Source organism: Vibrio agarilyticus, from assembly GCF_012641465.1.
Lineage (GTDB): Bacteria > Pseudomonadota > Gammaproteobacteria > Enterobacterales > Vibrionaceae > Vibrio > Vibrio agarilyticus.
In genome coordinates, this window is the sequence record NZ_JABAIK010000023.1 from 1 (window position 1) to 53,490 (window position 53,490).

45 protein-coding genes, 5 tRNA genes and 1 pseudogene are annotated in these 53,490 nt (G+C 46.1%); 25 read left to right on the forward strand and 26 right to left on the reverse strand.

Annotation, left to right across the window (positions count from 1 at the left end; genetic code table 11):
• The first annotated feature begins 273 nt into the window (after positions 1-273).
• The 3 genes from HGP28_RS16870 to HGP28_RS16880 are packed head-to-tail and all read left to right on the forward strand — an operon-like array spanning position 274 to position 3,660.
• The gene (locus HGP28_RS16870) at positions 274-1,092 is read left to right on the forward strand and encodes a sulfite exporter TauE/SafE family protein (protein WP_168837635.1); all 819 of its coding nucleotides are present in this window, start codon (positions 274-276) and stop codon (positions 1,090-1,092) included.
• A gap of 23 nt (positions 1,093-1,115) precedes the next feature.
• A complete protein-coding gene (locus HGP28_RS16875; RefSeq protein WP_168837636.1) occupies positions 1,116-2,360 on the forward strand; it encodes a pyridoxal-phosphate-dependent aminotransferase family protein in 1,245 nt (414 codons plus the stop codon).
• A gap of 1 nt (position 2,361) precedes the next feature.
• Complete coding sequence (locus HGP28_RS16880) at positions 2,362-3,660, forward strand: allantoate amidohydrolase (protein WP_168837637.1); 1,299 nt, start codon at positions 2,362-2,364, stop codon at positions 3,658-3,660.
• Positions 3,661-3,666: 6 nt separating this feature from the next.
• On the opposite strand, the gene HGP28_RS16885 is transcribed toward HGP28_RS16880, so the two are convergent.
• Both HGP28_RS16885 and HGP28_RS16890 read right to left on the reverse strand, forming a co-directional pair.
• Positions 3,667-4,125: an NfeD family protein gene (locus tag HGP28_RS16885; protein ID WP_168837638.1), complete on the reverse strand. Its 459-nt coding sequence runs from the start codon at positions 4,123-4,125 to the stop codon at positions 3,667-3,669.
• A gap of 185 nt (positions 4,126-4,310) precedes the next feature.
• Positions 4,311-5,261, reverse strand: coding sequence for an SPFH domain-containing protein (locus HGP28_RS16890; RefSeq protein WP_168837639.1), 951 nt, complete (start codon positions 5,259-5,261; stop codon positions 4,311-4,313).
• A 285-nt stretch (positions 5,262-5,546) separates the two neighbouring features.
• Here HGP28_RS16890 and HGP28_RS16895 point away from each other — a divergent pair, with 285 nt between their 5' ends.
• Entirely contained in the window at positions 5,547-6,437 is an 891-nt protein-coding gene (locus HGP28_RS16895; RefSeq protein WP_168837640.1) for a DMT family transporter, read from the forward strand.
• A gap of 111 nt (positions 6,438-6,548) precedes the next feature.
• Positions 6,549-10,955, forward strand: coding sequence for an SslE/AcfD family lipoprotein zinc metalloprotease (locus HGP28_RS16900; RefSeq protein ID WP_168837641.1), 4,407 nt, complete (start codon positions 6,549-6,551; stop codon positions 10,953-10,955).
• A gap of 67 nt (positions 10,956-11,022) precedes the next feature.
• Here HGP28_RS16900 and ahpF read toward each other — a convergent pair whose 3' ends face one another.
• Both ahpF and ahpC read right to left on the reverse strand, forming a co-directional pair.
• Complete coding sequence (ahpF, locus tag HGP28_RS16905; RefSeq protein ID WP_168837642.1) at positions 11,023-12,591, reverse strand: alkyl hydroperoxide reductase subunit F; 1,569 nt, start codon at positions 12,589-12,591, stop codon at positions 11,023-11,025.
• 303 nt (positions 12,592-12,894) lie between these two features.
• Positions 12,895-13,452 carry an alkyl hydroperoxide reductase subunit C gene (gene ahpC / locus HGP28_RS16910; protein WP_025515548.1) on the reverse strand — a complete coding sequence of 186 codons (558 nt, stop codon included), beginning with the start codon at positions 13,450-13,452 and terminating at the stop codon, positions 12,895-12,897.
• 460 nt (positions 13,453-13,912) lie between these two features.
• Here ahpC and HGP28_RS16915 point away from each other — a divergent pair, with 460 nt between their 5' ends.
• Positions 13,913-16,702: a M16 family metallopeptidase gene (locus HGP28_RS16915; RefSeq protein ID WP_168837643.1), complete on the forward strand. Its 2,790-nt coding sequence runs from the start codon at positions 13,913-13,915 to the stop codon at positions 16,700-16,702.
• Between the two features lie 26 nt (positions 16,703-16,728).
• On the opposite strand, the gene modF is transcribed toward HGP28_RS16915, so the two are convergent.
• The 6 genes from modF to HGP28_RS16945 form a co-directional block, all read right to left on the reverse strand.
• Positions 16,729-18,177 carry a molybdate ABC transporter ATP-binding protein ModF gene (modF, locus tag HGP28_RS16920; RefSeq protein WP_168837644.1) on the reverse strand — a complete coding sequence of 483 codons (1,449 nt, stop codon included), beginning with the start codon at positions 18,175-18,177 and terminating at the stop codon, positions 16,729-16,731.
• Positions 18,178-18,473: 296 nt separating this feature from the next.
• Positions 18,474-18,549: transfer RNA gene (locus HGP28_RS16925), tRNA-Asn, on the reverse strand.
• A gap of 213 nt (positions 18,550-18,762) precedes the next feature.
• A tRNA-Phe gene (locus HGP28_RS16930) sits at positions 18,763-18,838 on the reverse strand.
• Positions 18,839-18,869: 31 nt separating this feature from the next.
• Positions 18,870-18,960: transfer RNA gene (locus HGP28_RS16935), tRNA-Ser, on the reverse strand.
• Between the two features lie 111 nt (positions 18,961-19,071).
• Complete coding sequence (locus HGP28_RS16940; protein ID WP_168837645.1) at positions 19,072-19,707, reverse strand: lipase family protein; 636 nt, start codon at positions 19,705-19,707, stop codon at positions 19,072-19,074.
• A 36-nt stretch (positions 19,708-19,743) separates the two neighbouring features.
• Positions 19,744-20,454, reverse strand: a complete 711-nt coding sequence (locus HGP28_RS16945) for an HD domain-containing protein (protein ID WP_168837646.1) — start codon at positions 20,452-20,454, stop codon at positions 19,744-19,746.
• 265 nt (positions 20,455-20,719) lie between these two features.
• On the opposite strand from HGP28_RS16945, the gene HGP28_RS16950 reads away from it, so the two are divergent.
• Complete coding sequence (locus tag HGP28_RS16950) at positions 20,720-22,288, forward strand: polysaccharide lyase family 7 protein (protein ID WP_168837647.1); 1,569 nt, start codon at positions 20,720-20,722, stop codon at positions 22,286-22,288.
• An 86-nt stretch (positions 22,289-22,374) separates the two neighbouring features.
• Here HGP28_RS16950 and HGP28_RS16955 read toward each other — a convergent pair whose 3' ends face one another.
• Positions 22,375-25,215: an FAD-binding and (Fe-S)-binding domain-containing protein gene (locus tag HGP28_RS16955; RefSeq protein ID WP_246225772.1), complete on the reverse strand. Its 2,841-nt coding sequence runs from the start codon at positions 25,213-25,215 to the stop codon at positions 22,375-22,377.
• Between the two features lie 813 nt (positions 25,216-26,028).
• Between HGP28_RS16955 and HGP28_RS16960 the strand changes: the two genes are divergently transcribed.
• The gene (locus tag HGP28_RS16960) at positions 26,029-28,389 is read left to right on the forward strand and encodes a Lon protease family protein (RefSeq protein WP_168837649.1); all 2,361 of its coding nucleotides are present in this window, start codon (positions 26,029-26,031) and stop codon (positions 28,387-28,389) included.
• 180 nt (positions 28,390-28,569) lie between these two features.
• On the opposite strand, the gene HGP28_RS16965 is transcribed toward HGP28_RS16960, so the two are convergent.
• The gene (locus HGP28_RS16965; protein ID WP_168837650.1) at positions 28,570-29,847 is read right to left on the reverse strand and encodes a cytosine deaminase; all 1,278 of its coding nucleotides are present in this window, start codon (positions 29,845-29,847) and stop codon (positions 28,570-28,572) included.
• 9 nt (positions 29,848-29,856) lie between these two features.
• Complete coding sequence (codB, locus tag HGP28_RS16970) at positions 29,857-31,095, reverse strand: cytosine permease (protein WP_168837651.1); 1,239 nt, start codon at positions 31,093-31,095, stop codon at positions 29,857-29,859.
• A gap of 393 nt (positions 31,096-31,488) precedes the next feature.
• Here codB and HGP28_RS16975 point away from each other — a divergent pair, with 393 nt between their 5' ends.
• Positions 31,489-32,106 (forward strand): fumarylacetoacetate hydrolase family protein, encoded by a 618-nt coding sequence (locus tag HGP28_RS16975; RefSeq protein ID WP_168837677.1) that lies wholly within the window; start codon positions 31,489-31,491, stop codon positions 32,104-32,106.
• Between the two features lie 249 nt (positions 32,107-32,355).
• Here HGP28_RS16975 and HGP28_RS16980 read toward each other — a convergent pair whose 3' ends face one another.
• Both HGP28_RS16980 and HGP28_RS16985 read right to left on the reverse strand, forming a co-directional pair.
• Positions 32,356-32,667: an AzlD domain-containing protein gene (locus HGP28_RS16980; protein ID WP_168837652.1), complete on the reverse strand. Its 312-nt coding sequence runs from the start codon at positions 32,665-32,667 to the stop codon at positions 32,356-32,358.
• The gene (locus HGP28_RS16985) at positions 32,664-33,359 is read right to left on the reverse strand and encodes an AzlC family ABC transporter permease (RefSeq protein WP_168837653.1); all 696 of its coding nucleotides are present in this window, start codon (positions 33,357-33,359) and stop codon (positions 32,664-32,666) included. Before HGP28_RS16985 ends, HGP28_RS16980 begins: the two co-directional genes overlap by 4 nt.
• Before the next feature lie 275 nt (positions 33,360-33,634).
• Here HGP28_RS16985 and HGP28_RS16990 point away from each other — a divergent pair, with 275 nt between their 5' ends.
• Positions 33,635-34,270: a LysE family translocator gene (locus HGP28_RS16990; protein ID WP_168837654.1), complete on the forward strand. Its 636-nt coding sequence runs from the start codon at positions 33,635-33,637 to the stop codon at positions 34,268-34,270.
• Between the two features lie 153 nt (positions 34,271-34,423).
• On the forward strand, positions 34,424-35,080 hold the full coding sequence (locus HGP28_RS16995; protein WP_168837655.1) for a DUF3313 domain-containing protein: 657 nt from the start codon (positions 34,424-34,426) through the stop codon (positions 35,078-35,080).
• A gap of 27 nt (positions 35,081-35,107) precedes the next feature.
• Here the strand turns inward: HGP28_RS16995 and HGP28_RS17000 are convergent, their stop codons facing one another.
• Both HGP28_RS17000 and HGP28_RS17005 read right to left on the reverse strand, forming a co-directional pair.
• Positions 35,108-35,953, reverse strand: coding sequence for an arginase family protein (locus HGP28_RS17000; protein ID WP_168837656.1), 846 nt, complete (start codon positions 35,951-35,953; stop codon positions 35,108-35,110).
• A gap of 6 nt (positions 35,954-35,959) precedes the next feature.
• Complete coding sequence (locus HGP28_RS17005; RefSeq protein WP_168837657.1) at positions 35,960-36,694, reverse strand: IclR family transcriptional regulator; 735 nt, start codon at positions 36,692-36,694, stop codon at positions 35,960-35,962.
• 423 nt (positions 36,695-37,117) lie between these two features.
• Between HGP28_RS17005 and HGP28_RS17010 the strand changes: the two genes are divergently transcribed.
• Both HGP28_RS17010 and HGP28_RS17015 read left to right on the forward strand, forming a co-directional pair.
• Complete coding sequence (locus HGP28_RS17010) at positions 37,118-37,792, forward strand: MaoC family dehydratase (RefSeq protein WP_168837658.1); 675 nt, start codon at positions 37,118-37,120, stop codon at positions 37,790-37,792.
• 144 nt (positions 37,793-37,936) lie between these two features.
• Complete coding sequence (locus HGP28_RS17015) at positions 37,937-38,296, forward strand: DUF3024 domain-containing protein (protein ID WP_168837659.1); 360 nt, start codon at positions 37,937-37,939, stop codon at positions 38,294-38,296.
• A gap of 40 nt (positions 38,297-38,336) precedes the next feature.
• Here the strand turns inward: HGP28_RS17015 and HGP28_RS17020 are convergent, their stop codons facing one another.
• Positions 38,337-38,510, reverse strand: a complete 174-nt coding sequence (locus HGP28_RS17020; protein WP_168837660.1) for an RNA helicase — start codon at positions 38,508-38,510, stop codon at positions 38,337-38,339.
• Positions 38,511-38,791: 281 nt separating this feature from the next.
• Between HGP28_RS17020 and HGP28_RS17025 the strand changes: the two genes are divergently transcribed.
• Positions 38,792-39,733 carry a DUF6279 family lipoprotein gene (locus HGP28_RS17025; protein WP_168837661.1) on the forward strand — a complete coding sequence of 314 codons (942 nt, stop codon included), beginning with the start codon at positions 38,792-38,794 and terminating at the stop codon, positions 39,731-39,733.
• A 22-nt stretch (positions 39,734-39,755) separates the two neighbouring features.
• On the opposite strand, the gene HGP28_RS17030 is transcribed toward HGP28_RS17025, so the two are convergent.
• Positions 39,756-40,202, reverse strand: coding sequence for a deaminase (locus HGP28_RS17030; RefSeq protein ID WP_168837678.1), 447 nt, complete (start codon positions 40,200-40,202; stop codon positions 39,756-39,758).
• 124 nt (positions 40,203-40,326) lie between these two features.
• Here HGP28_RS17030 and HGP28_RS17035 point away from each other — a divergent pair, with 124 nt between their 5' ends.
• Positions 40,327-40,950, forward strand: a complete 624-nt coding sequence (locus HGP28_RS17035; protein WP_168837662.1) for a beta-phosphoglucomutase family hydrolase — start codon at positions 40,327-40,329, stop codon at positions 40,948-40,950.
• A gap of 70 nt (positions 40,951-41,020) precedes the next feature.
• On the opposite strand, the gene bamJ is transcribed toward HGP28_RS17035, so the two are convergent.
• Positions 41,021-41,494, reverse strand: a complete 474-nt coding sequence (gene bamJ, locus HGP28_RS17040) for a BamJ family beta-barrel-assembly machinery protein (RefSeq protein WP_168837663.1) — start codon at positions 41,492-41,494, stop codon at positions 41,021-41,023.
• A 15-nt stretch (positions 41,495-41,509) separates the two neighbouring features.
• Positions 41,510-42,151: a thioredoxin domain-containing protein gene (locus HGP28_RS17045; protein ID WP_168837664.1), complete on the reverse strand. Its 642-nt coding sequence runs from the start codon at positions 42,149-42,151 to the stop codon at positions 41,510-41,512.
• Positions 42,152-42,462: 311 nt separating this feature from the next.
• Between HGP28_RS17045 and HGP28_RS17050 the strand changes: the two genes are divergently transcribed.
• Positions 42,463-43,092, forward strand: coding sequence for an OmpA family protein (locus HGP28_RS17050; RefSeq protein WP_168837665.1), 630 nt, complete (start codon positions 42,463-42,465; stop codon positions 43,090-43,092).
• Positions 43,093-43,098: 6 nt separating this feature from the next.
• Here the strand turns inward: HGP28_RS17050 and HGP28_RS17055 are convergent, their stop codons facing one another.
• From HGP28_RS17055 to HGP28_RS17065, 3 genes are all read right to left on the reverse strand, one after another.
• Positions 43,099-43,458 (reverse strand): glutaredoxin domain-containing protein, encoded by a 360-nt coding sequence (locus tag HGP28_RS17055; RefSeq protein WP_168837666.1) that lies wholly within the window; start codon positions 43,456-43,458, stop codon positions 43,099-43,101.
• Positions 43,459-43,540: 82 nt separating this feature from the next.
• Positions 43,541-44,083: a hypothetical protein gene (locus HGP28_RS17060; protein ID WP_168837667.1), complete on the reverse strand. Its 543-nt coding sequence runs from the start codon at positions 44,081-44,083 to the stop codon at positions 43,541-43,543.
• Positions 44,084-44,405: 322 nt separating this feature from the next.
• The gene (locus tag HGP28_RS17065; RefSeq protein WP_168837668.1) at positions 44,406-44,615 is read right to left on the reverse strand and encodes a cold-shock protein; all 210 of its coding nucleotides are present in this window, start codon (positions 44,613-44,615) and stop codon (positions 44,406-44,408) included.
• 460 nt (positions 44,616-45,075) lie between these two features.
• Here HGP28_RS17065 and HGP28_RS17070 point away from each other — a divergent pair, with 460 nt between their 5' ends.
• From HGP28_RS17070 to HGP28_RS17085, 4 genes are all read left to right on the forward strand, one after another.
• Positions 45,076-45,597: a TetR/AcrR family transcriptional regulator gene (locus HGP28_RS17070; protein WP_168837669.1), complete on the forward strand. Its 522-nt coding sequence runs from the start codon at positions 45,076-45,078 to the stop codon at positions 45,595-45,597.
• Between the two features lie 20 nt (positions 45,598-45,617).
• Positions 45,618-46,682, forward strand: coding sequence for an alcohol dehydrogenase family protein (locus HGP28_RS17075; RefSeq protein WP_168837670.1), 1,065 nt, complete (start codon positions 45,618-45,620; stop codon positions 46,680-46,682).
• A 177-nt stretch (positions 46,683-46,859) separates the two neighbouring features.
• A tRNA-Leu gene (locus HGP28_RS17080) sits at positions 46,860-46,946 on the forward strand.
• 26 nt (positions 46,947-46,972) lie between these two features.
• A tRNA-Cys gene (locus HGP28_RS17085) sits at positions 46,973-47,046 on the forward strand.
• A gap of 46 nt (positions 47,047-47,092) precedes the next feature.
• On the opposite strand, the gene HGP28_RS17090 is transcribed toward HGP28_RS17085, so the two are convergent.
• Positions 47,093-47,665, reverse strand: a complete 573-nt coding sequence (locus tag HGP28_RS17090; RefSeq protein ID WP_168837671.1) for a DUF4174 domain-containing protein — start codon at positions 47,663-47,665, stop codon at positions 47,093-47,095.
• Positions 47,666-47,885: 220 nt separating this feature from the next.
• A complete protein-coding gene (locus HGP28_RS17095) occupies positions 47,886-48,086 on the reverse strand; it encodes a DUF2986 domain-containing protein (RefSeq protein ID WP_168837672.1) in 201 nt (66 codons plus the stop codon).
• A 702-nt stretch (positions 48,087-48,788) separates the two neighbouring features.
• On the opposite strand from HGP28_RS17095, the gene HGP28_RS17100 reads away from it, so the two are divergent.
• The 5 genes and pseudogenes from HGP28_RS17100 to HGP28_RS17120 all read left to right on the forward strand — a co-directional run bounded on the left by HGP28_RS17100 (position 48,789) and on the right by HGP28_RS17120 (position 53,005).
• A complete protein-coding gene (locus tag HGP28_RS17100) occupies positions 48,789-49,484 on the forward strand; it encodes a DUF969 domain-containing protein (RefSeq protein WP_168837673.1) in 696 nt (231 codons plus the stop codon).
• A 3-nt stretch (positions 49,485-49,487) separates the two neighbouring features.
• Complete coding sequence (locus tag HGP28_RS17105) at positions 49,488-50,393, forward strand: DUF979 domain-containing protein (protein WP_168837674.1); 906 nt, start codon at positions 49,488-49,490, stop codon at positions 50,391-50,393.
• Between the two features lie 8 nt (positions 50,394-50,401).
• A complete protein-coding gene (pcp, locus tag HGP28_RS17110) occupies positions 50,402-51,040 on the forward strand; it encodes a pyroglutamyl-peptidase I (protein WP_168837675.1) in 639 nt (212 codons plus the stop codon).
• 183 nt (positions 51,041-51,223) lie between these two features.
• A pseudogene (gene tnpC, locus HGP28_RS17115) lies at positions 51,224-51,882 on the forward strand (IS66 family transposase); the annotation flags it as partial.
• Between the two features lie 133 nt (positions 51,883-52,015).
• Positions 52,016-53,005: a glycosyltransferase family 2 protein gene (locus tag HGP28_RS17120; protein WP_168837676.1), complete on the forward strand. Its 990-nt coding sequence runs from the start codon at positions 52,016-52,018 to the stop codon at positions 53,003-53,005.
• Positions 53,006-53,490: the final 485 nt, after the last annotated feature.

Genomic DNA, 53,490 nt, shown 5'->3' on the forward strand with positions numbered 1-53,490 from the left:
GTTCAGCGAGAATGACTTGGTTTGTCAGTGAGGCGAGGATTTGAAGATTGAGTGGTTCTCAATCGAAAATCGTCAACAAAGCTGATGAGCCAAGACAGCTCGCCCCTTGGGAGCCAATCACTGAACCGATAGCGGCGTTAAACAACTTGAAAATAGACTCGCTATTTCGCTGCGTTGTTTGCCTTGCTCTCAGCTCAGTGAGCCGGCTCTGAATCCAGCATCTTGAGGTCACTTGGGTATATACGCAAGATAAATAAAAGGAATCATAACATCATGGAACAGATGATCAGTTTTTTACCTGTTGCGCTTGCCTTAATGGCAACGGGTGTGGTCGCAGGTTTGCTCGCAGGGCTGCTCGGTGTCGGGGGCGGTATCGTCATTGTGCCGGTACTTTATTACCTATTTCAATATTTTGGTGTTGATCCCGTCTCGGCTATGGTCATTGCAACCGCGACATCCCTTGCCACCATAGTGCCCACATCAATCAGTTCGATTCGCGCTCATCACGGCAACAATAACGTCGACTGGGTCTTATTGCGTTGGCTCGCCCCATTTATTTTAGCTGGCGTTATTGTCGGCAGCTTGCTGGTTGCACGTATGGGGGGCACTTGGCTCACCGCTTTATTTGGCGCGATTGCGACACTTGCTGCGCTCAACATGTTGCTGCGTGGTAACGCCGCGCCTTTAGCGCAAGACTTGCCATCAAAGCGAGGGCAAGGCGCGATGGGCGCGGGAATTGGTTGCTTGAGTGCCATGGTCGGCATTGGCGGCGGAACGCTCACGGTGCCGACGTTAACCGCGTTTAACTATCCAGCGCATCGAGCGGTTGGTACTGCCGCTGCTGTGGGGTTACTTATTGCGCTTCCTGGCGTTATCACCATGCTCGTCGCGGGCACGGTGCCGACGAACGCGCCACTTGGCAATGTTGGTTTGGTTAATTGGGCCGGTTTTGCGTTTATCGTGCCGTTAACGGTTCTCTTTTCGCCCATCGGCGCGCGCATAGGCAAACGATTAGACAGTGCAAAACTCAAGAAAGTCTTTGCCTTAGTGCTGGCGTTTACTGGTATTCGAATGCTGCTACAAGCACTGTAACACTCTGATATAAGGATATTATTATGAAAACAGATAAAGGAACTGTGTTTGAGCGTCTTTCGCCGCCACCGCGATTATTAATGGGACCGGGGCCGATCACCGCTTATCCGCGCGTGCTTCAAGCGATGAGTCATCAATTGATTGGACAATACGATCCCGCGATGACGGAATACATGAATCAAACCATGGCGCTTTATCGCCAAATTTTTAAAACTGACAACTCAGCGACACTGCTGGTTGATGGCACTGCGCGAGCAGGAATTGAAGCTGTGCTTGTCTCGCTAATAGAGCCCGGCGATACCGTGCTTGTGCCGATTTTTGGTCGCTTTGGTCACCTGTTAGCCGAAATTGCCGAGCGCGCTGGGGCGCATGTCGTCTCGTTTGAGGTTGAATGGGGAACCGTGGTACCCGACTCAATGATTGAAAACGCCATTATTCAACATCGACCTAAATTATTAGCGCTTGTGCAGGGCGATACGTCGACGACCATGTTGCAACCGCTGGAAAACATCGGTGAGATTTGCCAAAAGCACGGCGTACTGTTTTACAGCGATGCGACCGCCTCTATCGTTGGCAATGAATTTGAAACCGACGCATGGCAGCTTGATGCCGTCTCAGTTGGCTTGCAGAAATGTTTAGGCGGCCCTTCGGGCTCGGCGCCAGTAACGTTAAGTGAGCAGGCGGTGGCGCACATTCGTGCGCGCAAACACATTGAAGCCGGCATTCGTGTGGACTCCCATGAGTTTGGTCAAGCCAGTCGAATTCGCTCCAACTATTTTGATTTAGGTATGATCCTAGATTACTGGGGCGAAGAGCGTCTTAATCATCACACCGAGGCGACGAGTATGCTGTTTGCCGCACGTGAGTGCGCGCAGCTCAATTTAGAAGAAGGCTTGGATGCAGTGATTGCGCGCCACCGTAGGGCCGGTCAAGCGATGGCCTCCGGTTTGACCGCAATGGGGCTGGCACTGTTTGGCGATCAAAACCACAAAATGCACAATGTGGTTGGTGTTGTGATCCCGCCAAATGTCAATGGAGAGGCGATCCGCTCGGCCATGTTGCAGCAATTTAATATTGAGATCGGCACTTCATTTGGCCCTTTGCATGGCAAAATCTGGCGCATCGGCACCATGGGATACAATGCGCGTCTTGATACGGTTCTGAGCACTTTACTGGCACTTGAAGCCTTGCTGTTGCAAGCAGGGGTTCCGATTAAAAGCGGCGCAGCCTATCAGTGTGCTTTGGCCACGTATAACGAAGGAGCGTGATATGGCAACGTTAATCAATTCGTTATTGTCACACGAGCAATCGGCTCATTTGGCAGAGCAGGTGATGGCGTATTGCGATGAATTGGCTCATATAAGCCAAACGCTTGGCATCATCGACCGACGTTATTTGACCCCAGAGCATAAACAAGCCAACGATAAATTGGCGCAGTGGGCCGCGCAATCGCAGTTGCAACATTGGGAAGATGAGGCGGGTAATCAATGGATTCGTTTACCTGCGCAGCAACAGGATAACCTGCCGCATGAGGCGCCACGGGTTATCATGGGATCTCATACCGATTCGGTGCCGGATGGTGGCCGTTATGATGGGCCGCTTGGGGTAGTGGGACCTTTGGTTTTGTTAAAGCATTTTGCGGAATCTCGAGTGCAGTTTCCGTTTCATCTTGATGTGGTCGGTTTTGGTGATGAAGAAGGCACCCGGTTTGGCAGCACTTTGCTTGGCAGCTCGGCCATCTGTGGCATGTGGCAAAGTCGCTGGCGTGAGCTGACGGATGAAAATGGCGTTTCTTTGGCTCAAGCCATGTATGATTTTGGACTTGATGTGTCAAAAGTGTCAGAAGCGCAAATCGATAGTAGTCGAGTACTGGCGTACTTAGAAACCCACATCGAGCAAGGCCCTGTGCTAGAAGAACGTGGCAAACCGCTAGCGGCGGTAAAAGGCATTGCGGGCGCGCGTCGCTTTAATATCACGCTGAAAGGGCAGGCGGGGCATGCTGGGACGGTGCCCATGGTGTTGCGTCACGACCCACTGGTTATCGCAAGCCACTGGATAACTCAGGTTCAGCAGATGGCAACCGCCACCAGTGATAGCGAGTTTCCGGTGGTCGCGACCGTCGGGCGCTTGGAAGTCCGTCCCGGTGCGGTCAACGTGGTGCCCGGCGAGGTTCGTATGAGTCTCGATATTCGCAGTTTATCGGACGAGGCGCGTGATGCCGTGTTCGATTCGTTGCAAGAATTACTTGAGGTGGAAGCGGCTTTTCATCAACTTGAGTGCCAGTTTGAGCCAACGCACAATGCCTCTGCGGTCAGTTGCAATGACGAGATGACCCGATCGCTAAACCAGTTGGTCACACATTACTTTGGTGATAGTGCGCCGCTTGTGTCTGGCGCTGGGCACGATGCGATGGCATTAGCCATGCGCGTTCCTGCGACCATGCTTTTTGTGCGCTGTAAAGGTGGTGTGAGTCATCATCCTGATGAGTCAATTATGACAAGTGATGCGGCCGCCGCCCTGCAAGTGATGGCTGCGTTTGTTACAGACATCGCAAGAAAGGCGACGTGATTGATACTAGTGGTGCGTCTCGTCGATGGGTTTTACCCAAAACACGCCCACTTCTTTTTTCACTACAGTGACTGGTGTTCCATTTGGAATGGCAGTGAGTGATTTCACTTGCCAGGTAATGCCTGAATATTGATAACTCCCCGGCTGAGAGGGCGAAATATCACTATCGAGAGTAAATGTGATCACCGCAAAATCAGAGTTGATATCTGTGGTTACCGTTCGGTTTTGCATCCGTTTCAGCGGCTTCCATAGAACTAGCGCTAAGACAAAGGAGACCAATGCGACAGACGTCACCGCATTAATCCAATTGGCTTCAATAACGCCAAGATACATCACGCCACTGGTCAGTAGAATGGCAATGCCAATAAACAGCAATACAAAGGTACTAAAACCAAGTACGGCAATCTCGACACTCAAAACAATGAGCCCCAGTATGGCGAGTACCTGGGGAATATTTTCTAGCATAAATCCTCGTTATATCCTTTCCACTCTATACCCGTCCTACTTGAAGTTGCAGTGCTCTCCTTTAAAAAATGAAGGGACGGGCACTCACAAACCTCATCACATAGCTCATCTATGTTTACGAAGTGCTCAGAGGCTTTTCGTTTGTTGCCTAACTGCATCTTCAAGTTGTTTGGGTAATAGGTGGTTTAACTGTGTTGATTTTTATTTAAAGCACTAATGATAGATAATCCTTGCGCCACCATAGAGCTGGCGTTAGTCGCATCATCTGGCAAAAGGACGACCGACGACTCTTTAGCGATTGCACGTTTGGCTTCAATGGCTTTTGTCGCTAATTCCAGTTGAATCGCTTTTTGTCCTTGGTCGGTGTTGGCCGCTTCGCCCACTTTGCGTAACGCTTCGGCTTGCGCTTCGGCAACCGCCAAAATTGCCGCCGCTTCCCCTTCCGCTTTTAAGATTTGCTCTTGTTTATCTGCTTCTGCGGCAAGTACTTGCGCCTGTTTTTTACCTTCAGCGACGTTAATTGCTGATTGACGATCCCCTTCAGACTCAAGGATCTGCGCGCGTTTTTCGCGTTCTGCCTTCATTTGTGCTTCCATCGCTTCCATTACCGAACTTGGCGGCACAATGTCTTTAATTTCATAGCGAAGTACCTGCACGCCCCAAGGCTCTGATGCGATATTGATTGCGGCTACAATGCTGGCGTTGAGCAAATCACGCTCTTCAAAGGTTTTGTCGAGTTCCATTTTACCAAGCTCACTACGCATGGTGGTTTGCGCCAATTGAGTGACGGCAAATCTATAGTCATCAACGCCGTATGTTGCTTTATAAGGTTCTAAAACACGGAAATAAAGCACGCCATCCACCACAAGGCTGATATTGTCTTTGGTTATCGCAGATTGTGATGGCACGTCAACGGCGGTCTCTTTCAAGCTGCGTTTAGCGCTAATACTGTCAATAAATGGCACAATAAAATTGAGACCCGCTTCTTTGGTTGAGCGATATTTGCCAAAGCGCTCAATCAGCCACGCTTCATTTTGTGGCACGAAAATAATGCTGAGTTTAAGTACCACAACAATAAAAATCAGCAGATAGAGCTGTGGGCTGGTTAATATGGTCAATAACAGGTTTGACGACATGGATTTTATCCTTAAGTAACAAAGGTTGAGATTGTTTTTATATTATCTAATTGTTTAAAAAAGAAAAATTAACAATTTGATCGAATATGACGCCCAGCTCCCAAAATCTAAAGTTGAGGGCGAAAGTTGTCGTCTTGTATTTTCGTTTTGCTTTGACTGACTTTCGAATGGCGGTCTTTTAGTGTGTTTTTCGAATTGTCGCAAATAAACAGTGCGCTTTATTTGTAATACAATTATACTGCCGCCGATTCTGATTTTTACGTCATTCCCATAAGAATACCCATTATGAAAAATAACGATGTGTCGCTGGCCATTTTGCTTTTGGTTGCGGCAAATTTTGTTGCTTCACTGTCTGATGTGTCACTTAAAATGCTGAATGGTGAAGTGCCAACGTTCCAATATGTGTTGATTCGGCAATGCATCAGCCTAATTCTCTTGTTGCCATTTTGGCTCCGCTTAGCACCGACAACGCGAAAAATGGGCTGTGATTGGATCTCTTTTTGGCGTGCGCAATTCATTTTAGTCGGTAGTGCCAGTGCCATGGTGGCAATAACCCATTTGCCATTAGCAACCGCAAACGCAATTTTTTATGTGGGTCCATTATTAGTTTTGCCGCTCTCGGTCCTGTTTCTTAAAGAGTCGCCATCCAAAGGTAAAATTATCGCTACCTTTATCGGTTTTGGTGGTGTTTTGATTGTGTTGCGACCAGAACACTTTCACTGGGCCGCTATTGTTGCACTGGGCAGCGCAGTGGCCATTGGCGTCGGGAATATATTGATAAGATTCATGCCCAAAGAGCAGCCATTAGTGTGCACGCTATTTTGGACCACCTTTATGACGCTGCCCATTTCCGCATTGTTGGCTTATCGAGAGTGGAGCGCTATTGAATGGCATCACGTATTGTGGATTGTCGCAATTAATCTGTTTGTACTGGCGTATCACGCACTGGTGGTGCATGCCTTTAAGCGCGCCCCGGCCAGCCAAATTGCTTTAGCGGAGTATTCGGGGTTGGTGTTTGTCACCCTGTTTGGCGTGATGTGGTTCGACGAAATTCCTGATTGGCTCACCGCCGTTGGCATTGTTTTGATTGTATTACCGATGATGCCAATTCAGTGGCGTAAGCTGTGGCGGCGCCATACTAATGTCGAAAAAACGACCGATAGCGTTGTAATGTGATAGTGATGCAAAAAAGGCATAAATGTTACTCGTGGGTAGCGTATGCCATAGGAAAAGACGAAAACATTATATAGTCTCGATGATCTTTTATAACATCTTGATTTTATACTAATGAAAAAGTTTCATCTGACACTTTTAGCGGTGGCGATTTCGGGCTGTGGTACTGATGATGCGGTAAACGATCCGCATCCTGTTCCGCCGACAGGTCCGGTGCCACCAACGCTTTATACCGCCAATCTTGTGACCTCTGGAATTGCAATTTCAGGCGACGTTGAGTGCAATGGCGATGCGCTTAGTGATGGTATTTTCACTGTAGAGCAAGGGGCCGCGTTCAGCTGTACCTTTGGCGCGGTTGATTTAGGGTCGTATATTGCACCTGAACCAAACCCCAAGGCTGCAGTAGCCAATTCACAATCACTAACCTCATTTGATGTTGCTGATATCAAAGGGGAAAATGCAACTCGAGTATTAAAGTCGATTGATGCAAACCCGGCAGACAGTGATATTCAGCTCGCCTTGATTGACTCTTATGACATCGCAGATGTGTTTACTCAGCTTGATGATCAAAGTGCGGTAGACGCATTTTTGACCCCGAAAGTTGAAGATGCCACCGATGAAGTCGGCAAAGCGCCTAGCTCGCATGTCGACCCAAATGTTGTGCCTGCGGTGACCCCCGGTGCTTCAAATAGTCTTGATGCCAATTTTGTTTCGGCGAATGCAGAGTCGGCGCTGGTGTATCAGCCTTCTGCAGAAGCGGCTGCCAACACGCGCGCGGTATTGACTGACGCTAATGGCGTTCCTCTTGTGGGGGTGAGCTTTTTCTCGCAAGGCGCAACTGGTATCACCGATGCCAATGGCGAGTTTGACTATGTTTGGGGCGATGAACTGACCTTTGGTCTCGACACGTTTGAATTTGGTCGTATCCGTGGCAACAAGCTTGACTTCAAGTTAACCGACGTCAGTGAAAGTGCGGTAGCGAAAGCCAACATTCAGTCTCTAATTGAGCGTTATACGACGTTAAGTGGTGCTACGCGCCAAGTGCCTAGTATCGTTTTAGACACCTTTGCGCTTTATCCTAACGTGATTAATGAGCTGATTAATTTCAACTTACCTAATGGCGGTGAGATTGATGATTCCGGCTTTCATCTGCCCAATGAGTTCAACCAGCAGTTTGATAATGGTTTAACCAAAGTGGTCGATCAGGCGATTCAAGCCAAACTGCCGCGAATGACCCAAACGATGTTTGATTTGGCTTCTGCGCCACAAGTCATTGCCACCGAGCCGAGTGGCTATGTGACTGAAACATTGAAACAGATGTTTGATCAAGTCACGACTTTCCATGTGTTTCACGATAATGGCAGCTTCTACGGTGCGTCTGGTTATGCTCGTGGAATGCGTTCGTTAAATATGAACAACCGCGCTTTCCCTGTGGTTTCAGCGCGTACCGATATCAACAAAAACCAAAATTTTGGTGAGCCACAAGCGTGGAGCCGAGACGGTAAACCCTATATTGCGACTCATCCAACGATTGTTATGCCAGCTGTGCCGACTATTTCAAAAGAGAACGCCGTCTATGGCTTGCCTTTTGTGACCGCAGGGGAAATTGGTGCAGGAAAAGTGCTTTTCATGGGTAATGGTATGTATCCAAGTATCTTATCGTGCCCAGAGAATTACTGGGTTAACGGCGCGTTAAGCATCGATAGTGCCGCGCAAACCTGTAGCACAAATCCCAATGCTTATGTCAATGCTAACCACGATGATAATGGCAGCATGGCAACCTTCTTCTCCAATGTCTTTAAGTGGTTTAATCAAGGCAATTCAACCTCGGGACTCAACATTGCGACCAATATTGACAAAGGATACGCCAGTTGGGTGTCAACAACTGAGGGCCGTGAATACGATTTCTTTGTCAATCCAGCTTTTGGTTTTGGCTCTGTAGAAACGCTATCATCGGGTGGTTATGCCGGTTTGTCGCCAGAAACGACGCCGATATTATTACTGCAAGCTTACCCACCATTGGTGATTGGTGATGGTATGACACAGCAGTTTGTCGCCGATTTAGACCATCCCAACTTAACTCAAGACGACATTGCCGCTTTGATAGCGTATGTGCATGCGGGCGGTAACATTCTTTTCATGGATGGGATTCAAACGCAAAATCCAGAGCCCATTGCTCGCCTAGCCGATGCGGCTGGTGTCGCGATTGGTGGTACGAATGTGGCGCATACCGATCAAGTCAATTGTGGTTCTAGCTATTATTGCCATGGTGACTCTTTGACACCGAACCTGCATGCACAAGGTGAGCATGACATGGTGGTATTGGAGCGTTTTGAAGATATCGCCGGGGAAGGACAACCTTATACAGTGCAAGATGATGGCAGCGTCGAGTGGGTAGACGATCCAACAAAGATCGTGTTTGGCATTCCGCAATACGAAGTGGCTAAATTGGATGCTGATGGTAATCCTGTGATTGGTGATGATGGCCTTCCAGAGATGGTGAGCAAATACGCGCGTATTTTTGTTCAAACAGAGCAAGAAAAAACCGCCGCCATTGCAGAGCTGCAAGCCGCATTCCCAAGCTATCCACTATGTAACCATGATTATCAGTACGAGTTTAACTGTATTGAAGTCCGTCAAGGCGATGGCATTACCGACCGGGGCAATTACGGCCGCGCAGATTTTGACCGTTATGAGATAAGTTCAGACACGATTGCGGCGCTGGTGAAATCGTCTAATTTGGGTGACAACGTTGAAGCGCTGTATCACCATGAAATGTACTACCGCACTAAAGGGGCGCAAGGTACTCGTTTGTCAGAAACGCAGCTAAACCAAACTTACGATAGCCTTTCGGTATGGATGTGGAACGATAATAACTACGGTTATGATGGTTCTCATCATCACGATGAGCTGGGCTTTCAAACCGCGGTGGAATTCTTAAACTGTTATACCAGCAATGCTCACGGTCAAGGCGCTTCATGCCCAGCCGAGCTAAAAGCGTCGCTAGAAAGCTTGAGTATGCTGCATGCTAACGGTGAGCTAAATCCGAGTTACCCATTAAACTACATGGAAAAACCGCTGACTCGCATTATGCTGGGCCGCTCCTATTGGGACCCTGAAATTGTGGTGGATACCACATCATACCCAGGTCGCCCAGAGGCGGTAACACTGAATGCCTCGGTGAACATTGAAACGTCGGGCTCAGCAGTTAGCTATACCGCAGGTAACCGTCAAGCCACAGGTTTATGGGCACCACAGCTTGAAACTGTTACGGTTTCTGGTGGTGTTCCCGCAACGATTACTGTGATGTTAGCCGACGATTTGACCGGACTTTCAAACCATGAGACGGCGCTCAAACGTCCACCACGAATGCAAAAACAGTTTGCGTACGATGGCGTGAGTTTGTCATTTAGTGTGCCTTATGGTGGATTGATTTATGTTCAGCCAAACACTCAAGGTGAGACTGCCAGTTCCTTTAATTTTAATGGCGTGGTAAAAGCCCCGTATTGGAAAGAGGGTGTTTGGGTGAATGAAGCATCATCGCCCGCGCCAATTGCGGAGATCGATACCGGTGATTTCCTTTACACCACGCCAAGCGGTAATTTAGCGCGCAGCGATATTGACGAGTTTGCTCGCAAAATGAATCTGTTTGGTGATGCGATCAATGATTTTTATGGCCGAGATGAAATCACCGCGGTAGGTCAGCACCGCCGCTTTACTTATCCTGAATTGAAAGGGTTCCGTCATCACTATGTGAACGATGTGCAAATCTCGGTGGGGGCTGCGCACTCAGGCTATCCGGTAATGGCGTCTGGATTTGATGCCAGTGCAGAAACCATTAGCATGGAACCGTTAAACAGTTGGCTACTGTGGCATGAGTTTGGTCATAACGTTGCAGCCGCGCCATTTAACGCTCCTGGTAGCACGGAAGTGACCAATAATTTGCTTGCTTTGTACATGCAAGAGCATGAAGAGCGTGGTGATGCTGCGAAAATGGTACGTTTGACGTTTGATATTCAAAAAGCGCCACTTTGGCTCAGTCAGAACTCAGGGCATGCATGGGCAAATGGTGATGCAGGTATGCGCTTAGTGATGTTCGGGCAGTTAAAAGTGTGGGCCAAAGCCAATTTTGCGATTGACGATTGGTATCAGACAGGCGTGGAAAAGCCGAGCGTTTATGGCGCAGATGAAGGCTGGAATATGTTCAAGTTAATGCATCGTAAAGCGCGTGGTGACGTGCAGGGCGATAGTGGTAAGAACTTCTGTAGCGCCTCTGTAACCGGGTTGTCGAATGGCGATCTGATGATGGTATGCAGTTCATACGTGTCAGGCTATGATCTTAGCGCGTTCTACACCGCGTGGAATGTGGGTGAAAAATCCACCACGTTGGCCAATGGCGATGTGCAATATGAAGGTGGTATTAGCGATAAAGGCCATGCGGTAATGGAGGAGTTGCAACGAGCTGTTTCATTGAAATCCACCTCAGGGAATGATCCGCTAGCGGTGAATTCGATTCACTAAGTAAGAGCCAATAAAAAGCCCCGATTAGAGTGACTAATCGGGGCTTTTTTCTTTTTAGTTTAATTGGTTACGCTTTTTGGCGGATAAGGTAATCAAATGCGCCTAGGCTTGCTTTTGCACCTTCTCCCATCGCAATGATGATCTGTTTGTAAGGCACTGTGGTGGCATCACCGGCTGCGAACACGCCTTCAAGGCTGGTTTCGCCACGGCTACCGACTTCAATTTCGCCGCGTGGAGAGAGAGCAACTTCAGAGTCTTTTAGCCATTCTGTGTTTGGTACCAGACCAATTTGAACAAAGATACCTGACAGTTCAATCTCTTTGATTTCATCTGTGTTGCGGTCTTTGTACTTCAAGCTTGTTACGCGAGTACCGTCACCGACAACTTCTGTGGTTTGCGCCATGGTGATGATGTCAATGTTTGGCAGTGAGTTCGCTTTGTCAATAAGCACTTGGTCTGCGCGAAGGACGTCTGCGAATTCCAGAACTGTTACGTGTTCTACGATACCAGCAAGGTCAATCGCCGCTTCGATGCCTGAGTTACCCCCACCGATAACCGCCGTCTTCTTGCCTTTGAACAGTGGGCCGTCACAGTGTGGGCAGTACGCGACACCTTTGTTGCGGTACTCTTGCTCACCCGGAACGTTCATTTCACGCCAGCGTGCACCAGGGCTTAGGATGACACTCTTACTTTTGAGCGTCGCGCCGCTTTCAAGTTGGATGTGAATCAAACCGTCTTCAGTGTGCGCCGCGCCCATGAGTTTCTCAGCTTGTTGCTCAGTCACGACATCTACGTCGTACTCTTTGAGATGTTCTGCTAAGTCGGTTGCTAACTTTGGACCTTCAGTGCGTTTTACCGAAATGAAGTTCTCAATTGCCATGGTGTCCATAACCTGACCACCAAAGCGTTTAGCCACAACACCAGTACGAATTCCTTTACGAGCGGCGTAGAGAGCGGCTGCGCTACCACCAGGACCACCGCCGACAACCAGCACGTCGTAGGGATCTTTTTCGCTCAGTGCTTTCGCCGCTTTCTCGCTCGCGCCGTCATCCACTTTGTTGAGGATTTCAGTCAGAGACATGCGGCCTTGACCGAATAGCTCACCATTCACGAATACGCTTGGCACAGCCATGATATCGCGTTGTTTCACTTCATCTTGGAACAAACCGCCGTCAATCATGGTGGCTTTCACTTTCGGGTTGATCGCCGCCATCATGTTGAACGCTTGAACCACGTCCGGACAGTTTTGACACGACAGTGAAATGAAGATTTCGACGTCGAGATCTTTGTCTAGTGCTGCGATTTGCTCAATCACTTCTGGTTCTAGCTTGATTGGGTGACCGCCAGAATGGAGCAGTGCCAATACCAGCGAGGTAAATTCATGACCCATTGGTAAGCCAGCAAAACGAAGCGCCGTGCCTTTTGCTGGGTTAGTGACCGCCATTACCGGTTTGCGCGCGCTGGCGTTGTCATCCCGCTCGACGGTGATGAAATTACTCATTTCAGCAATTTGATTAGCAAGTGCCAAAATATCTTGTGAGGCTTTGCTTTCATCTAGACTAACCACTAAACGAACGTCTTGTTTTACATTAGCCAGATATTGTTTGAGTTGTTGTTGGATTGCTTGGTCTAACATAGTTATCACTACCTAAATAAAATGGTTACTGTAGATAAAATCTAAAAGGGGAGAGCGCGTTAAGGAGATGGTCGTCAAGGTATCTCACTTAACGTGCTCTCTATACCCGTCCTACTTGAAGTTGCAGCGTTTTTCTTTAGAAAATTAAGGGGCTTGCACTCTCGAACCTCATCACATAGTCGGCCTATGCTCAGAGGCTTCGCTCGTTTGCCGCCTACCTGCAACTCCATGTTGTTTGGGTATATTTTATGGCTCTAATCAGAAATGGGGGATATGACTGATTAGAACCTAAATTTCAGTGGCTTAGATTTTGCCAACTAGGTCTAATGATGGCGCTAGAGTCTCTTCACCTTCTTTCCATTTCGCTGGGCAAACTTCACCTGGGTGCGCTGCAACGTATTGAGCAGCTTTTACTTTGCGTAGTAGGTCTTCTGCGTCACGACCGATACCTTCAGCTGTGATTTCCATAGCTTGGATAGTACCTTCTGGGTCGATTAGGAAGGTTGCACGGTCTGCAAGACCTTGGCCTTCACGCATTACACCGAAGTTGTTAGTGATGTTGCCTGTTTGGTCGCCCAACATGTAGTACTGAATCTTACCAATGGTGTCTGAGCTGTCGTGCCATGCTTTGTGCGTGAAATGCGTGTCAGTTGATACTGAGTAAACTTCTACGCCACGTTTTTGTAGCTCTTCATAGTGGTCTGCTAGGTCGCCTAATTCCGTTGGGCATACAAACGTAAAGTCTGCTGGGTAGAAGAAGAAGACTGCCCATTTACCAAGAACATCTTGCTCAGTGACTTCAACGAATTCGCCGTTTTTGTACGCGGTAGCTGCAAATGGTTTAATTTTAGTGTTGATCATGATTAGGTTCCTTTTGTTTTTGACCTGTTGTTCTGTTTACGGGATTTATCTTCGCACTTTGGTTTGATTAAGAAAAGTTGCTTGTTTCTATATGATTGATAGGTAAAAGCTATCAAGGCTATGGCTATGGTAGCGCGAGACAACACGAGAAGAAGATGCAAGCGTGTTTCAAGCGGACGTATGTCGCGTGTTATCGGTCGCAGTTAACGGGTGGGTGAATTTCGCATTAAGAAACCAAAGGTTAGACTTTTCGTCTTAGATAAAACGTGCCGTTGGGCACGGATGCTTATATTTGAAGTTGCAGCGGTGCACTCACAACCCTCCTCACATAGTTTATCTATGTTCACGAAGTGCTCAGGGGCTTTGCGCGCTTGTCGCCTACCTGCATCTTCAAGTTGTTTGGGGATACGTTTTAATAAATAGAAAACACCCAAGAAATAGACGTCAGTAAGGAAACCTAATGAAAGACATTCAACGCATAGCGATGTTGACTTTGATAATACTCATCACCGCTTGTCAATCGCCGCCTCCCAATGTACCCATTGAGAGGGACGCCAATTGGACCCAAGGGCAATTGACCAATGGCGTGACCTACGCAATTTACCCAACCAGTGATACAACGATATCACTGCGAATGCAGGTCAAGGCAGGCTCGCTGGATGAGCAAGATAATCAGCTTGGTTACGCGCATTTTGTTGAGCACATGGCATTTAATGGGTCGCGCCATTTTGATAAAAACCGAGTTGTGCAGCGTTTTGGTCAAGATGGTGTTGGCTTTGGGCCAGACTTAAATGCGTATACCAGTGGTTTTGTCACCGTCTATAAGCTTGACTTGCCTCACGATAATGCCCTTGATGATGGGTTGCTTTGGTTTCGAGATATTGGCGATGGGCTGACGTTCGACTCACGAGAAGTTGAAAAAGAAAAGGGCGTTATTATTAATGAGTATTTGTCGCATTATTCTAAGGATAAACCGATACCTCAACAGCTATATGATAACTATATTGCGGAAAGTCAATTAGCCAAGCGCCCACCGATTGGGACGTTAGATTCCATTAAAGCGGTCACGCCCGAAGGACTGCGCACGTTTTATCAGCAGCATTATCAGCCAGAACGAATTCATCTTGTAATAACGGGCGGTGTAAAGGCTCAAGATGTGCTCGACGAAATTGAACGTCGTTTTGGTGATTGGTCATCACAAAGCAATAGTAATGCATCGAATGAAAAGCCACTTGTTGAATCTGTGCGTGAGCTGACGGCGAAACCGCAAAGTAAAGTGTTAGTCGGTCGAGAAGCGCCCAGTTTGCACTGGGGGCGCAATCTTGGCGACATTACAGTGGTGAATACGGAACAGCAGCTTTCGCTGTGGCGTGATGAACTGATGATGGCGCTGATTCAAACCCGTCTTCAACGCGCGTTTAGTGATGCAGCGATTGCAACGCTATTTATATACAGTCATAACGTGCCGCTTGACTGGTATCGATTAGCCGAAATGGGGGTCTCTTTTCCCGCCGATCAGCAAAAGTTGGCCCATGATACCTTCATTCGAACATTGCGAGAGTTGAGAGATCATGGCATTTCGACGCAAGAGCTTGAGGATGCTCTATCGGTCTATCACGCTCGCTTGGATAATCTCAATAATGAATGGGAGCTACTCAAACCCAATGACTGGGCGGATAGGCAAGTTTGGGCACATCAACATGGGGAGGTGGTGCAATCACAAGCTCAGTTGCAAAGGCAGTTGCAACAGTTTATTCACCGCTCTTCGCGCTCTAAAATCAACCAAGCCATGAGCGCTTTTTTGAGCCCAGAACCGATTTGGACCATTGGACAACAAGACGCCGTGGAACCGAGTCAATCTCAGTACGATCTGGCGCAAATCAAAACTAAGATGGTGCAGCCTGCGAAAAAACCGCTCGCTCTTGCACCAACTTCAACTGATTTAACACCGCCAGCGGAGAATGGCGCGATTGTGTCGATGCGTCAACACAACGCCAAAACCAGTGTGTGGCAGTTATCGAATGGGATTGAAGTGTGGTTTGAGCGTGATAAAGAGATTGGCAGTCGCGCCGTGGTCTATTATGGCTCGCAAGGCGGTTTTGCCACGCTACCGAGGCGACTCATCGCACCCGCGAGTGTATTTGTTGATGCAAAGATTCGATCAGGTCTAGGAACAATGGACAGCGTCGCCGCCAAGCGTTATTTCAATAAACGCGATATGTCGGCCTTTATTGCTATTCAAGACACTGGTGTGGGGGTGCAACTGACATTGCCAAAGCACCATTTAAGCAGCGCATTGCACACGCTGAACAACATTGTCGCAGAGCCGAATGTTGAACTCAATTCGCTTTTAGCTGCCAATCAGGCAACGCGTGAACGATGGACGCAATGGCTCGAAAGCCCAGAAGGGGAGTTGGCAAAAGAGGTCAATGAGCAGCTGTTTTCTAGCGAAAGCCGAAAACGATTTGTCAGCCCTTATCAACTTTCAGGCGTGACACTTGATGACATTGCGCAAGTGCATCAACACGTATTTGGTACGTTGCAAAACAGCAAAGTGGTGATCATTGCTGATCTGGAACCAGAGCAGATTGCGCCATTATTACGCCAGTATGTGGCTTCAATTCCGTTAGCAGAATCAGTTCCGATTGATTATCAGCTCGATTACACGCCTTTTACCCAAGCAATAGTGCGTTTGCCTTTTGGTGAAGCAGATAAAGCGACCGTGTCAAAAGCGATAGTAAGCCCACTGACAAACACGCGTAGCCGTCAAGATTTATTGGTGATTGATATTTTGCAAGCAAGCTGGAATCATCTTTTGACTAAGCAGTTACGTGAAGCTCAGGGCTTGAGTTATTCACCACAAGCGTATTGGGTCAGCTCGGATCATGACACTATCGATATGTGGGGCATTGAGGTGCAAACTCAAGCGAGTGATGTGGATAAGGTGAATCAAGCGCTTTCACAGGTGCAGTTGCAAATGGCGAATGGATTGAGTGACGCTCAATTTACCGCTGCCAAAGCGGAGGTGAAAGTGATGCTAGATAAAGTCGCGAATGACTACGTGGAACGCGGTTATGCTTATACACGTTTTCTTGTGCAGCAATATACAACCAATCCGAGTGAAGAATTTGCGACTGCACTGGAAAGCATCACCTTAGAAGATGTCAATCAGGCCGCCAAGCGAATGTTTGGTGAGCAGAGTCACCAAACGGTATATCAGTTGGTTCCAACTGTGACAGCACAAAATTAATCTGTTAGTTCTCAAAGATATTAGGGTCAACAGACCCTAGCTTGATAACATTGATGTTGATGATCAAATGTGAATTCAAGGTAATTTTGAACGCTGTCTAAGCCATCTTCTTGATAGTGAGAAACGTAAAGAAGCTGGCTTAGATTTTCGCTTGCGATAAGCTCAAGAGTATTTTTGACCAATTGGCGTCCAAGATAATCAAGTCCCTGATACGGCTCGTCTAAAATCAGCAGTTCAGGCTGTTTTACGAGAGCTCTCGCGATAAGTAGCAGCCGCTGTTGACCATATTCAAGTGTTTTAAATGGCGTTTTTTCGTTGTGCGTCATATGAAGCAGAGTCAGCCACTCCTTGGCAGTATCGATCTGTTTTTTACTCGGTTGGGTGTACAAACCAATCGAGTCATAAAAACCGGATAAAATCACTTCAATCGCGCTGCAATTTACTCGATATTGAAGATGCAGCGCAGAAGAGACCATACCAATGTGCTGCTTTATCTCCCATATGGTTTCACCACTACCACGTTTTTTACCAAAAATCTGAATATCATTGCTGTAGCATTGTGGATGATCGCCAAATATGAGGCCCAGTAGCGTGCTTTTACCGCAGCCATTAGGCCCTTTAATTTGCCAATGTTGACCTTGATTAATACGCCAATTTAAATTCGTAAAGATGGTTTTCTCTGTGTAGGCGACTTTGCCATTTTTGATCTCGAAAATCGGGTCATCAAATAATGAAGTATGTTGATGGCGGCGGATCAGAGCAATCATCTCGGCGCTTTGAGCCTGAGATTGCGATTTGAGCTGTGCAATAATTGGGTGACAATCCCAACGCGCTTTATTCATGGTGCTTTCAAGTTTCCCTTCAACAAAGAGGGCAATTTGGGTGACCCAGCAGGGAATGTCTGACTCGCGGGAAAAGGTCATCATTAGCGTGATAGATGGAGCGAGCGTTTCAAGATAGCGGGCTAAATTGGCGCGGTGCGCGATATCGAGCCCCGCAAAAACATTATCAAGCAGCAGTAGCTCGGGCTTTGTTGCTAAAGCACGCGCTAACATGACTCGCCGCGTTTCGCCTGTCGAAAGCTGACGAAATCCACTTTGCGCTAGGTGAGTAAGGTCAAGATCATTCAGCAGAGTTTGAGTTAAATCCGGGTCTTGGCAAATCTCAAAAACCAATTGATAAACGCAAGTGCCAGTGTCTATTCGGTCAAGAAAATCACTGTTATCTTTTTCAAGTTCCGATTCCAGTAAGCGCTGCTGCTCGGCTAGCGAGACTTGCGCTATTTTACATGCACCCTCTGTGATCTTTCCTGATTCAGGCTCAAGCTCGCCGCAGAGAAGATCACCGAGAATGGCACCAATATCGCCATCGGCGCAAAAAAGGCCCCAAGATTGACCCGGTTCTATGTGCCACTCTTTAATGCCGAGTGTGACGTTTTTTGAGGTCGCCGTAATGTCGTGAAATTGAATAGCCATGTTCTCATCCGTGAATCTTATTTATGCCGATTATCGGCAAAGGTGTGGCAAAAAGACACCGATTTTACGGTGAATAGAGGCGGATGATATACCCAAACAACGTGAAGATGCAGGTAGGCGACCAGCGAACAAAGCTTCTGAGCACCTCGTGAACACCTCGTGAACATAGATAAACTATGTGATGAGGTTTGTGAGTGCCCGTCCCTTCATTTTTTAAAGGAAAGCGCTGCAACTTCAAGTAGGGCAGGTATAGGCAGATATGAAAAAAGCCATGTCTTGCGACATGGCTTTAAAAGTGGCTCCTCCTGCTGGGCTCGAACCAGCGACCTGCGGATTAACAGTCCGTCGCTCTACCAACTGAGCTAAGGAGGAACAAATATGGTGCCTCGAGGCGGAATAACGGGCCCGCCCAGGGCACTGACTGGAGGCTAACACACAACACACTTTGTGTTTATGCGGTACTGCGACACCAGTATATAAAATGGTGCCTCGAGGCGGAATAACGGGCCCGCCTAGGGCACTGACTGGAGGCTAACACACAACATACTTTGGATTTATGTGGTACTGCGACACCAGTATATAAAATGGTGCCTCGAGGCGGAATCGAACCACCGACACGAGGATTTTCAATCCTCTGCTCTACCGACTGAGCTATCGAGGCAAACTGCTCGGCGTGCCAAACAGTGCAAAAGTGGCGGAGAGATAGGGATTTGAACCCTAGGTGCGCTATTAACGCACGCCGGTTTTCAAGACCGGTGCTTTCAACCACTCAGCCATCTCTCCGTGTGCGGCGAATATTACGGACAAGCGGATCACTTGTAAAGTGCAAAACGTTTGATTGCTGATAAATGCGTCATCTTTGCGTTTGGTTGCGCTAAAAAAAAGCAAGTTGGCCTAATTTGCGCCACGATTGACCACGTTAAAATGGTCATGCTGCAAAAAATAACCGATTTGCTGCGCGACTTCATCACTGGCAAGCAGACTATTATGTGTGTTTTTGGTCAGCAAATGATCCGTCATCCCTTCAATTTTGGTTTCTTCTACCGATACCGTACCATCGGAAGGCTGCGAAGAGGAGGAGGTGAACAGGGGAAGAAACCCGATCGGCAGCGTTCCTGCGATTGAGCCCAATTTTTGGGGGAGATTCCAATGCGCTTCTTGGGGTGTTAACCCATGTTCAATTGCGTTTCCTAAGATCATACCCAGGCCCCAATTTACAATAGGCGTTGTGATAGCCGCCCCTTGAAATGGACTGCCAAGCGCGATGGCATGAGATATTTTTTCGATGCTTGGTTGGCGGGCTTGCAAATAATGCTTGAGCATCAATCCTCCTAGGCTGTGCCCAAGCAGTGCCGCACTTTCACCATGAGGAAGGGCGGCATCGATTTCATCAAAAAGCGTTTCATCATCAATCGAGACCGTATTGTAGCTGATGACATGGGTGGCAAAGCCAAGCTTTTCCAGTTTGTGAGCCAGAGGCTGCATCACAATGCCATGCATATACAACCCGTGCAAAATGATGATCTTCATGCGCTTCTCTTTTTCATCTGACTGATTTCAGTGTGGTTAATTCAGTTTACCTATTTCTTGTTGTAATTGTTGCAAAAAAGCGTGCATAAATTGAACACGCTGCTGCGCCGCTGCTTTACCCGAGGCGGTGGTCATTGTGGAAGCTATCGGAAAGAGCTTTACTGAAAAGTGATCCAGCATATAGGCCTTGTCATCCAAGTCTCGCGTTGCGGCGAATGGATCTGTTGAGTGATAGAGCGCCGCATTGAAGTGACTACTAACGTTTATGCATCGCGCAATCCCAATTGCGCCAAGGGCATCGAGTCTATCCGCGTCTTGAACGACTTTTGCTTCAAGGGTTTGTGGTGGAATTTGAGCACTGAAACTGTGCGCCTCGATTGCATGAGCGATGGCGGAGTGATAACGGCTCGGATAGCCCATCTCTTCAAGCAGCACCTGTGATTTTTGCGCTGCGAGTATTGAGCTTTTGGCGCGGTCGGGATGGTTTTTCGGCAGGGTGACGCAGTCGTGTAAGAACGCTGCAGGGATCACCACGGCTAAATCAGCCCCTTCTAAATGAGCCAACTCGCGCGCCGTTTCCACTACGCGGCGGATATGAGTGATGTCGTGGGCATTATCAGCAGCAGTCGGTATATCGTTGGATGACGCTGCTGAGCGTGGGTCATTTGATTTGTATAATGCCTCGGCCAGTGCAAGGAAACGCGGTTCGAAATGCTGCAATAGTTCGGCGGAAGTTGAATCGTTCATAAGGCGGTCTATTGGAAAGTCAGTACAACGATCTTACGGATTTCTCGGCTATTTTATCAATACAAATGTGATCCAGCTAAAGTATGAGAAACTCAGAAAGTGGCGCGAGTCTCATTTATCAAATTGAGCGCTTATTTGTATTATAAAATTATGTAATAGTCAGTTCCACGACAAGCATTTGAAGGCTTTATGCCCGATAATGGCTGTTTTTAAACTCTGTTTTCGTTTTTATATGCTGAATTTGTATTACAATAATGGACTTAGTATGAAACAAACTATTCTAAAGAGCTTGATTGCCTCTTCCGTACTCCTTGCGGTTGGTTGCGCGAGCACGAGCACACCAACTGCTGATTTTCCTAATAACAAAGAAACGGGTGAACCGATTTTAACGCCAGTCGCACTCACTGCGAGTAGCCATGATGGTAATGGTCCGGATCGCCTGTTTGACCAGGATATTTTAACGCGTTGGTCTTCTGCCGGTGACGGCGAGTGGGCTATGTTGGATTATGGCTCAGTGCAAGAGTTTGATGCAGTTCAAGCGTCATTCAGCAAAGGCAACGAGCGTCAGTCTAAATTTGATATTCAAGTGAGTGTCGATGGTAAAACTTGGACCACCGTACTTGAGAACCAAATCAGCTCTGGTAAAGCGATTGGTCTTGAGCGCTTCCAGTTCGCGCCAGCAGTAAAAGCGCGTTACGTGAAATACGTGGGCCATGGTAATACCAAAAATGGCTGGAACAGTGTGACAGAACTTGCTGCCGTAAACTGTGGTATTAATGCATGCCCTGCGAACCACATCATCACCTCTGACGTCGTAGCCGCAGAAGCGACATTGATTGCTGAAATCAAAGCGGCAGAAAAAGCGCGTAAAGCGGCGCGTAAAGAGCTTCGTTCTGGCAACTTTGGTGTTGCTGCAGTTTACCCATGTGAAACCTCGGTGAAATGTGACACGCGCAGTGCATTGCCAAAACCAACAAACCTACCCGCTAAACCACTTGCGGGTAAGGCTCCAAGTGAAAACTTCGATTTGACTCATTGGTATCTGTCTCAACCTTTCGATCATGATAAAAATGGTAAGCCAGATGATGTTTCTGAATGGAACTTGGCTAGCGGCTATCAACATCCTGATATTTTCTATACCGCAGACGATGGTGGCTTAGTGTTTAAGTCGTTTGTAAAAGGCGTTCGTACATCAAAGAACACCAAATACGCGCGCACAGAGTTCCGTGAGATGATGCGTCGAGGCGACCATTCGATTAGCACCAAAGGTGTTAACAAAAACAACTGGGTATTCTCAAGTGCGCCGGAAGCGGATCTTAAAGCCGCTGGTGGTATCGATGGCGTTTTGGAAGCAACGTTGAAGGTCGATCATGCGACCACTACGGGTAACGCGAATGAAGTGGGCCGCTTTATCATCGGTCAGATCCACGACCAAAACGATGAGCCGATTCGCTTGTATTTCCGTAAGTTGCCAAACCAGCCTACTGGCGCAGTTTACTTTGCTCACGAGAGCCAAGACGCTGCGAAAGAAGATTTTTATCCACTAGTGGGTGATTTGACTGCTGAAGTGGGTAACGATGGTATTGCACTTGGTGAAGTATTTAGCTATCGCATCGAAGTAAAAGGCAACACGATGACGGTAACGCTAATGCGTGAAGGCAAAGAAGACGCGGTACAAGTGGTTGATATGAGCCAAAGTGGCTACGATGTTGGCGGTAAGTACATGTACTTCAAAGCGGGTGTATATAACCAAAACATCAGCGGTGATCTTGATGACTACTCGCAAGTGACGTTCTACAAATTGGACGTCTCTCACGACAAATACCAAGGTTAATTCTTAGGTGTAACAGTGCGACCTCCTGCTCTTTGAGTAGGAGGTCTTTTTTTTAGATTCATCACTGTCTTAATTTTGCGTTGACCTTAAATTGCCCTTGAGACGTTATCGACCAAGTAGAGGATGGATTGATAACTGATGCCGCTGTGATGCGATAGACCAATTTCACAAGTGCGGCTGTTGCTATACCCTTGAGAGCAATTTTCTGGGACTTGGGATTTTAACCCGCTAAGCGCGGCTTGATTGAGCTCTGGTGTGGTGAAACCCTTATCGCCAGCCCAGCCACAGCAATGAATATTGTCCGGAATAATTACCTCGCGCGCGCAACGCTTTGCGAGATCAATGAGGGACGCGCTACGACCCATGCGTTGTGAGCTGCAGGTGATATGGAGCATCACAGGTTCATTTTGCGGCGTGATGTTTAAATGTTGAATGACACAGTCAATGACAAATTGGCTGGGCTCATAAAGGCGCATTGAGCGGGAAAACGAAGCTAACGCGCGCTGAATGCATGGGCTGGTGTCAAATAAAATGGGAATGTTACCTTGGTCGCTCGCCTTCCATAACGCCGTTTCAAGTTGCGCGAGTTTCGTGTCTGCGATATCGCTCATTCCTTTACTCTCAAATGGCATTCCGCAGCAAAGCTGTTCACATTGATGTGGAATAATCACATCAAAGTGGGCCTTTTTTAGAAGTGACAATGTCACCTCAGTTAATGAGCGCCGATCCGTATCTTGAGAGGCCGCGCCCATCACTCGACTTGAACAAGAGGGCACATAGACGACTTTTCGATCCTCATTGTCTAATGTGGTGAAAGAGTTAAGAACGTGACGATTGGGGTTAGGGTATTGCGCAAGCCACGTCGGTGTGGTGTTTTGGGTCAGTTTTCGTATTCCGGTGATGAGTGTTTTAACCCGTTTCTCGCCGAGCGTTTTAGTCACAGCTTGGTTGCTTCTTAACCCTATTTTGGCCAATTTTGTCACGGTGGCAAAATGATCGGCACTCCAGCGAGCAATAGAGCGATAGCTGGCGTATTTCTTTTGCCGCAATTGTTTAATTAAGTCGCCAGTGTTAATACCTACAGGACAGCGTTCAGCGCATAACCCAGTAGCCGCGCAAGTATCAATACCCTGATAATCAAATGCTTTTTTTAGGAAATGCGACGTTTGCTCGGTCTGTTTTAAATAACTTAACTCGCGATAGAGCACAATGCGCTGCCTCGGTGAAAGCGAGAGCGTACGAGACGGGCAGACTGGCTCACAAAAACCACATTCGATACAGCGATCAACCAATGGATCGGCTTTTGGCATAGGTTTTAAATGCTTCAGATGCGCTTTGGGATCTTGGTTGATAATGACGCCGGGATTGAGCAGATTTTGCGGATCAAATAGCGTTTTAACCGCTTGCATAATTTGATAAGCGTCATGACCCCACTCGAGTTCAACAAATGGTGCCATATTGCGGCCGGTGCCATGCTCGGCCTTTAGCGAGCCTTGATACTTAACCGCAACCAGCTCAGTGACCTCTTGCATAAATTCAGCATACCTTTGAATTTCATTTTTATTTTCAAAGCCTTGAGTGAAAACGAAATGCAGATTGCCAGCCAGTGCATGACCAAAAATGATCGCTTCATGATAATGATGTTTTTCGAAAAGTTGCTGTAAATCACGAACACCTGCGGCGAGAGCGGCCAGTGGAAAGGCAATATCTTCAATGATAACGGTTGTTCCCGATTGACGCACTGCGCCAACGGCGGGAAACATGCCCTTACGAATTCCCCAGAGTCGACCGATGGTTTGGGGATCCTTGGTAAACGCGACTTGATGTGCAATGTGAAAGGCAGCCAGTGAATCCATCACAGATTTACATTGTAAATTGAGCTGCGTTTGGTCATTTGCTTGAGTTTCAATAAGCAACCCAGCGGCTTCTAGTGAGAGTGTGGGCATGAAGCTAGGCATGCCGGACTCATGGGCGACGGATTTTAGCGCTCGACCATCCATAAGTTCCACGGCGGCAACTGGGGTTTTACTGAGCATGGTAACGGCGTTACATGCGGATTCTATGTTATCAAAAATCAGCAGTGCTGCCGCTTTATGCGCTGGATCTTCAACCGTGCGGTAGCTGATCTGGGCAATAAAGCCCAAAGTTCCTTCAGAGCCAATCATCAGATGTTTAAAAATCTCGATAGGGTCGTCAAAATCGATAAAGGCGTTCAGCGCATAACCTGTGGTGTTTTTAAGTCGATATTTGTGAGCGATTTTTTGTTTCAGATTCGGCGTCGATAAAATGGTTTCTCTAAGCGCGCTAAGACCTGCTAACAAAGTGTGATGGCTAGAACGAAAGGCGGCAAGACTCTCTTCGCTGGCCGTATTCACAAGTGTCCCGTCGTGTAGCACCACGGTGAGGTTGGTGAGGGTATGGTAAGAGTTTTGCGCTGTGCCGCAGCACATGCCGCTCGCGTTATTGGCTGCAATACCACCAATTTTACAGGTGTTTATTGACGCAGGATCGGGCCCAATTTTCCGTTGAAAGGGCATCAATAAGCGGTTTGCGTCTGCGCCAATCACCCCAGGTTGCAAAGTGATGAGCTTACCGTCATCGAAGACGTTGGCCTCTCGCCATTGGTCACTTAAGGTGATGAGTATTGAGTCTGACACCGCTTGCCCTGAAAGGCTCGTACCAGCTGCGCGAAAGGTATAGGGTAATTGATATTGAGCTGCGAGTCGTACCACGAGTTGAACTTGACTGATGGTGTCTAAGCGCAGTACGACTTGAGGAATTTGGCGATAGAAACTGGCATCGGTACCGTAAGCAAGGCGATTGGGAGCATCAATAATGATTTGTGATGGCTTTAACGCTTGGCTAAGTTGCTCAGTAAATGCTTGATATTGAGGTGAAAGGGTCAGTTCTGATGGGGTTAAATGCAGTCCCTTGGCGCTAGGTTGCAACGGTTCATTGTCGTCGGTGGTGGTGCTGTTGAGTGTGCTCACAATACGCTCCTTGCTCATCTTCACGACCTCAATGGAATCGAGGGTTTGTTGCTATGATGTGAATTTTTACAAGAAAGTGCGTATCTGTCTGCGATCAAGCGCAGACTCAAGGTGGATTTCTGGGGTTACAGCGCATATATCAACGAAAGTCTATACCCGTCCTACTTGACGTTGCAGCGCTTTCCTTTAAAAAAATGAAGGGATGGGCACTCACAAACGTCAAAAAAGAAAAATGCCGCGTTAGACGCGGCATTTATACCAGTAAACGCATAAGGAACAGAAAAATGCGTCTATTTCTTCGGCGGCCAAACCGAAAGGCGCACAGCGCCATTTCTGGAGTTGTGAGATCAATTTAACCTAATCAATTCGATTAAAATGAATCGTCATTAGGTTGAGTCTAGCTCACAAGTATGAAAGTAAAATGAAAAGCAAAAATTTTATCGCAACTCACAGCTTTCATTCGTCAATCTACACATTTGCGACGCATTTCACCACTCTTTTTTCATTTATTGAGCGAATTAGTAAAATTGTGTGAGATTGAGCATTCATTTGAATATCTTTTGTTCAAAGAAACATCGTTAATACGGCTGTCTCCGTGCGATATTTGTATTCGCTAACGCTTCACTATTGATGAGATGAGGGATTCAAATATTGTTGGATCAATGCTGGTTAAGTCACTAAAAAATCAATTATTTTCGTCTATGCTGATTAAAAATAAAGACAAACGTTGAATTGGGTGAGGAGAACCGTATGGCGATAGAGAGATTAGAAGCTGGTTGTTTGTATGCACCAGCGGAGTTGGAGAAGCTGCCGTGCAAATCCACCAAAGAACTCCCGCCGATTGATGAAATTGTCGGTCAAACTCGCGCGCAAAAAGCGGTTGAGTTTGCGATGTCAATTAAAGAGAAGGGATACAATATTTATGCGGTTGGCCAGAATGGACTGGGTAAACGCACTATGGTGCTGCGCTATTTGAATCGTCATCAACATGATGAAAATGCGATTTTTGATTGGTGCTATGTCGCGAACTTTGATGACATTCGCACCCCTCGTGTTTTACAGCTGCCTTTTGGCATTGGTACTCAGTTCAAAGCCGATGTCGAGCGTGTGATCATGAAGTTGGTGAACGCCATTCCGCTCGCATTTGATAATGAACTCTACTTTTCGCGCGCCGATCGACTCAAAAATCAACTGGCGACAAAGCAGGCCATTGAGCTTGAGCGCATCACCAAAGAAGCGCAACAAAAAGGGATCAGCCTGACTATCACCAATCAGGGTGATTACCAGTTTGTCGCGATGAATGGTGAGGAACTGCATACAGAAGAGTCTTTTGATGCGCTGAGCAAGCGTGAACAAGAAGAGTTTGGCACTCGAATTGATGAACTCGAAGTTGAGCTTCGCACTATGGTGCGCCAATTAACGGAGTGGGAAGATGGTTACAGCGAGAAAATCAAGAAACTGAATGAAGATGTGACTCGTGACGTCATTGGTCATTTTATTCAAAACTTGAAAAAAGAGTACGCCGACTACGCGGAAGTAAAAGGGTACTTGACGGATTTACAAAAAGACATCATCGAAAACTCAGATATTTTTCTTGAAGAGAGTGGTGAGCAAGGCGAAATTGCATCGGCATCTTTAGATAAAAAGCTGCCACGTCGCTATAAAGTTAATTTGATTGTTAGCCATAAACAGCAGCAACTACCGATTGTGGTGGAAGAAAACCCCAATTACCACCGGCTCTTTGGTTCGATTGAAACCGCCACATTTAAAGGCACAGTGTTTACCGATTTTTCGCTGATTCGTGCCGGTAGTTTGCACAAAGCAAATGGTGGCGTTTTACTGATGGACGCGCAAAAAGTGCTTGAGCAGCCGTATGTGTGGGACGGACTCAAACGGGCGTTACGCGCGCGTCAGTTGAGTTTTACCTCGTTGGAAAAAGAGGTGACGCTTACGGGCGCTGTTTCACTAGATCCAGAGCCGATCCCTTTAGATATCAAGATCATTTTATTTGGTGACTATCGCACCTATCAACTATTGCAGCATTACGATCCTGAATTTGGTGAGCTGTTCCGCGTGACGGCAGATTTTGAAGATGAGATGCGGCGCACGCCAGATTCTGAACTGCATTATGCGCGCTTTATTTCAAGCGTGGTTCACGACAATAATTTACTGCATTGTGATAAAAAAGCCATCGCGCGGATCATAGAACACAGCTCTAGAGTGTCTGGTGATCAAAGCAAGTTATCGCTTCATTCAGCTCAGATAGCCAACTTGTTGCGCGAGTCTAACTATGTGGCGAAACAGGCCAACGCCAATATGATCCGTACTGGGCATGTGGAAGAGGCACTGCGCAATCAAGAACTTCGAGTGAGTCGTCTTAAAGACAGCGTGATGGAAACCTTCATTAACGGAACGACGCTAATTCATACTCATGGTGAAGCGGTCGGTCAGGTGAATGCGCTTTCCGTGCTCAGTACCAGCGATTACATGTTTGGCGCGCCAAATCGTATTACAGCGACCACCTGTTATGGTGATGGCGAAGTGATTGATATCGAGCGCAGTGTTGATCTTGGTGGCAGCATTCACTCTAAAGGTGTGATGATTTTGTCCGCGTATCTATCGTCGGTATTTGGCCGTAACGCAAGAGTGCCACTGACTACCACCATTACATTTGAGCAATCGTATGGTGGGGTCGATGGTGATAGTGCGAGCATGGCAGAGTTTTGTGCCGTGGTCTCTGCGTTTGCAAAACAGCCTAATAGGCAAGATATAGCGATTACCGGATCAATGAACCAATTTGGTGAAGCTCAGCCTATTGGTGGCGTGAATGAGAAAATTGAAGGCTTTTTTGACGTTTGTGGCATTAAAGGCAGGGCGCCAACACAAGGGGTGATTATTCCGCGCTCCAACGTGCATAATTTGATGTTACGCAGCGATGTCGTCAAAGCGGTGGAAAAAGGTGAGTTTCACATTTGGGCGATTGACCATGTGACCGAAGCAATTGAGCTATTTACGGGCAAACCTGCCGGAGAGGCCAGTCTTGAAGGGTCGTATCCGATTGATACAGTGTTTGGCCTAGCACAAGCAAAACTCAATGCGCTGAGAAAGTGATTCTTATACTCTTCCCGCTTGAAGTTGTTTGGGTATAGTAAAAAGCCTCGACACAGGTTCGAGGCTTTTATTTCCGTTTCACTTGATGCTGCAGATGCTCTGGCGGCCTCAGGTGATTGCCGCTCTTTACTGCACTCCACGTGTTTGGGTAGATGCCATTTATCGCGATAAGTAACCTTATTAGCGCTTAAATGTCACCGTTTCTTCACTGTCTAGGTGAATCGTGGTTTGCGCGGGAATTGTTTGTGCAATCACATTACCGTGACGGACAGAATAACGCACTGGCACTTGGCGACGTACCGCATCAAAGCCATTTTCGGCTGGCAGAATCAAAAGGCTACCAGGTTTACCGACATCAATACCGTGGCGCTCTTGTATGTTTAATGTGCGAGCCGAGTTGCGGCTGATTAAATCAAGCCCTTGATTGATTTGCTCATAACCCATCACTTGGCAAACATGCAGACCCATATGCAGAACTTGCAACATGTTCGCTGTTCCAAGCGGATACCAAGGGTCAAAGACATCATCATGACCAAAGCAGACATTAATGTTTGAAGCCAGCATCTCTTTAACGCGCGTGACACCTCGGCGTTTCGGGTAATCATCAAAACGACCTTGCAGGTGAATATTAACCAGAGGGTTAGCCACGAAATTAATCCCAGACATGCGCAGCAGGCGGAACAAACGTGATGCGTAAGCACCATTATAGGAGCCCATTGCCGTCGTGTGGCTAGCCGTGACTCGCTCACCCATATTGAACTTGTGCGCTAATGCGGCAACGGTTTCAACAAAGCGCGATTGTTCATCGTCAATTTCATCACAGTGAACATCGATTAATCGGTCGTATTTCTGCGCGAGCTCAAACACATAGTGTAATGACTCTACGCCGTATTCCCGGGTGAACTCAAAGTGTGGAATGGCACCAATGACATCAGCGCCAAGCTTCACCGCTTGTTCAAGAAGTTCTTTGCCATTTGGGTAAGACAAAATGCCTTCTTGTGGAAATGCTACGATTTGGATGTCGACCCACTGTTTCATCTCTTCACGCACTTCAATCATCGCTTTGAGCGCGATAAGCGTAGGATCAGAAACGTCCACATGGGTGCGCACATGTTGCACACCATTGGCAATCTGCCATTTCAGTGTTTGCTTGGCGCGTTTTTTAACATCGTCAATAGACAGTAGCGCTTTACGCTCTGCCCAGCGCTCAATACCTTCAAACAGCGTGCCAGAAATATTCCAATTGGGCTCACCTGCGGTTTGCGTGGTATCGAGATGAATGTGCGGCTCACAAAATGGCGCAACCGCCATACCACCTTCACCATCGAGCACTGGACCAGAAAAATCCAGCGCCTCATCGATGTTTGCAATTTGAGTAAATTGACCATCTTCAATCAAAATTTGCTTGAGGCCAGTTTCGCCTTGAAGCGTCACATTTTTGACTAGTAATCTTGTCATGATGGTTCCTTACGCTGCCTGTTTCGCTAGCGTCTTTTTGTGTTGAATAGTGTTCATAATTGCATAACTTAATGCGCCGCCAAGTACCGCGTTCACGGGCACCACACCAGGAATGAAGTGGCCTGCAGCAACACCGATTGCGACGGCGATAATGCCAGCCCAATTGATGTTTTGAAACTCTATCTCAGCAAAATTTTTGTAACGCGCGCGATTGAGCAAGAAATCGGCAATGATCACGCCACCAATCGGAGGAATGGCAAGCGATAAGAAGGTCAGCCAGCCAACAAAATTATTATAAAGCCATAAAGCGCATAGGGTGCCAACCACGCCGTTCGCCATCGAAATGTACTTACTTGGCAAGCCAGTAATGTTGGCAAAGCCCAATCCTGATGCGTAAAGTGCATTGTCGTTGGTGGTCCAAATGTTGAGGCCCAAAACGATAATGGCAGGAATCAACAGACCTTGGGCAATCATCACTTCAGAGATATCCGATTGTCCCGTCACGGCCGCTCCTGCAGCGCCAAAAATGAACATTAATGAGTTGCCGATAAAAAATGCCACCATAGTGACCAGCACTGCGCTACTTGGCTTTTTGCCAAATCGAACGAAGTCCGCTGTTAGTGTGCCAGCACTAATAAACGAGCCTACGACCATCGCCAGTGCAACCGAAAAATCAAGTGGTTCAGCTGGTGTGACCGATTGCAGCTGGGCAATGCCGCCGACGCTTTCTACCGCTTGATTGACGGAATAGCCGCCAAGGATCGCAATCGCGGGTACGGCGATAGCGGAAAGAATCATCAAGGCCGAGATACCAAAGTAAACCGTAGCGGTCATCAACAAGCCTGACGTGACGATAAGCAGGTTGGTATCAATACCGGTTGCCTTGTGAACTGGAATGGCAAACATGGCAACGCCTACACCAAACCAACCGACTTGTGTGCCGCCAAGCAGAGCAGAAGGTAGCCAAGAGCCTTTAGAACCAAAGGAGAAACGAGCGAGAAGGTGAGTGGAGAGGCCAGTAGAAGCGCCAATATAACCGAGAAAAGAAGTGTAAATACCGAGGATAAGATTACCAATGAGAACGGCAAGGAAGAAGTCATCGAATGAGAGGCCTGTGCCCAATGACCCTCCCGTCCACATACTGGCAGAAAAAAAGGTCAATCCTAGCATCACCATAGTGAGCGAGGTGACCCCCTTTCGTGCATTTGTTGGAACAGGTCCCAAACTGTAGTTGTTATCGGTTGCCATAAAAACCTCAGTAGTCGTTAAAATTCCACGTCCGAACTGCGGACAAACGGCGCGTATTATGTTGATAATTAGCGTCAAGTCAAACGTTTTTATAACTTATGTACAAATAAATAAAGCCAATTGAATTTTTATCAAATAAAAACATGAGGTTAAATTTTTTATTTGTCCATATAAGTGAATCAGTTAAACGTTTTCTACACGAGATAAAGAATTCAAGATCCCTAGCTTGGCGACGATAAACTCATTTATTCGTGTCGAAACAATTTAACGGTGGCGTTTTTCTCAATTGTTTGGGTGTAGATTTTAGATCGTATCGGCACTTTGTTGATCCTTTGATTGAAAAACAATCGGTTATCGGGTAGATCAAATTGAGTAACAAGGAAGAGGTCGATGATGAAGTCAATCTATTGTGGTGAAGAGCGGTTCTCACCCAGTAAATTAGTGTGTGTTGGGCGCAACTATCTTGCCCATATCGAAGAGTTGGGAAATGCGATACCGACGGAAATGGTGCTGTTTAATAAGCCGAACAGTGCTATTACTCAAACACTTTTTGCGATGCACAACGAACAGCGGTTGCACTACGAAGTCGAGATTGCATTTTTGATTAAAAACAGCGCGTTATTTGGCGTTGGCTTAGCGTTAGATCTGACAAAGCGTGAATTGCAATCGCACCTAAAATCGCAAGGGTTACCTTGGGAGCGAGCCAAAGCGTTTGATGGCTCCGCACTATTGAGCCGCTTCATCCCCTTAGAGGCACTTACATTAGAATCACTACAAGTGGAGCTTTTCATTAACTGTGTCAGAGTGCAGTGCGGTGATGTAACACAGATGATCTATTCGCCACACACCATTTTGCATGAAGTGCAATGCTATACCCATTTGATTGATGGTGACGTTTTGTTAACCGGAACGCCCAAAGGCGTTGGTGAAGTGCAAGTTGGGGATGTTTTTTTAGCGCGACTTAAAAGTGGTGATAAGACTCTGATTGAAACCGAGTGGCTCGCTCAGTGAGTGCCATGAGTTAAGCAAAAGTAGCGGGCTGGCGCTCACCAGCCCCATTTCATCTATGTTCATTTCAGCGGCTTTGTTCGTTTGCCCACCTTGCAACAACCGTAAGTTGTTTGAATATATATACCTGTCCCACTTGAAGTTGCAGCGTTGTTGACTGGCGCTCGCAAACCTCATCACACAGCTCATCTATGCTCAGAGGCTTTACTCTCTTGTCGCCTATCTGCATCTTCAAGTTGTTTGGGTATATCTTCATTTTGGCATATGTAAAAGCAAAAACACCGCTAAGCTTGCGAGTGTGGTTAGCAGTACGTTTTTACGCCAATAAGCAATCCCAATGGCAAAACATCCCGCAACAAGATAATCATTGTGCCATGTTAGCGCCAGCGCCCCTTCCGGTAAAAAGACAATAGGAGCGGTGATGGCAGTCAGCACTGCTGGGCTAGAGTAGGCGAGAAAACGCTGCGTACGTTCGCCAAGGCGAATAGGAACGCGTGGATCCATTAGCAGATAACGGCTGATAAAAATGACAAGGGCGCACAGCAAAATGGTTATAGTGGTCATTTGGTCACCCCAACAAAACGTTCTGTTGTATAACCTGCCGCCATCGCGATGAGACTGGAAAACATTAATGCGCCCTCAATTTGCCATAGTGAAAACGCGACAGAAGTGATTAACGCTACAATGGCGCACACAATCACCGCTAGAGAGCGAATATGAGGGACGACGATACCGATAAACATGGCAGCAACTGCAAATTCCAGCCCCCATTTATCTAAATCGGGAAGGTAACTCCCCGCGACAATGCCAGTCGTTGTTGCGATATTCCAAATTAGATAAAAGCTGAATCCGGCGCCAAAAGCATACCAAGGTTGGAATTGCTTTGGCGATTGATGCCCAATGATGGCAAAGAGCTCGTCAGTCAAAAGGAACCCGAGAATAACGCGCCAGCGTGTGGGCAAGTCAACAACTTTTGCGCGTACAGCGACGCTGTATAAAAGATGGCGTGAGGTGACAAAAAATATGGTCATTAAGATGGTCATTAAGTTCGCGCCGGCAAAAATCATCCCCATCAGCGCGAGCTGTCCAGCACCAGCAAACATCACCACTGACATGAGTTGCCCTTCAACAGGATGAAGACCCACTTCAATCGCATAAGATCCTGCGAGAAAACCCCAGGGTAAAATCGCAATATTGAGTGGTAACATGGCGATCACGCCATCAAACAGCAAGCGCATGCGCGATTTGCTACTCATAATTTGACAATTCCTTTGTTGAGCCATTGCGTCCATAGCATGCACACTACTTTACGTGTATCTCCCTAATAATCAAACAATTAAATTGGAAATAAATAACTCGAAAGTGACGATGTTGTGTTGTTATACGATTGAATTTGTTACATGGCCTTTATGATTGAAGTTTTTTGTTGTTTTTATCCATTCAATAGCGATTATTAATCGTCATTGTGCTGGAAGGTGATGCCTTTGCGATATAAAATTCGCCACCTTTTGCATGAAATTTTGTGGTTATCATGATTGATTTGGCTGTTCTTCCCATGTATCTCACGGCGATGCTGGCGCTTTTTTTGGTGCCGGGTCCCGATATGTTACTCATCACCAGTACTAGTATGAATTACGGTAAACGAGTTGGGTTTTGTGCCAGTTTGGGAACGGCAACGTCAGGGATCATATTGACTGTGTTGGCTGCGATTGGCGTGTCTGCGGTAATTGCGATGAATCCAATGGCATTACAGGTGATGCATTTGGTTGGCGGCGCCTATCTACTTAAAATGGGCTGGGATAGCTTACGCTGTGAGGCGTCTGATGTTCCAGCGCTACTACAAGCACGGAGCTTGGCGCGCACGTATTACCGCCGAGCGCTGTTTAATAACCTCCTTAATCCTAAAGTTTTAGTCTTTTTCGTCATGTTTTTGCCTCAATTTGTCTCGCCTAAAATTAGTGCGAGTACTGGTGAGCAGATGATGGCGCTGGGTATGCTGCTAAATGTAGCGGGCTTTTTCTATAATTTATTGCTTGTGATTATGGCTGGCACATTGGGCAAAAAACTGCTGGAAAATAGTGAGTTTCGTCGGTACCAGCACAAAGTGATGGGCGGCGTATTTATCTTACTGGCATGCTGGATGCTGAGTCATCTTTTCTTAGGTTAGTTTTTATACATAGTTAATTTATGGTACGCTATTCCAATTAATTGAATGGAAGGCAAAACAGTGGCGTACCTCTTTTCTCGACAAAAATCTTCATTTCAATCCGATCGCAACGGCGCGTTGCCGTTTTGGCGCGGGGTCCTGACATGTTTATGCATGGTCATTTTCGTTGGCTGCTCGAGTGCACCGCGTTTTGCAGCGACTCAATTTACCCAATACAGTGATTTTTGGCCTGGTCCACGCGATGGGGTTGACCACGTTTGGGCGCGTGTTGGCTTACGCGAGCCTGAGCGTTTAGCAAACAAATTGGCAAAGTACGACACGGTGATCATCGAGCCGATTATCGTGGTGAAAGCGGAAAAGAGCGCAAGTGAGGAGCTTGATGCTGATGAAATTGCCGCTTTGATCCAATTTACAGAGCAGCAACTTCACAATAAAGTCGCTCAATACAAATCCGTCGTGAAGGCACCTACCGGCCGAACTTTGCGCTTGCAAGTGGCTTTGAGTAACGTAGAAACCCCCAATCCGATTTTGGCGGTCACGTCGAGTGTGTTGCCGTTTGGTCTTGGCATTTCAGCTATCTCAAAACTGGCGACAGGAGAGCATACCAATGTGGGAGCTGCGAGCATTGAGTTACTAGTGAGTGACGCGCAGACCGATGCTCCCTTGTTTGCCGTGATTGATAGACAAGCAGGCAATAAAGATTTTTCAACGATGATTGATTCGTTAGATGATGCCAAAGACGCGATTCGCTGGTGGTTTGAGCGGCTTGGAAGAACGTTGGACGGCGTCATGTATACCCAAGCAACGTGAAGGTGCTTGGGTATAACGTTACAAAATTTAACTGGCTTGTGGCGTCGGTAGCGCAAGACGCAAATGCAGTTCGTCGATAATAGCGCGACACGCTTTTGAATAAATCAGGTCATCATTGTTGCCGACCAGTTGGACCAAGGCCACTTTACCACTGTCAATACATTGGCTGAGTGTCGCGAGTGCTAAATTTAAATCGAGCTTGGGTTCAATATTCACTGAATGCGAGGGCACCAGAGAAGCTAAGTCTAACGTGACAATGATACGCTCACTGTGTTCGAGAATGTGGGCGATATGTTGTTTTACTCGGCTTTTATGTAACAGTTGAAACTCAGAGTCGGTGAGCCAATGGCAATCAAGATCTTCAGCGTAGTCACGCATTACTGAACTTATCCTTGGCTCTTGTAAGCCACAGAAAAATGCTCGAGCCTTAGAGTATCTCGAAAGGGCAAAGTGATAGGCTGAACCAACTTTGACTTCAAGAGTCGCCTCAAGAGGCATTCTATGACCAATGTGGATTAACCCTGCCTCTAGCTCGATGTTTGACATAAGGCTCGGCAGAAGCGAGAGCATGGTTTCGCTGCTATTGGTCAGCATGACCACCAGTGCTTGATCTGCGGCATGTTTTTGCACTGCGTTTATTAGCGCCCCATTTTGTACGGCATCATGCGCAAAATGGCCAATATACGATGAACGCATATGGGGGTGACGCAAGAGCCATTCATTGGCGTTTTCGAGGCTTTGATCTGCTTTGTCGTATTCGTAACGACCCATGGAGTGAAGCTGCTGTGACGCGATAATAAAGCAGTAGGGAGCTGTTCGCGCAGACGCAGACTTAAACAGTTTTTTACGATAATGACCAATAAAACCAAACATAATGCGCTACCTTTCCGGTGGTAAAGCACGCGCCGCTTGCAGCACGTGCAAAATGATCCTTTGTTTATCTGACTCAACGCGATGCGCCGGTGCCATCACCGATACTGCGCCAATGAGTTTGCTCCCCTTCATGACAGGAGCACTGATCCCAGAGACGCCAGGGTCGATTTCTGATGTACTCACGGCATAGCCATTGCGACGAATGGTTTCGAGCTCTTCTTGCCATTTATCCAAGCGCGCAGCTTCGCCAAAGTGGCGCAAAATTTTCTCACAGCGTGCTGCTGGCATAAAAGCCAACATGACTTTTGATGATGCGCCCCGCAGTAGTGGCTGACTTTGACCTTGAACATAGCTGCATCGTAGTGCTTGCATACTTTCTTTTTGACGAACGCAAAGTGCGCGATAGCCCACAGGCACCATGTACGCAGCAAGCTCTCCCGTCTGTTGAGAAAGACGCGCAAGAATGCTTTCGACCATTTCTAAGCTGTGCTGCTTGGTGTCATAGCTGCGCATTAATAAAAGTGCAGCGGGGCCAACAACGAAGGTTTTCTCGTTCGCACTCTCTTCGATAAGGTTCCATTCTTTGAGTAATTTTAGGTGACGATACAGGCTACTCAATGGCACTGAGAGCTGTTCACTCAATGTCTTAGCCGACACTGGATGGTCATTTACTGCGACTTGCATTAACAGCTGCAGCGTCTTTTCGTTAACGGGGTTAGCACTGGTTTTTGCGCTACTCATACTCAGGTCGCTCACACAAATTTAATCACACCAATATAATTCTTGGCTATGAAGAATAGAAACTGGTTTCAGAAGGGCGTTTATCATCTAGTGAGAAATGTGCCATGTATTGATGTGACTGAAAAAGAGCAGAGTAAACATTTTAACGCATGATCACATTTTTGGAGCAAACAGTCCGGCTTAAGCGGATAAATTTGGGCATGAAACTTGAATTAACTTTTTCGAAAATGGTCAAGTGGCAAAGTAGACTAGCTCAATCGCTGAAGATTAATAAAATGGTGTTTTATTTCTAACATGTTGAAAATAAAGATTATTTATCTTTGAGAATACAAGTGTTCGCCCGAAAGTATTTGCAACAGAATGTGAACTCATTCAAAATTGTCGTGAGTTTTTCCGTTACCAGCCCATGTTCGTAAGGTTTTTATGAAAGTCACCAATCTCTTGAAAGATAAAGTTGAGTCGCGTTTGTCGCAACACGCAGAGTCGATCAGTTGGATGTCACCAACCTTGCGTGAGTATTGGCACGAATTTTTAGAAAAAGCCCAAAATAGTGGCTTGTTCTCAAAGATTCGCGATCATCATCAGCCTGCAGTAAATGAAGAGGTGGAAGCGCCCGTCATTGAACTAAAACCAGAAGCGCAAGTTCTGTTTGATGAGCTGAATGCGCAACTGGGTGAAGTGATCCACACCGGTGATTGGATCTTAGTCGATCAAGAGCGGATCAATCAATTTGGCGCGGTCACTGAAGACATGCAATGGATTCACACCGATCCTGAACGTGCTGCGCAAGAGTCACCGTTTAAAACGACAATTGCTCACGGTTTTTTGACGTTGGCTTTGTTGCCACGCTTGACCGATTCTGTTGACCCTGAGAACAGCTTGTTTCCCACGGCAAAATTGGTTGTGAATATTGGCTTAAATCAGGTTCGCTTTCCTTATCCTGTGAAAGCTGGTAATAATCTACGCGCTGTTAGCCGATTGACTAAAGTAACGCCAATTAAGAAAGGCATTGAAGTTGAACGCGAAATTAAAGTTGAGATTGAAGGAGTGCGTCGCCCGGCGGCGGTTGTGACTTCGGTGATTCAATTGCACTTTTAACTATACCATTTCATGAGATCCACTAAGAGCGCAATGGCGCTCTTTTTTGTTTTTGTCTGCTGTTCTCTGAATCCTGCATCTTGAAGTCACTTGGGTATATACTTATCAGCAAGATCAATACGCTCTAGTGAAAGGGGCCAATCTATGTCAGTGACTCAAATCGCCATCGGTCGATTACTCAGAGACGCAGACGCACTTTGTCATAGGCGCAATATGAATACAGCGGTTGAACTGGGAAAGTGCGATTTTGAGCCAATTGATCATGGGGTTGAGTTTTATAAAGCCCATTACTTGTTGGACTCACAACACAGTGAATACAGCGAGTCTGTTGCACGAGTTATTTACCATCCAAGCGATCATTTATGGTGGCTTTATATTCCGGGTAAGGTTGCAACAGGCAGTGACGAACCAATGTGGTATGCCTATCCTTACTTACCCAATAGTGCTGAACTGTCGTGTTTACTTGAGGAAATTGAGCGAGATCCAAGAGCCTATTTTTGGTGAGTGCGACAAATGCATGGTTAGCGCTAACAACGTGATTGATTTAGCTATCCGGACGAATAGAAAAAAGATCGCAATTGAATTTACCCGCCTGAAGATAAGCTTCATGCGCAGCCTGCTTTGATGGGGCAAACACCGTCATTGTCTGCATTTCGCCATTTTCAAAGTAACGAATTTCATACGCACAACTGTGTTCAAATTGAACGGCTGTAGACATGGACTTTCCTCATAAAGCAATAGCTCCTTTATCATTAAAGATGAAGGGCGATTTGGATACAGACTGACCTTTAACGTGTGTGCGGCAAAGATTGTCCGATCTCGAATAATAGGTATAAATCAAGCAAAAATTATACCAAATAATGAGATGTGATGCGGAAAAATATTGTCAAATTTCTGTCGGATTTCCTCTAACTCAGATTTAATCGGCTAAATTGTCTTCAATACCTAAACAATTTGAGAACAGGTAGTGGCAAGCGAATGAAACTCCATGAGCACTTCATGAACATAGATAAATTGGGGCGAATGAGTGCAGCCAATTTATCTGCCGTTGCAAATAGGATCGGCATGTGGCAATACTCACGTGTGCGAGGAGGACCTCCTATATTGAAGGCTCGAATCGTCACCGCACTTATGTCACTATTGTTGCTGAGTGGATGTGCTACACAGTTTGTGTACAACAACATCGATTGGCTTGGCGTTGACTACATTGAAGATTACGTGTCGCTCAGCGCCGAACAAGAGTCACAGTTACAGCGGCAATTGCAAAACATGCAGCAGTGGCATCGTCGCAGTGAGTTGCCTCAATATTATGCCCATCTTTCAGAACTTAGAGCGGTTCAACCTGAAGCGATCAATGATCTCTATTTGATTCAGCAACAACGCAAATTCGAGCAGCATTGGTGGCGTTTGGTGCAATATGCCGCGCCCACCGTAAGTGACTTGACCATTTCGTTAACCGATGAACAGAAGCTTGAGTTACTCAAAAATATTGCTGTGGCTCATAAAGAGAAAGATGATGAATATATTGATAAAAGTGAAGACGAAATTCGTCAAAGCTATTATGAGAAGCTGCAAGAGCGTACGGAGGAGTGGGTCGGTACGTTGACATCAACGCAAAAAAGCCAGCTTAAAGCGTGGGCAAATGAGATGTTAGTGACGAACGAGTTTTGGTCGGCTTATCGTCAAGCTTATTTACGCTATTTAGCCGCGATGTTAGCCGAACCCGACCCGAGCTTAAAACAGGCGCAAATCGACCAGCTGCTTTACAATGCCGATGCGTTATATTCAACTGAATTGCGACAAGCTCTTGATTATAATCGTCAACTTTTCATCAATAATCTTACGTTGTTCGCAACCAGTATGACGCAAAAACAGTGGGCCTATTATCGTAAGCAAGTAACGGAATGGATGGAGTTAGCGCAGGAGCTTCAATCACCGTGACGGTGCTCCTGCACACGCAATTCTAAGTATTTAATTCACTTAATGGTAGCCAGCAAATTTCAACTCCCGCTTGTTGAAACATATCTTGGCTAATCGAGATTTTTTCACCCCAACGCGAAAGAAAATCCGCGCTTTGCTCAGGGCAATGGACACGCGCGATGCCAGTTTGAATGATTTTTGCCGCGCAGTTAGGGCAGGGAAAATGAGTGACCCAAATGTCACAACCATCAAGATCTCGTTTGGAAAACAGAATGGCATTTTCTTCAGCGTGTAACGTCTTAAGGTACTTCAATTCGCGATCATCGGTTTCGGCGCTATCATCCACCCCATGTGGGTAACCATTAAAGCCGACTGATACGATGCGATTGTGTTTGGTGATGACAGCACCCACTTGCGTTGATGGATCTTTACTCCAAGAAGCGACCAGTTCCGCCATCTGATAAAAGCGTTTGGCCCATTTACTATTCACTGTGTTCATGTTTCCCCGTCCTTGAACAATAGATGATTCATATTAGCGCATCGTCAATAAAGATAGGTAGATGTTTCTATGGATAAAGTTTGTTACCCTCAAGCAAATTGTGTTGGAGAGACGTATGAACGATGACTTTAATGGTGTAGCGCTGGATTTTTCCCGCTATCAAGGATTGATCTTTGACATGGATGGCACTTTGATTGATACCATGCCAGCTCATCTGGAAGCTTGGTCGAGAACCATGGAGGTTTTTGATATTCCATGTGATAAAGCATGGATTCACGCCAGGGGCGGAATGCCGAGTAGCAAAATCGTGGTCGAAATGAATAAACACTTTAGTCTTGATCTCGACCCTCAACAGGTCGCGCAGCATAAAATGGCGACATTTAGTGCGATGGAGGATCACGGGGATTGCATTCGAGTGACCTGCGAGCTTGTGCGAAAATACGTTGGAGAGAAAAAACTCGCAGTTGGTACGGGCAGTTTGCGCGAATCTGCGATGAAATTACTTGAAAAATCTCAGCTGTTGTCATTTTTTGATGCTGTTGTGACAGCAAGTGATGTGACTGAACATAAACCCAATCCTCACACCTTTTTGTTAGCCGCTGAGCAACTCAATTTACCATCAGAACAATGCGCTGTTTTTGAAGATACCGAGCTCGGATTACAAGCCGCTCACGCGGCTGGAATGGATTGTTTTATGGTTGAAGGTGAGACCTTGGTGTTCCATCCTTATATAAAGTAACACTCATCGTGATACCCAAGTAACCGTCCTGCTTAACGTTACTTGGGTATAAATAGCACGGGTATCAATATTATTCGATGCCAAGCAACTCAACATCAAAGATGAGCGTGGCAGAAGGTGGAATAGGCCCTGCTCCGTTTTTGCCATAGGCAAGTTGGCTTGGAATAAAGAAACGCATTTTATCGCCTACAACCATGTGCTGAAGTCCCTCAGTCCAACCTGGAATCACTTGATTTAGACCGAAGGTGATTGGCTCCCCTCGTTCGACAGAGCTGTCAAAGACAGTGCCGTCAATCAATGTTCCATGATAATGGACCTTAACACGGCTCGTCGCGGTTGGGTTTATTTCACCGTCCCCTTTATTAAGCACAAGATATTGCAACCCACTTTCGGTTGTGACGACGCCTTCTTGATTTGCATTGGAGGCAAGGAAGGTTTGTCCTTGTTGCAAATTAATCTCGGCGGATTTGTGGTTCGTCCATGTGCGATAGATAAAAAATGCCGCAAGAGCAAAGATGATTAAGGGAAAAATAAATTTAGACACAAAAACCTCGTGTAATTATGGCTGAGACAATAAATAAGAAATGGTATTCGCAATTTGCTCACTGCTGGTGTGAGCTGAGGGCAACACTTGATATTTGCTATTGACAATAAATGTCGGCACTGAATTTATCTGAGCTTGTTCTGTGATCACATCCGCTCGCGCAAGCATTTCAAAAAGAACCTCTTTCTGCTCATCGGTGAGTGTGTAGGGCGTTTGTAACCCACGTTCGGTGAACACTTTATTTAACGCTTGTTCTTTTTCTGCTTGAGTAAATTCACTGCCCATTTGCACTGCTGCAAACAGATCTTCCATGAGAGCGTGATCGGGAACGCCACCGATCTGCAGTACTGCCGTGTAATAAATGATCGCGGCAACTTGCGCATTTTGATTAAAAGTCACTGGAATTTTGCCGAAGGTCTCCCCTGTGGCATTTTGCAGTTCAGGAATCATGCTCTCTAACGTACGGCAATGGCCACAAATCAACGAAAACACCTCGGTAACGGGAGCAAGTTCAAATCCGTCTAATGTTTGAGGCAAAAGCACATACTGTTCACCTTGTTTTGGTGTGCTGATCTTGGGCTCTTGGGCAGGTTCACAGCCAGTTAGCATGATGCCAGCAATGAGCGCCAAGAAGGAATGTCGAATGGTATGTAACATAAGAAATCTCTATCTATCGATAATCTTTGAAGTTTAGCGCGTATAGACAGCTCGGAAAACTGTTACTTTGTTAAAGGACTGAGATTGTTGAGTCACTCGAGGGGGAATTGGTGTTGCAGCTCTGCACTTGAATTCGCGCTTGTGTGATCCCGAGCCACTAAAGATTCAAAGCGCGCTGCCGATAGTATACTCACTAGAAATGCGTCTTCACTTTTTAGTAGACGCTGCAGCGTTATACCTAAGTAACTTCTAAATACGCGGCTCAGCGAGAATGACTTGGGTATAAAAGGTTCGGGTTTCGTAGGTATCACATGTTGAAGAGATTCGGTGCGCTCAGTGCGACATTTATATTGGTTGGTTGCCAGTCGACCAACTTTGGCTACAGCATGCTCGATGTGGCTCCTGAAGATAGCCAACTTTTGCGACACCCCAACTGGGGAGAGCCACAGCTGCAAGTGATAGAAGAGCGTACGGAAACGCGAATTGTGATTGGCCAGCCGCGACCTACTCATGCGTTGTCGCAGCTACAATCTTTGGAGCATGGACTAGCTAGGCGTGGGTGGCATTATCAAATTTTGTCAGGGCAATATTTGATGATTCATTTGACCGAAGGGATTCACTTTAAAACAAATTCGAGCGAAATCTCCGAGCCTTCAAGACGTTGGTTATTAAGCTTAGCCGAATATCTGTCTACGCAGCCGGAGGTTGAAATTGTGATTAATGGCCATACTGATGATAGTGGAAGAAATCGTTACAACGATGGACTGTCAGAGCGTCGTGCTCAAATGGTCAAACAAATCTTGATGCAAGGGAAAATGCCAATCACGCGGTTATTTACTCGAGCATTTGGTGAATATTTACCAAGTTGTAGCAACCAAACCAACTCAGGGCGTACCTGTAACCGCCGCGTTGATTTGGTGCTGCTTGTGCCGCAACGCTAAGTGTTGTTATACAAACTCACGTTGGATGAATGCAACGATATCATTCGATTCATACAGCCATTCAACGTGCCCATTTTGTTCAATTCGCAAACAGGGCACTTTGATTTTGCCACCTTGTGTTTCAAGCTCTTGGCGAAATTGTACGTTGTTTTTGGCGTCTCTTAACTCTATGTCCACCGACTGGCGTTTGAGTGCGCGACGCACTTTGACACAAAAAGGGCAAGCCTCGAACTGGTACAGCGCATAATGGCTCGCTTTTTCATCGATGCGTTTTTGATGTTCTGAATCACGTGTAATGCCGCGCGGCGAAAAGAGTGCGTCGCTAAGTAAAATGACTTTCCCCAGAACAGAGCGGATCAACTTCATATAACCTCCTAGTGGAATCTCTCCAAATCCTACCAATAGGGTCGACCTCACACCACTAAACGTTAATGTTTTGTAATGATTTTTAGGGTCTGTTGGACCCAAAACAGAACGTTAGCCAGCGTTTAAACAGTGATAATGTTGATGAAGGAGCAGCATGCTGGCCGTGATAAAAACTGGCCATAAAGTTTGTACGCTGCTGATGTTGGTCTAGATTGCAGATCTGAGCAATAAGACTGGCGCATTTGGCGGCATGATCGTTGGCTAAGCTAAAGTCCATGTGTAAATACCCTTGAACATAAAGCCATAAATGGGTGATAAGCGCTAACTCTTCAAGTTGCACGTCATGAAATTTATTATGATGTTGTGCAATGCTTTGTGTTAGGGCGCGTTTCAATTCGCGTCGCGAATCGAGATGGGTCTCAACCATGCACGAAAGTTCAAGGTGTGTTTTGGTTAAAATGCCCAATAGGTGCAGACGGGGTGAGGTCTCGGGTTTTCTCTCACAGGTGTTGGCGTAGAGCTGTGATTCACGAGAACAAAACAGATGGTATGCATCGGGATAGTCGGTGACTATCGAAAGACGATCAGCGCCGATGTGGCACAGTTGAGATTCAAGAATGTTCATACATATACCCAAGTGACCTCAAGATGCAGGATTCAGAGCCGACTCACTGGGCTGAGAGCAAGGCAAACAACGTAGCGAAATAGCCAGTCTATTTTCAAGTTGTTTAACGCAGCCATCAGTTCAGTGATCGGCTCCCGAAGGGCGAGTTGTCTTTGTTCATCAGCTTTGTTGACGATTTTCGATTGAGAGCCACTCAATCTTCAAATCCTCGCCTCACTGACAAACCAAGTCATTCTCGCTGAACCTCGCATCTTGAGGTTACTTGGGTATAAACAAAATAGCCAGCGTAATGCTGGCTATTTTAAGGAATATTCAACAGAAATTACACAACAGTGATGTTTTCTGCTTGAGGTCCTTTTTGACCTTGAGAGATCACGAATTCGACCTTCTGACCTTCAGCTAGAGTGCGGAAGCCGTCACCTTGAATAGCAGAAAAGTGTGCGAAAACATCTGGTCCATTTTCTTGTTTGATGAAGCCAAAGCCCTTAGTTTCGTTAAACCATTTCACGGTACCAGTTACGGTATTAGACATAGTAAATTCCTAAAATATCTTTAAACAGTGCCAAATTGGCGCGGATAGCGTGGAAAAATAAATTGCTATTGCGTACAACAGGACGGGGATTTACAAGTAATCCATCGAAATGTGTAGAACAAAGAACTTTCTTTCTAGCCAACGCTGAGTCTAGGTCAAAACAGCAAAGAGTCAATAAACCGGACGAGAGTTAGAATCGAAACTTTGTCGTTAATCACTAATTAACTTATTTTGTTTGGTAACCTTTACAAAATAATGACGGTTGCCATTATTTTGGCTATTCAGTATTCCCTCAAACGAACCTAAGATACCGATAAACAAGATCTTTTTTTATTATGTGCATCACATTATCGCGGTTCATTTTTATTAGTTTATTTATCAGCAATCATTTCCATTGACAAGGTAGAATGATCACTTTACTTTGGTAGAGTGTTTATTTTACCTAAATAATATTTTTTCCATGAAAAATGTGATCGCAAGCCGTTTGGAGATGGCATTTAGCCAATATGGGTTTGCTGAGCCAAGTGTTAATCAATTGAAAGATGCGTGCGAAGTTAGCCTGCGCACTTTGTATAAGTATTACCCATCAAAAGAAGCAATGATTGTTGCGGCTCTAGAATATCGCCACCAACGCTATGTGAATCTGTTATTGCAAGATGCACCGTTACCAGGCTATCCAGCAATTATCGATATTATTACGAAACTCGCTTGGTGGATGGAGGAATTTGCGCCTCATGGCTGCCTCTATTCTAACGCGCTTGCTGCTTTTCCCTCTGATAAAACCATTAGTGAACGAGTCGAACAGCATAAGTGGCAGGTTAAACGCTTTGTGATAAGCCAATCTGGCAATCCTATGCTTGGAGATGCGATTTTTTTAGTCCTTGAGGGGATGTCGAGTACGTGGCCTATTTATGGCTCAGCCGCTGTAGAGTCCGCAAAACAGGCGATCGCTTTGTTGTACCGTAATAATGAATTAATTTAATAATGTAGGATGAGTTAATAATGGCAATTGAGAACGCACCTTTGATGAAAGGCGTCTATTTAACCGGTCATGGCGATATTGAAAAACTTGAGTACCGAGAAGATATTGCTCGGCCAACGCCAAGTGCTCAACAAGTACTCATTCGAGTGAGCGCAGCAGGTGTGAATAACACTGATATCAACACTCGCACAGGATGGTACTCAAAAAGTAACGAAAGTGACGATGCATCTTGGTCCGGCAAGGCGTTGACGTTTCCTTTGATTCAAGGCGCTGATGTGTGCGGTGTTATTGTTGAAGTTGGCGCCGAGGTTGATGCAAAGCGAATTGGTGAGCGTGTGCTAGTTGAGCCATGTTTAACTCAGTTTAATGGTCAGCCACTCGAACGTTTTTGGTATTTTGGTTCAGAGTGCCATGGCGGTTTTGCTGAATATGCGGTTATCGATAGCGCCCACGCTTATGCCGTCAATTCGTCATTAACCGACATCGAGTTAGCCTCTTTTCCGTGTTCTTATTCAACTGCTGAAAATATGCTGACATGCGCGCAAGTGGATCACACCGATACTGTGTTAATTTCAGGCGCATCTGGCGGGGTTGGATCGGCTGCAATCCAGCTTGCGAAAGCGCGTGGTGCGAAAGTGATAGCAATAACCAGTGAGAGTAAAGCCAGTCTTCTTACTGAATTAGGTGCCGACGAGATTGTGCTGCGTGATAGGTCGCTGCAGCAAACGCTGGGAGACAATAGCGTGGATGTTGTTATTGATTTGGTTGGCGGTGAGCAGTGGCCACAATTTCTCAATGTGCTTAAGCCTCGTGGTCGCTATGCAGTCGCTGGAGCGATTGGTGGCGCACTAGTGGAGCTAGACATTCGCACGCTGTATTTGAAAGATCTGCGCTTTTATGGTTGCACCCAGCTCGAAACAGGCGTGTTTGCTAGTTTAATCCAGCGTATCGAGAAGGGACACATTCGCCCGTTGGTTGCCAAAACATACCCATTGGCAGAGATCGGGTTAGCTCAAGAGGCATTTGGTAGTAAGCAGCATATTGGAAAAATCGTTTTATCAGTAAGCGATGGTCATACTGCGTGATTGTCGATGGATAAATCACCAAGTCGCGCAAATATTCTCTCATTTGCTGCTAAGTTAAGCACTTGATCTTCTGATGAGAAATAATTTGTTGACCCAAATTTCAAATCAGTTAAAGTACGCCTCGTTGTCACGGCAAAGCACACCACGCGGTGAGTGATAACGGAAAATGATGCCAATGCCCTGGTGGTGAAATTGGTAGACACAAGGGATTTAAAATCCCTCGACTTTCGAGTCGTGCCGGTTCAAGTCCGGCCCGGGGCACCATTTTCTTTTGTTTTGCGCGACATTCAGGCGCCTTGGCAGAGTGGCCATGCAGCGGATTGCAAATCCGTGGACCTCGGTTCGACTCCGGGAGGCGCCTCCATTTTCAGAAAAAACCAGCTTCGGCTGGTTTTTTCGTATTCGTAACGCTACATTTCACAACGACCTCGCAGGTAAGGAGCCGCCCGTAGCTCTGCTTGGCGACTTGGTGTCTGATTGATCACGTATCGCATATCGGGCCAGTCAACACTATCGTGCCAGCGCGATTTCTCCATACCATCTTTACCTACCAAGACGGCGGTGTGCCGGTCAGTGTCGATTTCAAAGTAGCGGTGTAAGGTGCGGATATCAAATGCGTGGCCTATCCAATCGGGCTTGGTTTGCCCGTCTTTCTTAATGATGAGTACAATGACGTCCAATTCACGCAGGTAGCAGTGATGCATCAAGGCTTCTAACTCAAGTTGGTCAACAAGGTCATCGTACGCGGGCGTAAAATAGAAAATGGCACGGTGGTGCCACTCAAATTGTGGCTGGTGATAAGGGTCGGAATAGGGCATAGCATTTGAGTGCGAACTCAAAGCCGTCGTCAATAGGGCAAGGGCCACAAGGCACGTCGATTTAAACGCGTGCTGCGTGAAAAAAAAGGCGGCCTGTTTGGGTCGCTTACTAACCGCGTGAAATTGGCATCTCGCGCGATGCCACATTGGGGAACATGGAAGCATAGTTACTCCAAATATCGTTATACCTCATGTTTCATGTCGAAGACACTTAGCAGACGGCAAGGCATTGTTATACCCAAATGGCTTCAAGATGCGCGGCTCTGAATCGGCATCTTGAGGTCACTTGGAGATCCTAGCTACCTGTACGAAGTTTGGTGGTCAAAGAGTTAACGATGCAAAGTGAACAGAGGGTATTTGGGGTAATTTCTCGAAGTCAGGACGCTTAGATATCAGAATCTGGACTGATTTCGATAGACTCGATTTGAGCATCAGAGTCGAGGGCCTCATTGGTGTCTTGCTGAGCCTCTAACTGCGCTCGCTCTGCTTTTGAGACATAACGGGGTTTATTGCTTTTATGCAACTTCGAGTTTTGCTTTTTCTGCTTTGCTTTGAGGATTTGGTTGATCCGTTTTTTGCGATTCATGAGTCACTCCTAAATGGGTCTCGGAGAATACTGGGGATGGCACAAAAGCACAATAGTGCTTGTTGAGAGATGGATCCTTTATGCTGCCTTAACAGCTTTTATGTAGGTCAACGACCCACCAAAGCCTCTGTATTGTACACATCTCCCACAAACCTACCTGAAACGACAAAGTCGTTTAGGTATATTTAAGTCACCTCAACGCGGCTTTCCTTATCTGTTCATTCTCGTTCACAAAAGATAATTAATTTATATAGCAAACAGTAAAAATATATTGATAAATTAATGTATTGGTCATTATAGAAACATTGATTTGAAGCACGTAAAAATCGTCTCATATACTCAAATTACTAATGTAAACGTTTTCGTATATGTCGAACTATTTTAAGTGGAACGGGTATATACCCGGACCACTTGAAGTTGCAGGGGTGTTGACGGGTACTCACAAACCTCATCACATAGTTTATCTATGTTCACGAAGTGCTCAGAGGCTTTGTTCGCTGGTCGCCTACCTGCATCTTCAAGTTGTTTGGGTATAAGTCGACATTAGTGTGAGAACCACAACGATGGCACTAGACGCTGACAACGTGAATCTATGCGCAGAGGCATTGTTCGAGTGTTGCTAGTCAATGACGTCACGTTGTTTGGCTCTTGACCGCCTCAATAAAGTGGGAAGAACGACGATTTAAATTTAAGGATATGTGAATGATTGATTTATGGCCATTGATTGGCATTGTTATTATCACTCTCGGGTTAGCATTAAAACAAAACACGCTTTTGGTGATCTTGATTGCGGGCGTAGCGACGGGATTTGTCGCCAATATTCCACTGGTGGATATTTTATCTGCACTTGGACAATCATTTACGCAAAATCGGTACATGTCATTGTTTATATTGGTATTGCCAATGATTGGTATCTTAGAGCGTTACGGCTTGCGTCAACGTGCCGAAGTGATGATCGGCTCGATGAAAAAAGCATCGATCGGCAAGATCCTTATGACGTACCTATTGATGCGTAAAATAACCAATGGCATGGGGCTCAATATCGGTGGACACCCCTCAATGATCCGACCTCTTATTGCGCCAATGGCCGAAGCGGCGGAGGAAAAGTCGTCTTCCAACCTGACTGAAAGCAAGCGACAGTCCATTCGCGCGCTATCAGCAGCAAGTGAAAACTTTGGTAACTTTTTTAGTCAGCTGCTGTTTGTCGGTACCGGAGGATTGCTGCTTATTAAAGGTGTAATGGCGGATAATCAACTTGATGTCGCCCTTGAGACAATGGCGCTATGGGCATTACCTACTGCCATTGCATCAATGCTCGTGTTTGGTGTGTATGTTCGCGGTATCAGTGCACAGGTGAATGAACGCGAAACCGCAACCGATGTTGTTGAGGAGAAATAAGTCATGTTGGAGTATGTATATCAAGCGACAGGCTTACTGTTGATAGCGTTTTCGTTGCAGAGTTTTCTCGACAAAGACAATCCAAAACGAGTGGGCAATGGCTTATTTTGGTTAATCTACGGCGTGACATTCCTTTTCGGTGCGATGATGCCACATTGGATCACGGGTGTGATGGTGCTAGCGCTAACGGGCCTTGCGGCTGCTGGATTCATGGGAACGGGCAATTACAGCACAACGACCGAAGAGCAGCGTAAACAAAGTGCAGGCATTTTGAAGAATAAACTGTTTATTCCGGCGCTTGTGGTGCCTCTTGGGACTGTCTGTATTAGTCAACTAACGGATTTGGGCGCCTTGATTGGCCTAGGTCTCAGTTCAGTTGTGGCGATTTTGGTGGCGCTAGTCATTACCAAAAGCCGCCCGATTCACAGCCTAAATGAAGGCAGAAGATTGATTGATTCAATTGGCTGGGCGGCAATTTTATCCCAGTTCCTAGCGGCATTAGGTTATCTGTTCAATAAAGCCGGTGTGGGCGAAACGGTCGCGGCTATCGTGCAGATGTTCATTCCGGAGAATATGCTCATTGTTAAAGTCATGGCGTACTGCATTGGTATGGCCGTGTTTACTATTGTGATGGGTAATGCCTTTGCCGCGTTTGCGGTGATCACGACGGGCATTGGAATTCCGCTTCTTATTCTTGGTCAAGATGGTAATGCGGCCATCATTGGTGTCTTGGGCATGCTTTCTGGTTTTTGCGGTACGTTAATGACACCAATGGCAGCAAACTTTAATGTTGTGCCAGCCGCTTTACTTGAATTGAAAAATAAACACCACGTGATTCTAATGCAGATTATTCCTGGTCTGGTTATTTTGACGTTTAATATTATTTTGATGTACAGCTTTGCTTTTTGAGATAACAGATGAAAAAAGTACTAATAACCGGATTCGAACCTTTTGGTGGCGCGTCAATTAACCCCGCATTAGAGGCAGTAAAACGACTTGCAGGCGTTGAATTGGTTGGTGGCAAAATTGTCGTTTGTGAAGTTCCAGTGACGCGTTTTGAATCGATAGACACCGTGGTAAATGCTATTGAACAGCATCAGCCTGATTATGTTATTACCGTAGGGCAGGCTGCCGGCCGCACCGCCATTACGCCGGAACGTGTGGCGATTAATGTCGACGATTTCCGTATACCAGATAATGGCGGTAATCAGCCTATTGATGAGCCGATTATTGCAAAGGGACCAGATGCGTATTTTACGACGCTTCCGATCAAAGCGATTTCACGCACTTTGCAAGAAAATGGTATTCCATGTCAGGTCTCTAATACCGCGGGTACATTCGTGTGTAACCACCTTTTCTATGGTGTGCAGCACTACCTGCGCGATAAAAAAATTGGGCATGGTTTCGTTCACATTCCACTATTGCCTGAGCAAGATACATTGGGAAACCAAGCAACCATGTCACTTGAAACCATTGTTGAAGGTTTAAGATTCGTTGCTCAAGCGACCATCGATAACCCAAGTGATATGATTATTGGCGCAGGACAAATCTGCTAGAAAAGCTCTCGTTCTCCCTAAAGTTACAGGGCCGTTGACCTGAACTCATAAACCCCATCACATGGTTTATCGATGTGATGGGGTTTTGTTCGTTTGCTGCATTTGAAGTTGATAAAGGGTATTAAATAATGGCAATATGCCCCTCTGGCAATAAAGTGCAAATCATCATTGATGCGATGAAAACCGAGCCGCAGTGCGCAGTGCGTCCAAAACTTTTTAGCCGATTTACTCTCGGATGGCTATAGCGCATACGACAAGCTTGAAAATGTGACTCAAGCTGCTTGTATGGCGCATGTGCGCAAAAGTTTACCGATGGCCAAAAAGCGTCCTCATCGAAAAAAGCGGGTAAGCCGGAGAAGGCGCTTAACTTTATTAGCAAATTATATCGTGTAGAAAAGAAGGCAGAAGGACTCAATGCTGAGTCTCGCCACACACTACGACAAGAAGAAGCCAAGCCCATTTTAGATGAGTTCAAGCAGTGGCTTGAAGATCAACACGTTCTACTAAATGGGTTACTCGGAAAAGCCATTGCCTATACTATTAACTAGTGGCCTAAACTACTCACTTATCTAGAAGATAGTGATATTAGTATCGACAACAACATGACTGAGCGAGATATCAGACCGTTCACAACGGGGCGAAAAAATTGGATGTTCTCAACTTCGGTCGGCGGAGCAAACGCCAGTGCAAACTTGTATAGCCCGGTGATGACTTGTCGTGCTAACGATATAAATCCGTATTATTACTTCCAGCAGCTGTTCACTGAGTTACCAAGGCGTAGCCCGACAGATGACGTGTCGGATCTTATACCGTGGAACGTGAAAATTAGTGGATCTGAGTAAGACTTTACTGGTTCATTAACCGCTTACATTTCAATAAGAACTGTCGTGCATCAAAAATTTAGAGACAAGTGCTAACTAAGAGTGCATATTGTATTTTTTGTAATTATACGTCGTATGCAAGAGGTCTAGCTGTATGCATCACTCAAAATTGTCTGTAGTAATACCAATGTACAATACAAGTCGATTTATTGAAGATTGTATTCAATCAGTGCTAAATCAGAACTACAATAATATAGAAATCATTATCATTGATGACTGCTCGATAGATGATAGTTATCAGCGTGTTCAGGATTTATATGGAAAGCATCCATCAGTTCGTATTGAGCAGATGGAAATAAACTCAGGTGCTGGTGGTGCTAGAAATCGTGGCTTAAGTTTAGCTTCTGGTGAATACATTAGTTTTTTAGATAGTGATGACGCATGGCATTCATCATTCATAGAGCTTATGTTGACGGAACTTATAAACACTAATTCGAATATTGTTTCCTGTCTTGACAGTCGGTTTTCAGATGCTCCAAATATATCATCGCTTTTAGAAAAAAAATCATTTAAATCGATTACCCCTATTGAGTCGTTGCTATTAGCAGAAAGCGCATGTAAGAAAATTTATAAAATAGATTACTTAAGAGAAAATAACATACGTTTCCCTGAATATATGACAGCGGAAGATGCTTTATTTACACCATTATCATTATCATTTGCTGGAACAATTCGCCATATTGACTTACCCCTATACTTATACAGATTAGCACATTCGACATCTGTGACCAAAAGTGGAAAAGCAATTGAGGACGGGCTGAATATATTGTCACAGATTTTGTCACATCCGTTGATTACAAACGAAATCAAAATATTTATGACTCAGAAAAAAATTGTTGGCTATATCAGAAGAAACGCGACATTGTCACCAAGAAAAGCATTAGCTCATATCCAATCATATGAGATAATATCTACTTGTCTCAGTTGTATAATCAGTGAAAATGGTGATACTTATTTGTGTGGCAAAGATAAGCAAGCTTGGGCTTCCATTTACCAATATCTATTAACCCAAAATAGATTTTATCTTATTGTTCTTTATTTTAGGTTTTTCAATCGGTTACGGAGATTGAAGCGTGCGCACTAATGCTTAAATTAAGCCTATCTATATCCCAAAACTTGAAGATGCAGATTGGCGGCAGGCGAACAAAATCTGAACTTTGCGATAAAGTTTTTGAGTGCGAATCAATACCACTGTAACTTCAAGTGAGGTCAGGGCAGGATCATACTTCGATGTATCTATAACCCAAGGAAGACTCTTGTCCTATAATCATCGTTCCAATTCGCTTTCTTCATCTTCACCTTTTGGCAAGGCGCTCCACAGTCGCATTGTTTGAACATATTCATAGCAAAACATCGTAAGCATATCATAAACCGCGCATTCTAATTACCTAATACGGATAACAAGATCAAGTCTTCAACCATAAGGAGATTTGAAATGGTAAAACGACGCAACGGCCAAGTATAGTCAACCTTCGCTTGTCGCAAGATACGTGATATCTGTAATGACCCAGCCGAAATTGGACAACTTAAGCCGCTAATTCATACGCTTTAGCGGGCGTTTTCATATTC

Excerpts from the sequence above, each read along its gene's own strand:
- HGP28_RS16870 (WP_168837635.1), top strand. The coding sequence starts at position 274 with ATGGAACAGATGATCAGTTTTTTACCTGTTGCGCTTGCCTTAATGGCA.
- HGP28_RS16875 (WP_168837636.1), top strand. The coding sequence starts at position 1,116 with ATGAAAACAGATAAAGGAACTGTGTTTGAGCGTCTTTCGCCGCCACCG.
- HGP28_RS16880 (WP_168837637.1), top strand. The coding sequence starts at position 2,362 with ATGGCAACGTTAATCAATTCGTTATTGTCACACGAGCAATCGGCTCAT.
- HGP28_RS16885 (WP_168837638.1), bottom strand. The coding sequence starts at position 4,125 with ATGCTAGAAAATATTCCCCAGGTACTCGCCATACTGGGGCTCATTGTT.
- HGP28_RS16890 (WP_168837639.1), bottom strand. The coding sequence starts at position 5,261 with ATGTCGTCAAACCTGTTATTGACCATATTAACCAGCCCACAGCTCTAT.
- HGP28_RS16895 (WP_168837640.1), top strand. The coding sequence starts at position 5,547 with ATGAAAAATAACGATGTGTCGCTGGCCATTTTGCTTTTGGTTGCGGCA.
- HGP28_RS16900 (WP_168837641.1), top strand. The coding sequence starts at position 6,549 with ATGAAAAAGTTTCATCTGACACTTTTAGCGGTGGCGATTTCGGGCTGT.
- ahpF (WP_168837642.1), bottom strand. The coding sequence starts at position 12,591 with ATGTTAGACCAAGCAATCCAACAACAACTCAAACAATATCTGGCTAAT.
- ahpC (WP_025515548.1), bottom strand. The coding sequence starts at position 13,452 with ATGATCAACACTAAAATTAAACCATTTGCAGCTACCGCGTACAAAAAC.
- HGP28_RS16915 (WP_168837643.1), top strand. The coding sequence starts at position 13,913 with ATGAAAGACATTCAACGCATAGCGATGTTGACTTTGATAATACTCATC.
- modF (WP_168837644.1), bottom strand. The coding sequence starts at position 18,177 with ATGGCTATTCAATTTCACGACATTACGGCGACCTCAAAAAACGTCACA.
- HGP28_RS16940 (WP_168837645.1), bottom strand. The coding sequence starts at position 19,707 with ATGAAGATCATCATTTTGCACGGGTTGTATATGCATGGCATTGTGATG.
- HGP28_RS16945 (WP_168837646.1), bottom strand. The coding sequence starts at position 20,454 with ATGAACGATTCAACTTCCGCCGAACTATTGCAGCATTTCGAACCGCGT.
- HGP28_RS16950 (WP_168837647.1), top strand. The coding sequence starts at position 20,720 with ATGAAACAAACTATTCTAAAGAGCTTGATTGCCTCTTCCGTACTCCTT.
- HGP28_RS16960 (WP_168837649.1), top strand. The coding sequence starts at position 26,029 with ATGGCGATAGAGAGATTAGAAGCTGGTTGTTTGTATGCACCAGCGGAG.
- HGP28_RS16965 (WP_168837650.1), bottom strand. The coding sequence starts at position 29,847 with ATGACAAGATTACTAGTCAAAAATGTGACGCTTCAAGGCGAAACTGGC.
- codB (WP_168837651.1), bottom strand. The coding sequence starts at position 31,095 with ATGGCAACCGATAACAACTACAGTTTGGGACCTGTTCCAACAAATGCA.
- HGP28_RS16975 (WP_168837677.1), top strand. The coding sequence starts at position 31,489 with ATGAAGTCAATCTATTGTGGTGAAGAGCGGTTCTCACCCAGTAAATTA.
- HGP28_RS16980 (WP_168837652.1), bottom strand. The coding sequence starts at position 32,667 with ATGACCACTATAACCATTTTGCTGTGCGCCCTTGTCATTTTTATCAGC.
- HGP28_RS16985 (WP_168837653.1), bottom strand. The coding sequence starts at position 33,359 with ATGAGTAGCAAATCGCGCATGCGCTTGCTGTTTGATGGCGTGATCGCC.
- HGP28_RS16990 (WP_168837654.1), top strand. The coding sequence starts at position 33,635 with ATGATTGATTTGGCTGTTCTTCCCATGTATCTCACGGCGATGCTGGCG.
- HGP28_RS16995 (WP_168837655.1), top strand. The coding sequence starts at position 34,424 with ATGGTCATTTTCGTTGGCTGCTCGAGTGCACCGCGTTTTGCAGCGACT.
- HGP28_RS17000 (WP_168837656.1), bottom strand. The coding sequence starts at position 35,953 with ATGTTTGGTTTTATTGGTCATTATCGTAAAAAACTGTTTAAGTCTGCG.
- HGP28_RS17005 (WP_168837657.1), bottom strand. The coding sequence starts at position 36,694 with ATGAGTAGCGCAAAAACCAGTGCTAACCCCGTTAACGAAAAGACGCTG.
- HGP28_RS17010 (WP_168837658.1), top strand. The coding sequence starts at position 37,118 with ATGAAAGTCACCAATCTCTTGAAAGATAAAGTTGAGTCGCGTTTGTCG.
- HGP28_RS17015 (WP_168837659.1), top strand. The coding sequence starts at position 37,937 with ATGTCAGTGACTCAAATCGCCATCGGTCGATTACTCAGAGACGCAGAC.
- HGP28_RS17020 (WP_168837660.1), bottom strand. The coding sequence starts at position 38,510 with ATGTCTACAGCCGTTCAATTTGAACACAGTTGTGCGTATGAAATTCGT.
- HGP28_RS17025 (WP_168837661.1), top strand. The coding sequence starts at position 38,792 with ATGAACATAGATAAATTGGGGCGAATGAGTGCAGCCAATTTATCTGCC.
- HGP28_RS17035 (WP_168837662.1), top strand. The coding sequence starts at position 40,327 with ATGAACGATGACTTTAATGGTGTAGCGCTGGATTTTTCCCGCTATCAA.
- HGP28_RS17045 (WP_168837664.1), bottom strand. The coding sequence starts at position 42,151 with ATGTTACATACCATTCGACATTCCTTCTTGGCGCTCATTGCTGGCATC.
- HGP28_RS17050 (WP_168837665.1), top strand. The coding sequence starts at position 42,463 with ATGTTGAAGAGATTCGGTGCGCTCAGTGCGACATTTATATTGGTTGGT.
- HGP28_RS17055 (WP_168837666.1), bottom strand. The coding sequence starts at position 43,458 with ATGAAGTTGATCCGCTCTGTTCTGGGGAAAGTCATTTTACTTAGCGAC.
- HGP28_RS17060 (WP_168837667.1), bottom strand. The coding sequence starts at position 44,083 with ATGAACATTCTTGAATCTCAACTGTGCCACATCGGCGCTGATCGTCTT.
- HGP28_RS17065 (WP_168837668.1), bottom strand. The coding sequence starts at position 44,615 with ATGTCTAATACCGTAACTGGTACCGTGAAATGGTTTAACGAAACTAAG.
- HGP28_RS17070 (WP_168837669.1), top strand. The coding sequence starts at position 45,076 with ATGAAAAATGTGATCGCAAGCCGTTTGGAGATGGCATTTAGCCAATAT.
- HGP28_RS17075 (WP_168837670.1), top strand. The coding sequence starts at position 45,618 with ATGGCAATTGAGAACGCACCTTTGATGAAAGGCGTCTATTTAACCGGT.
- HGP28_RS17090 (WP_168837671.1), bottom strand. The coding sequence starts at position 47,665 with ATGCTTCCATGTTCCCCAATGTGGCATCGCGCGAGATGCCAATTTCAC.
- HGP28_RS17095 (WP_168837672.1), bottom strand. The coding sequence starts at position 48,086 with ATGAATCGCAAAAAACGGATCAACCAAATCCTCAAAGCAAAGCAGAAA.
- HGP28_RS17100 (WP_168837673.1), top strand. The coding sequence starts at position 48,789 with ATGATTGATTTATGGCCATTGATTGGCATTGTTATTATCACTCTCGGG.
- HGP28_RS17105 (WP_168837674.1), top strand. The coding sequence starts at position 49,488 with ATGTTGGAGTATGTATATCAAGCGACAGGCTTACTGTTGATAGCGTTT.
- pcp (WP_168837675.1), top strand. The coding sequence starts at position 50,402 with ATGAAAAAAGTACTAATAACCGGATTCGAACCTTTTGGTGGCGCGTCA.
- HGP28_RS17120 (WP_168837676.1), top strand. The coding sequence starts at position 52,016 with ATGCATCACTCAAAATTGTCTGTAGTAATACCAATGTACAATACAAGT.